The 57,671-nt window shown below is 51.3% G+C and carries 42 protein-coding genes, 6 tRNA genes, 3 rRNA genes and 1 riboswitch (2 of these 52 cut by a window edge); of the genes, 45 read left to right on the plus strand and 6 right to left on the minus strand.

Annotated features, from left to right (window positions below):
- The 15 genes from DVH26_RS02725 to DVH26_RS02790 form a co-directional block, all read left to right on the plus strand.
- A protein-coding gene (locus DVH26_RS02725; protein WP_239631024.1) for an APC family permease crosses the window boundary here: on the plus strand, nucleotides 1–855 show its 3' portion. Its footprint begins 972 nt before the window's first position; 855 of the gene's 1,827 nt are visible here — the last part of the coding sequence; its start codon lies off the left edge, out of view; it ends in the stop codon at nucleotides 853–855.
- A 198-nt stretch (nucleotides 856–1,053) separates the two neighbouring features.
- Complete coding sequence (locus DVH26_RS02730) at nucleotides 1,054–1,368, plus strand: metal-sulfur cluster assembly factor (protein ID WP_239631025.1); 315 nt, start codon at nucleotides 1,054–1,056, stop codon at nucleotides 1,366–1,368.
- A 343-nt stretch (nucleotides 1,369–1,711) separates the two neighbouring features.
- Nucleotides 1,712–4,009: a helix-turn-helix domain-containing protein gene (locus DVH26_RS02735; protein ID WP_239631026.1), complete on the plus strand. Its 2,298-nt coding sequence runs from the start codon at nucleotides 1,712–1,714 to the stop codon at nucleotides 4,007–4,009.
- Nucleotides 3,996–4,130: a hypothetical protein gene (locus DVH26_RS37025; RefSeq protein ID WP_275590446.1), complete on the plus strand. Its 135-nt coding sequence runs from the start codon at nucleotides 3,996–3,998 to the stop codon at nucleotides 4,128–4,130. Before DVH26_RS02735 ends, DVH26_RS37025 begins: the two co-directional genes overlap by 14 nt.
- A 24-nt stretch (nucleotides 4,131–4,154) precedes the next feature.
- Nucleotides 4,155–5,126: an ABC transporter permease gene (locus DVH26_RS02740; protein ID WP_239631027.1), complete on the plus strand. Its 972-nt coding sequence runs from the start codon at nucleotides 4,155–4,157 to the stop codon at nucleotides 5,124–5,126.
- 11 nt (nucleotides 5,127–5,137) lie between these two features.
- Nucleotides 5,138–6,034 (plus strand): carbohydrate ABC transporter permease, encoded by an 897-nt coding sequence (locus tag DVH26_RS02745; RefSeq protein ID WP_239631028.1) that lies wholly within the window; start codon nucleotides 5,138–5,140, stop codon nucleotides 6,032–6,034.
- Between the two features lie 40 nt (nucleotides 6,035–6,074).
- Nucleotides 6,075–7,637, plus strand: coding sequence for an extracellular solute-binding protein (locus DVH26_RS02750; protein WP_239631029.1), 1,563 nt, complete (start codon nucleotides 6,075–6,077; stop codon nucleotides 7,635–7,637).
- A gap of 115 nt (nucleotides 7,638–7,752) precedes the next feature.
- Complete coding sequence (locus DVH26_RS02755; protein WP_239631030.1) at nucleotides 7,753–9,552, plus strand: hypothetical protein; 1,800 nt, start codon at nucleotides 7,753–7,755, stop codon at nucleotides 9,550–9,552.
- A 37-nt stretch (nucleotides 9,553–9,589) separates the two neighbouring features.
- Nucleotides 9,590–10,702 carry an oligogalacturonate lyase family protein gene (locus tag DVH26_RS02760; protein WP_239631031.1) on the plus strand — a complete coding sequence of 371 codons (1,113 nt, stop codon included), beginning with the start codon at nucleotides 9,590–9,592 and terminating at the stop codon, nucleotides 10,700–10,702.
- A 237-nt stretch (nucleotides 10,703–10,939) separates the two neighbouring features.
- Nucleotides 10,940–11,938, plus strand: coding sequence for a globin-coupled sensor protein (locus DVH26_RS02765; protein ID WP_239631032.1), 999 nt, complete (start codon nucleotides 10,940–10,942; stop codon nucleotides 11,936–11,938).
- Between the two features lie 654 nt (nucleotides 11,939–12,592).
- Nucleotides 12,593–13,894, plus strand: coding sequence for an extracellular solute-binding protein (locus tag DVH26_RS02770; RefSeq protein WP_239635261.1), 1,302 nt, complete (start codon nucleotides 12,593–12,595; stop codon nucleotides 13,892–13,894).
- Between the two features lie 130 nt (nucleotides 13,895–14,024).
- Nucleotides 14,025–14,915, plus strand: a complete 891-nt coding sequence (locus tag DVH26_RS02775) for a carbohydrate ABC transporter permease (RefSeq protein ID WP_239631033.1) — start codon at nucleotides 14,025–14,027, stop codon at nucleotides 14,913–14,915.
- 92 nt (nucleotides 14,916–15,007) lie between these two features.
- The gene (locus tag DVH26_RS02780; protein WP_239635262.1) at nucleotides 15,008–15,877 is read left to right on the plus strand and encodes a carbohydrate ABC transporter permease; all 870 of its coding nucleotides are present in this window, start codon (nucleotides 15,008–15,010) and stop codon (nucleotides 15,875–15,877) included.
- A gap of 382 nt (nucleotides 15,878–16,259) precedes the next feature.
- On the plus strand, nucleotides 16,260–18,119 hold the full coding sequence (locus tag DVH26_RS02785; protein WP_239631034.1) for a cache domain-containing sensor histidine kinase: 1,860 nt from the start codon (nucleotides 16,260–16,262) through the stop codon (nucleotides 18,117–18,119).
- 2 nt (nucleotides 18,120–18,121) lie between these two features.
- Entirely contained in the window at nucleotides 18,122–19,306 is a 1,185-nt protein-coding gene (locus DVH26_RS02790) for a response regulator (RefSeq protein ID WP_239631035.1), read from the plus strand.
- 592 nt (nucleotides 19,307–19,898) lie between these two features.
- On the opposite strand, the gene DVH26_RS02795 is transcribed toward DVH26_RS02790, so the two are convergent.
- On the minus strand, nucleotides 19,899–20,783 hold the full coding sequence (locus DVH26_RS02795) for a LysR family transcriptional regulator (protein ID WP_239631036.1): 885 nt from the start codon (nucleotides 20,781–20,783) through the stop codon (nucleotides 19,899–19,901).
- 209 nt (nucleotides 20,784–20,992) lie between these two features.
- Here DVH26_RS02795 and DVH26_RS02800 point away from each other — a divergent pair, with 209 nt between their 5' ends.
- The 11 genes from DVH26_RS02800 to DVH26_RS02850 all read left to right on the plus strand — a co-directional run bounded on the left by DVH26_RS02800 (nucleotide 20,993) and on the right by DVH26_RS02850 (nucleotide 35,208).
- The gene (locus DVH26_RS02800; RefSeq protein WP_239631037.1) at nucleotides 20,993–21,898 is read left to right on the plus strand and encodes a DMT family transporter; all 906 of its coding nucleotides are present in this window, start codon (nucleotides 20,993–20,995) and stop codon (nucleotides 21,896–21,898) included.
- Nucleotides 21,899–21,965: 67 nt separating this feature from the next.
- A complete protein-coding gene (locus DVH26_RS02805) occupies nucleotides 21,966–22,598 on the plus strand; it encodes an SDR family NAD(P)-dependent oxidoreductase (protein ID WP_239631038.1) in 633 nt (210 codons plus the stop codon).
- 405 nt (nucleotides 22,599–23,003) lie between these two features.
- Complete coding sequence (locus DVH26_RS02810) at nucleotides 23,004–28,025, plus strand: S-layer homology domain-containing protein (RefSeq protein WP_239631039.1); 5,022 nt, start codon at nucleotides 23,004–23,006, stop codon at nucleotides 28,023–28,025.
- A 134-nt stretch (nucleotides 28,026–28,159) separates the two neighbouring features.
- Nucleotides 28,160–29,299: a response regulator gene (locus tag DVH26_RS02815; RefSeq protein WP_239631040.1), complete on the plus strand. Its 1,140-nt coding sequence runs from the start codon at nucleotides 28,160–28,162 to the stop codon at nucleotides 29,297–29,299.
- Between the two features lie 521 nt (nucleotides 29,300–29,820).
- Nucleotides 29,821–31,158, plus strand: a complete 1,338-nt coding sequence (locus tag DVH26_RS02820) for a glycosyltransferase family 39 protein (protein WP_239631041.1) — start codon at nucleotides 29,821–29,823, stop codon at nucleotides 31,156–31,158.
- Nucleotides 31,118–31,831 (plus strand): glycosyltransferase family 2 protein, encoded by a 714-nt coding sequence (locus DVH26_RS02825; RefSeq protein WP_239631042.1) that lies wholly within the window; start codon nucleotides 31,118–31,120, stop codon nucleotides 31,829–31,831. Before DVH26_RS02820 ends, DVH26_RS02825 begins: the two co-directional genes overlap by 41 nt.
- 5 nt (nucleotides 31,832–31,836) lie before the next feature.
- A complete protein-coding gene (locus tag DVH26_RS02830) occupies nucleotides 31,837–32,217 on the plus strand; it encodes a DUF2304 domain-containing protein (protein ID WP_239631043.1) in 381 nt (126 codons plus the stop codon).
- The gene (locus DVH26_RS02835; RefSeq protein ID WP_239631044.1) at nucleotides 32,214–32,570 is read left to right on the plus strand and encodes a DMT family transporter; all 357 of its coding nucleotides are present in this window, start codon (nucleotides 32,214–32,216) and stop codon (nucleotides 32,568–32,570) included. The genes DVH26_RS02830 and DVH26_RS02835 overlap by 4 nt, the downstream gene beginning before the upstream one ends.
- A 7-nt stretch (nucleotides 32,571–32,577) precedes the next feature.
- Nucleotides 32,578–33,621 carry a GNAT family N-acetyltransferase gene (locus DVH26_RS02840; protein WP_239631045.1) on the plus strand — a complete coding sequence of 348 codons (1,044 nt, stop codon included), beginning with the start codon at nucleotides 32,578–32,580 and terminating at the stop codon, nucleotides 33,619–33,621.
- 73 nt (nucleotides 33,622–33,694) lie between these two features.
- Nucleotides 33,695–34,357, plus strand: a complete 663-nt coding sequence (locus tag DVH26_RS02845; protein ID WP_239631046.1) for a class I SAM-dependent methyltransferase — start codon at nucleotides 33,695–33,697, stop codon at nucleotides 34,355–34,357.
- Nucleotides 34,354–35,208: a polysaccharide deacetylase family protein gene (locus DVH26_RS02850; RefSeq protein ID WP_239631047.1), complete on the plus strand. Its 855-nt coding sequence runs from the start codon at nucleotides 34,354–34,356 to the stop codon at nucleotides 35,206–35,208. Before DVH26_RS02845 ends, DVH26_RS02850 begins: the two co-directional genes overlap by 4 nt.
- A gap of 68 nt (nucleotides 35,209–35,276) precedes the next feature.
- Here the strand turns inward: DVH26_RS02850 and DVH26_RS02855 are convergent, their stop codons facing one another.
- Complete coding sequence (locus tag DVH26_RS02855) at nucleotides 35,277–35,738, minus strand: ferritin-like domain-containing protein (RefSeq protein WP_239631048.1); 462 nt, start codon at nucleotides 35,736–35,738, stop codon at nucleotides 35,277–35,279.
- 99 nt (nucleotides 35,739–35,837) lie between these two features.
- Nucleotides 35,838–36,746 (minus strand): helix-turn-helix domain-containing protein, encoded by a 909-nt coding sequence (locus DVH26_RS02860; protein WP_239631049.1) that lies wholly within the window; start codon nucleotides 36,744–36,746, stop codon nucleotides 35,838–35,840.
- 168 nt (nucleotides 36,747–36,914) lie between these two features.
- On the opposite strand from DVH26_RS02860, the gene DVH26_RS02865 reads away from it, so the two are divergent.
- From DVH26_RS02865 to DVH26_RS02915, 11 genes are all read left to right on the plus strand, one after another.
- Entirely contained in the window at nucleotides 36,915–39,323 is a 2,409-nt protein-coding gene (locus tag DVH26_RS02865) for a glycosyl hydrolase family 95 catalytic domain-containing protein (RefSeq protein WP_239631050.1), read from the plus strand.
- A gap of 112 nt (nucleotides 39,324–39,435) precedes the next feature.
- Nucleotides 39,436–39,879 carry a hypothetical protein gene (locus tag DVH26_RS02870; RefSeq protein ID WP_239631051.1) on the plus strand — a complete coding sequence of 148 codons (444 nt, stop codon included), beginning with the start codon at nucleotides 39,436–39,438 and terminating at the stop codon, nucleotides 39,877–39,879.
- A gap of 665 nt (nucleotides 39,880–40,544) precedes the next feature.
- Nucleotides 40,545–42,077: ribosomal RNA gene (locus tag DVH26_RS02875) — 16S ribosomal RNA — on the plus strand.
- 212 nt (nucleotides 42,078–42,289) lie between these two features.
- Nucleotides 42,290–45,212 (plus strand): 23S ribosomal RNA (locus DVH26_RS02880).
- Nucleotides 45,213–45,387: 175 nt separating this feature from the next.
- Nucleotides 45,388–45,504: ribosomal RNA gene (gene rrf, locus DVH26_RS02885) — 5S ribosomal RNA — on the plus strand.
- Together the 16S, 23S and 5S rRNA genes with 6 tRNA genes alongside form the textbook arrangement of a ribosomal RNA operon.
- Nucleotides 45,505–45,551: 47 nt before the next feature.
- Nucleotides 45,552–45,628 (plus strand) — tRNA-Ile (locus tag DVH26_RS02890).
- 7 nt (nucleotides 45,629–45,635) lie between these two features.
- Nucleotides 45,636–45,711, plus strand: a tRNA-Asn gene (locus DVH26_RS02895).
- Nucleotides 45,712–45,714: 3 nt separating this feature from the next.
- Nucleotides 45,715–45,803, plus strand: a tRNA-Ser gene (locus DVH26_RS02900).
- A gap of 9 nt (nucleotides 45,804–45,812) precedes the next feature.
- A tRNA-Glu gene (locus tag DVH26_RS02905) sits at nucleotides 45,813–45,887 on the plus strand.
- Nucleotides 45,888–45,900: 13 nt separating this feature from the next.
- Nucleotides 45,901–45,983: transfer RNA gene (locus DVH26_RS02910), tRNA-Leu, on the plus strand.
- Nucleotides 45,984–45,992: 9 nt separating this feature from the next.
- Nucleotides 45,993–46,069: transfer RNA gene (locus DVH26_RS02915), tRNA-Pro, on the plus strand.
- A 136-nt stretch (nucleotides 46,070–46,205) separates the two neighbouring features.
- Here DVH26_RS02915 and DVH26_RS02920 read toward each other — a convergent pair.
- Nucleotides 46,206–48,263: a LuxR C-terminal-related transcriptional regulator gene (locus tag DVH26_RS02920; protein WP_239631052.1), complete on the minus strand. Its 2,058-nt coding sequence runs from the start codon at nucleotides 48,261–48,263 to the stop codon at nucleotides 46,206–46,208.
- 129 nt (nucleotides 48,264–48,392) lie between these two features.
- On the opposite strand from DVH26_RS02920, the gene ilvB reads away from it, so the two are divergent.
- Nucleotides 48,393–50,102: a biosynthetic-type acetolactate synthase large subunit gene (gene ilvB / locus DVH26_RS02925; protein WP_481857570.1), complete on the plus strand. Its 1,710-nt coding sequence runs from the start codon at nucleotides 48,393–48,395 to the stop codon at nucleotides 50,100–50,102.
- A 3-nt stretch (nucleotides 50,103–50,105) separates the two neighbouring features.
- Nucleotides 50,106–50,603: an acetolactate synthase small subunit gene (ilvN, locus tag DVH26_RS02930; RefSeq protein ID WP_239631054.1), complete on the plus strand. Its 498-nt coding sequence runs from the start codon at nucleotides 50,106–50,108 to the stop codon at nucleotides 50,601–50,603.
- A 172-nt stretch (nucleotides 50,604–50,775) separates the two neighbouring features.
- Here ilvN and DVH26_RS02935 read toward each other — a convergent pair whose 3' ends face one another.
- Nucleotides 50,776–52,119, minus strand: coding sequence for an MFS transporter (locus DVH26_RS02935; protein ID WP_239631055.1), 1,344 nt, complete (start codon nucleotides 52,117–52,119; stop codon nucleotides 50,776–50,778).
- 163 nt (nucleotides 52,120–52,282) lie between these two features.
- Here DVH26_RS02935 and DVH26_RS02940 point away from each other — a divergent pair, with 163 nt between their 5' ends.
- From DVH26_RS02940 to DVH26_RS02965, 6 genes are all read left to right on the plus strand, one after another.
- Nucleotides 52,283–53,173 carry a LysR family transcriptional regulator gene (locus tag DVH26_RS02940; RefSeq protein ID WP_239631056.1) on the plus strand — a complete coding sequence of 297 codons (891 nt, stop codon included), beginning with the start codon at nucleotides 52,283–52,285 and terminating at the stop codon, nucleotides 53,171–53,173.
- A gap of 99 nt (nucleotides 53,174–53,272) precedes the next feature.
- A complete protein-coding gene (locus DVH26_RS02945) occupies nucleotides 53,273–54,235 on the plus strand; it encodes a helix-turn-helix transcriptional regulator (RefSeq protein WP_239631057.1) in 963 nt (320 codons plus the stop codon).
- A 77-nt stretch (nucleotides 54,236–54,312) separates the two neighbouring features.
- Complete coding sequence (locus DVH26_RS02950) at nucleotides 54,313–54,813, plus strand: DinB family protein (protein WP_239631058.1); 501 nt, start codon at nucleotides 54,313–54,315, stop codon at nucleotides 54,811–54,813.
- Between the two features lie 186 nt (nucleotides 54,814–54,999).
- Nucleotides 55,000–55,103: riboswitch (cyclic di-GMP riboswitch) on the plus strand.
- A gap of 103 nt (nucleotides 55,104–55,206) precedes the next feature.
- Nucleotides 55,207–55,611 (plus strand): hypothetical protein, encoded by a 405-nt coding sequence (locus DVH26_RS02955; RefSeq protein ID WP_239631059.1) that lies wholly within the window; start codon nucleotides 55,207–55,209, stop codon nucleotides 55,609–55,611.
- Nucleotides 55,598–56,335 carry a hypothetical protein gene (locus DVH26_RS02960; RefSeq protein ID WP_239631060.1) on the plus strand — a complete coding sequence of 246 codons (738 nt, stop codon included), beginning with the start codon at nucleotides 55,598–55,600 and terminating at the stop codon, nucleotides 56,333–56,335. Before DVH26_RS02955 ends, DVH26_RS02960 begins: the two co-directional genes overlap by 14 nt.
- Nucleotides 56,336–56,443: 108 nt before the next feature.
- Nucleotides 56,444–56,785, plus strand: a complete 342-nt coding sequence (locus tag DVH26_RS02965; RefSeq protein ID WP_239631061.1) for a hypothetical protein — start codon at nucleotides 56,444–56,446, stop codon at nucleotides 56,783–56,785.
- A gap of 311 nt (nucleotides 56,786–57,096) precedes the next feature.
- Here the strand turns inward: DVH26_RS02965 and DVH26_RS02970 are convergent, their stop codons facing one another.
- Nucleotides 57,097–57,671 carry the 3' end of an ABC transporter substrate-binding protein gene (locus DVH26_RS02970; protein WP_239631062.1) on the minus strand. It continues 784 nt past the right edge of the window, so the window shows 575 of its 1,359 coding nt (coding positions 785–1,359); its start codon lies off the right edge, out of view — the gene reads right to left on this strand; it ends in the stop codon at nucleotides 57,097–57,099.

Here is a 57,671-nt window from a genome sequence, read left to right on the forward strand (position 1 = left end):
GCGGTGAATCTGGCCAAGGATAAATTTATTCCCAGAATGTTTACGGTCCGGGGAGACCGGCTCGGGTATTCCAACGGGATTATTATGCTGGGCTTCTGTTCCATTATCCTGATCGCCGCCTTTAAAGGGCAGACGGAGCACCTCATTCCGCTTTATGCTGTCGGTGTGTTTATTCCTTTTACATTGTCACAGACGGGGATGGTCGTCAAATGGATCCGGGAAAAGCCCAAAGGCTGGATTTCGAAGCTGATCATTAATACAATCGGTGCGGCGATCAGCTTTATCGTGTCCATGATGTTCTTCTTAACCAAGTTCGCGCAAGTGTGGTCTGTTCTAATCTTTCTGCCATTAATCATTTATTTGTTCCATCGCATTAGAAAGCACTACGAGGCCGTCGGCGACCAGCTAAGACTGTCCACCTGCGAGCCGGTTGTTCCTATAGAAGGAAATGTGTTCATTGTCCCTGTAGCCGGCATCACTCATGTCGTAGAAAATTCCTTAAACTACGTCAAATCTCTTTCGCCCGAGCAGATTATTGCGGTGTATGTACCTTTTGAGCGAGAAGATGAAGTTATTTTTGAGGAAAAATGGGAGAAGTGGCAGCCGGATATCCGATTAGTCACGCTGCATTCCCCTTACCGCAGCATCATTAATCCGTTGACCAAATTTATCGATACCGTTCAGCGCAAAGCGAAAGAATCGAATTACCAGGTTACCGTAGTGATCCCCCAGTTTATTCCCAAGAAAGGCTGGCACAACATCCTGCATAACCAATCGAGCCTGTTGATTCGCGCTCATCTGCTGTTTCGGAGAGACGTTATTATTTCGACGGTTCCATATCATTTAAAGAAATAAACAAGACAAGAGCATTCTCTGCGAAAGGGGATGCTTTTTTGCTGCAAGCGGCAGAATTTTCGGAAAGAAATGGATTGTATTGATCTTCTGTATGAATAAGTAAGGTTTGAACAAAATAAGTAACGAAAATGAACTATCCTGATGCATCGTGTCCATGAATTCCCCTTATGAAACCAATATAGAACGGAGGGTGATCTCTTGAGCAAGGAAGATCTTATCTTAGCAGAGCTGGAAGAGGTTATTGATCCGGAGGTTGGTGTAAATGTAGTCGATCTTGGGCTGATTTATGAGGTAAAGGCAGATCAAGAAGGAACCGCGAGCATTAAGATGACGTTAACGATCCCGGAATGTCCTCTGGCCGATGAGATTGTATCCAATGTGAAGCAAGCGGCTTTAAAAGCAGAGGGGATTCATAAGGTAGACGTTGAGCTAGTTTTTGAACCTAAATGGACTCCGGCGAAGATGAATGATCTAGCCAAGGAACAGATCCGAGCCCGGCATTCCATGGCTTAAGAGAAGAACGAACCGGCCCGCCTTCGTGCGGGCTGTATTTCATACATTAATTACAAGAGATCTGAGCAGATCATGGCCTGTTCAAAAAGTTATCCATTCCTCTCCGCGAGCAGCGCAGTTCGGGTCCCGAGTCCGGGGCTTGAGCTGCATTTTTATTTTTTCCATGAGCGATGTCGCTTGTTTGCACTATGTGCCTGCCGGATGTGTGGTATGCTTTTGTAAGCAAAGGAAATGATGTCCGTAAACGAAATGATTCATGTATCCGCTTTCAATTAAAGAAGGTGAAGGACTCCAAGGACTCCTGACCATCCGGCACCAGCAAAAAAAGGGGAGATCGAGCTTGTTGAAAGGAACCATTTCTGCAAGATTCAAGATGATTTACGGGATCGTATTTCTGCTGATCATTTCTACCACGGCCTGGCTATCGTATCTCAGCTCCAAGGGAAGTCTTGAAGGGCAGCTGAAAAATACGAATATCGCGCTGCTTCACCTGGTTCAGCAAAAAATCGAAATGATCCTCCGCGAAATCGACACGAACACGATCAATTTCATTCAGGAGCCGGAGGTCGCCTTCTTCTTGAACGGGAGGTATGCGAATGACGATTTGCGTTTCAACCACTTTAACGTCCTGAATACGAAGTTCAAGGTGTTAATGAATGCGAACGGCAACATTTCCTCCTTCTACCTGTATTCGCTTCAGAACAAGAGCATGCTGACGGACAATACGTTTGCCGATGAAGCCGATTTTTACGATATGGATTGGCTGCCCGCCTTCAATAATATGCAGCGGTACCACCAATGGCTGGATGTCCGCAAAATTACTACGGTCAGCTCCGGTCTGCAGCTGGATAAGAACGTCATTTCGCTCGTCCGTCAATTCCCCTTGATCAGCAACCCGCAATTCCGCAAAGGCGCCATTATTGTGAACATCGACGAGCGCACCGTGGCAAACCTGATGGAGGATGTCGATAAACAGCGGCTCGGGCAGACGATGGTTATTAACGACCGGGGCATGATCATTTCCTCCAAAGACAAGGACCAGCTGTATAAGCCTCTAAGCAGCATCGAATCGGCCCCCGACTTGGACAAACTGCAGGGAAGCGGGTATATCACCAAGGATATCGGGGACGGCAGCTTTACTACCTTCTATGTGTCCTCGCAATATAACGGCTGGAAATACATAAGCATCGTACCGGACCCGGTCATGAACCGTCCGCTGGAAGTGGTGCGCAACATTCTGTTGTCCTTCGCCGCCGGGATGTTTGTAGTCGCCATCATTCTCGTGTATGCAGTCAGCAGCTATACGTTCCGTCCGCTGGAGCGTTTTTTTCAAGCATTCGCCGGGAAAAAGCTCGGTGCCCACGACGATCTGACGTACCTTGAGAAGTTTTTCAAGCAGATGATGTCCGACAATGAATCGCTGCAAAAGCAAATGCACGAAAGCTTGCCTGCGCTGAAATGGCGGCTGATTATGAGCCTGCTCATGGCCGACAGGACGAATTATAACCGGATGAGAAAATATTTTGACATGCTCGGCATTCATTTCAACGATTCGCGCTTCGTCGTGTTGGTCATGGAGCTGGACCGTAAGCAGCATATTGCCTCGCCCCGCGACGTATATTTGTTCACCTATGCGATCAGCAACGTTGCCGAGGAGCTGGTAGCGGGCGTGTGCAGGGGAGTGTCGGTAGAGGTGAACGACGGCGTCGTGGCCGTGATTATGAGCTTCGAGGAGGACGACCCGCAGGGGAATCAGCTTCAGGCGCTGCAAATTGCCGATCTCGTGAGAAACTATGTCGCGGAGCATTTCAAGCAGACGGTCACCATCGGCGTAGGGAGCCCGCACCTTCAGCTCGAGGGCATCCACGAATCGTACAAGGAAGCGCAGAACGCGCTGAAATACAAGCTGATCATGGGCGACAATACGGTCATTTCCATCGACGATGTCGCAGGCAATCATAACGATAAATTTTATCGGATTTGGGCGATGAGCGATACGATTGTCGGCTTGATCCGCGATACCGATAAATCGAAGCTGGAGCTCCAGCTCGAAAAGCTGTTCGATGAGACGATCAAGAGCAACGTGCCGCCGGAAATGATCAAGCAAATGTGCATCCAGCTCATTATGAAGTCCATCAAGGCGATATCGGACAAAGGCCTCGATATCAAGCAGTTTCTCGATCCGAAGGAAAATATTTATTTCCGCATCGATTCGTGCGCCAATGTGGAGGATATCCGACACTACATCTCTTCTTTTCTTCAGGAGCTGATCATCCGGACGGAGGAGAGGCGGGAGAGCAGGAGCCCGAACGATACAGTCCATCAAATTATTGACTATTTGGAGCACAACTATATGGACAGCAACCTGTCGCTCAATCTGATCGCGTCCGACTTTAATCTAAGCGTGCCTTATTTGAGCAAGCTGTTCAAGGAAACGATGGAGATGAACTTCATGGACTACCTGATTCAGATCCGGATGGAAAAATCGAAGCAGCTGCTTCTTGACCCGAGGCTCAAGATCAACGCGATAGCCGAGCAGGTAGGCTATAACAACGCGCAAAGCTTTATACGCATATTCAAAAAGTATACGGGCCAAACGCCCGGAGAATACAGGGAAAACCCGGCAGATGAAAAAAGGTGAATACATTAAATCCGGTGCATGGCGCGTAAACCAAGCCGCAATTAAAAAAAGTGAAGAGCGTAAAAAGAGAATATATCCAAAACGTGCAGGCAGCGTATACGATAGCGGTGAAATCGGCTGAAGCGAAAAGAGGGGAGGTGGAGCTATGAATTCGCAAATCGGCGATGCTGCGGGGCAGACCGGGGTGAAGCAATCGGCGCTGGCCCTGCGGACGAAGGCGGCCTGGAAATACATCAAGCGGGATAAGTACTTATATTTGCTGCTGGTCCCGATTTTGGCCTACTATCTGATCTTCAAGTATGCGCCCATGTTCGGGGAAATCATTGCATTCAAAAACTACCGGTTTGCCGACGGCATCTGGGGCAGCAAGTGGGTCGGGCTGAGGCATTTCGAGAGATTGTTTACGAGCCCGGATTTTTTCAACGTATTGAAAAATACATTGCTGCTTAACGTATACAGCATCGTGTTTGCGTTTCCGGTTCCTATTGTGCTGGCGATTTTACTCAATGAGGTACGGATCGAGTGGTACAAGCGGACGATCCAGAATTTGCTCTATATTCCGCATTTCATCTCCTGGGTCGTGCTGGGAGGGATCGTGATTGCGCTCTTGTCGCCATCGACAGGGATTGTGAACACGGTGATCAAGCTGCTCGGCTTGGAACCGATCTACTTCATGGCAAGCAACTTCTGGTGGCCGATCATGTTCATCTTGTCGGGTATCTGGCAGAGCGCCGGCTGGGGGACGATCTTGTATTTGGCGGCGATGGCGGGTATCGATCCCCAGCTGTACGAGGCGGCCAAAATCGACGGAGCCAGCAAGCTTAGGCGCATTTGGCATGTGACGCTTCCGGGCATTCGCAGCACCATCGCGATTTTGCTGATTTTGCGGGTCGGCCAGATGATGGATGTGGGCTTCGAGCACATTTTCATCCTGCAGAACAAAGCGGTGTATGAAGTATCGAACGTTATCAGCACGTACGTGTACAACGTCGGTCTGGTAGGCTCCCAGTACAGCTATACGACCGCGCTCGGGCTGTTTCAATCGGTGATCGGACTGATATTGGTCGTTGCGGTCAACAAAATCATCAAAGCACTTGGCGAAAACGGATTATGGTAGGGGGGAGACGAATGAACGGCGGTTCCACATTGTCATCAAGACTGCTGTATGGTTTGCTGTATGTATTTCTGGCGTTTCTCGCCGTACTGACTCTGTTTCCTTTCGTCAACGTGCTGGCTACGTCCATGAGCGGCTCACGGGCAATAAGCTCCGGGGAAGTGTTCCTGTGGCCGAAGGATGTGACGTTCACCTCGTTTCAAAATTTGATCGAGGACGGACAGCTGCTCGTAGCGATGAAAAACACGGTTCTCATTACGGTGGTGGGGACGGCGCTAAATATCGTTTCGACGATTATGGCGGCCTATCCGCTCAGCCGCAGACGGCTGAAGGGACGCAGCTTCATCCTGATGATCATCACCTTCACGATGCTGTTCGGGGGCGGCTTGATTCCGAACTACATTTTGATCAAATCGCTCGGCATTATGAACTCGTATTGGGCGTTATGGCTGCCGGGGCTGCTCAGTACGTACAATTTTTTCGTCATGAAAACATTCTTTGAGAATCTGCCTGCGGAGCTGGAGGAATCGGCATCCATCGACGGCGCGAACGATCTGTACATCATTTGGAAAATCATCCTTCCGCTGTCGCTTCCTATCATTGCGGCACTGACCTTATTCTACGCCGTAGGCTGGTGGAATTCGTATATGAACGTGCTGATGTACATCACAAGCTCGGGCAAGCAGTCGCTAATGGTGAAGCTGCTGCAAATGATCGACACGACGAGCCAGAGTCTGCTGAACGCCAATGCGACGAACGGCGGCGAAGGGGCGACCATGCAAACGCTGCTGTCTCCGGAAGGCGTGCGGGCTGCGGCGATCATCATCTCGGTCACTCCGATCTTGTGTGTGTATCCGTTCCTGCAAAAATATTTCGTCAAAGGCGTATTGATCGGTTCGCTGAAAGGCTGAGGAATACCTAGTACAGGAAATTGAGGAGGCGGAAAAGTTGATGAAAAAACGCAAGCCTATTGCTGTGCTGCTTGGGATTACTTTAACTACGACGATGATGGCAGCCTGCTCCGGCGGTGAAGAAGGCAAGAGCGGCGACACGAAGAGCAATAACGATAACCAAAAGCTGGAGGTCAGCATCTCGATCCTCGACAGAGGACAGGTGGCAAGCGATGAAGGGACCTATGAGAGCAACCGGGTGACGAAGTACATTAATGAAAAGTCGGGTATCAACGTCAAATGGGTGCCTGTCCTGCGGACGCAGTCGACGCAAAAGCTCAATACGCTGATTGCGGCAGGCGAAGCGCCGGACCTGATGTGGGAATTCGGGCGGGATTACATGTCCACCTTGAAGGATCAGGGGGCGATTCAGCCTATCGACGAATACATCGAGAAATACAGCACCTCCTACAAGGCATATTTGCAAGCGCATCCAGAGCTGAAGCCGTACACGATGTTTGACGGCAAGACGTATATGGCCACCAGCGCACGCGGTATCGATGCCATAGCCAACCATGCGATGTGGATTCGGCAGGATTGGCTGGATAAGCTCGGCTTGAAGATGCCTACGACGATGGATGAGATGATAACCGTTATGCGGGCGTTCAAGGAGAAGGACCCGGACGGCAACGGCAAGGCGGACACGCTGGGCGCGGCATTCAACTTCAACTATACGGGCATCATTCAGGCATTATATGCTGCCCAAGGCGGAATATGGTATTTGGAGAACGGTAAAATCGTCAAAGGCAACTTTACCGACCGGTATGCCGATGTATTGACAACGTTGAAATTGTTTTTTGAAGAAGGGCTCATCGATAAGGAATACATTACGGATAAAAACTTCCAGAAGGAACGGCAGCTGTTCGTTACAGGCAAAGCCGGCATCTATTTCTCGAGCTGGAACATTCCGTCGGAGTATCGCGAGCTGAAGCAAAATGTGCCTGACGCGAAGCTGGTTCCGTTCGAGCCGGTAGCTACGAAATACGGCAAGTTCGGCTTGTTCCAGGAGCCGCCAGCCAACCGGCTGATTGTATTCAATAAAGATATGAAGGATCCTAAGGCGGCCATCAAGCTGTTGGATTGGCTGATCGACAAAAACTGGTTCGACGTGCGCTTCGGACAGGAAGGGGTTCATTATAAGCTCGTCAACGGAGTGCCGCAAGCGATCGATGCGGAGAAAAACAAGAAGGAAATCGGGTATGCGGGGGAATACGCCGTATTGGATCAATACAGTCCGAAGCCGGAGGATTTCGCCATCATGGCGGCATCGGACGCAATATCGCAGGAATACGCCAAGGTTCAGGGCGAATCGCTGAAGGTAGCGATGAAGAACAAGTTCCGCCGCGACATTCCGTTCAACCCGACATTCCCGGAATTAAGCGAAATCACGACTTCGTTCGCCCCGCTGTCGGAGGAAATCGAGACGAAGGTCATTACGGGCGGAGCGCAGTTTACGCCGCAATGGGGAGTGGAGCAGCTTCGCAAGGAGTGGAAGCGTCTAGGCGGAGATAACGTCGACAAGCTCGCCCAGGAATGGTACCAAAAAAATGTGAAAACGAACTGACCAGGAGCGGGAGCGTCCTGACCCGTATTTCTCATCCGGAAAGAGGGAGCAGAGACGCTCTTCAACATGCCTGCTTCATGGCATGAATATTTCATGAGATAAAGGAGCGAATCCCGTGACGATCGATCACCGAATCATGCTGATGAAAGAGCTGGAAAGCTGGCACAAGGACTACAATGCCGAGCTGCATATGGTAAGAAGGCCGTTCAGCTCGCCAGGATATCACACGACGCTGAAGGGAGTGACGCATACGCACCCGACGTTGGCTGCCTGCATCTACGCCTTGGCGCTTCTGGATACCGGCGAGGAAGCCTATGCGGAGCGGGCGTCGGACATTTTGCAGAAGGTGATCGGGCTGCAGGATCAAAACCGCGACCATGCGACCTTCGGCATCTGGTCGTGGTTCATGGAGGAGCCGCTCACGATGATGTCGCCGCCGGATTGGAACTGGGCGGATTTTTGCGGCAAGCGGCTTGTGCTGGCAGAGCAAAGGCACGGCGAGCGGCTGTCGCCTGCGCTGCGCGAGCAGATTCGCAACGCGGTCTATTGCGCGTGTGACGCGATCATCAAGCGCAATGTCGGCCCCGGCTATACGAATATAGCCATCATGGGGGCGTTCGTGACGCTGATCGCCGGAGAAGTTTACGGCGAGGAGCGGTATGTAGACTACGGGCTGGAGCGGCTTCGCAAGTTCAGTGACTACACCCGGGAACTGGGGACATTCCAGGAGTTCAACAGCCCGACGTATACGGTCGTGGCCATCCAAGAACTGTCGAGCATTCATACGTCGACGCAGCTGCCCGAGGCGAAGCGGCTCAGCGCAGACATGCTGGATGTGGCTTGGCGCATGATTGCGGAGCATTATCATGCACCGACCGGCCAATGGTCCGGGCCGCACAGCCGCAGCTACAGTACGGTCATGACCGATTCCGTACGGTCGTTCCTGCAGATGGCGTGCGGCGACGCTGTGTCACTGCAGCCTGAAGACAGCATGACGTACAGTCTGGACTGGTACGGCAACGATATTCAATGCCCGCCGGCTTACAGGGCGGCATTCCATGATACGCAAGGCGGTGAGTACCGCCAAGTTATCCATCGGGCTGCCGATGGAAGAGCGGTCAATACCGCCACGACGTACAAGGACGAGCGAGTGAGCCTCGGGACGTTCAGCAAGGACGTCATGTGGAACCAGCGCCGCAACCTGCTGGCCTATGTCCCGAACGGAGATAGCTTCAGCTATATCCACTTGCGGTTTTTGCACGATGGATACGATTATTCATCGGCTGTGTTCTCCTGCCGGCAGGAGGGGGCGGATGCCTTGTTCGGCATCGGCTTCTGCACGGACGGCGGGGATACGCATATCGGGCTCGACCCGATAGACGGCACGCTCGAGGCAGCCGATCTCCGGCTGCGGTTCGAAATCGGCGGCAGGCTGGAAGGAGTGGAGGCTCGCCTCGCTGAGGAGGCGGGAGCGATTCGCGTCAGCCTGGACGGCGGGGCGCTTGCGATGCAGGCGGAGGTGCTGTTCGCCGCCTTCGACGGCGAGACGCCGCGATGGGAGATCGCAAGAGACGGGGAAAAGCTCAACGTCGATTATGTCGTCTACGCCGGCGAGGCGAAGCAGTTTGATTTCCGAAGCCTGCAGGAGGCGCTGCTGGTGCTTGCCTTCCGGCTGGACGGCGGAGAGGGCGCAGCCTTGGAGGCGTCGGCCGATCGGATCGCCGCCGGAAGCAGTGCGGCCGGGGAAGCAGTGACGGAGGCTTCGTCCGCGGTTGACGGCAGCGGCACCTTGGCGGAGGAGACGGCCGAAGCGGATGGCCCGCAAGTACACGCAGCTTACCGGACCGCCGGCGGCAGCGTGCTGACGTTGACCTTGCCGCTGAAGCCGGCGGCGAAGCAGCAGATGCTGCGATAGAGCGAGTGGAGCAGCGGGAAGGAGAGCGTAAGAGACTATGGCCAAGGGTACGGTAGTGGAGAACGCATTTCACAGCTTCGAGGATCCTTACACCGGCAGAACGGTAACCCGTCTGACGACGCCGGAGCATATTCAGCATCATCCTTACTTTTATTACAAGATGATCACAAACGACAACCGGTATCTGATCTATGCGAGCGACAGGGACGGACAGCGCAATCTGTACAAGATGGATCTGGAGAACGGGTCGGCTGTCCAGCTGACGGAAGGAACGGGAGTGCACGATTTCAGCTGCTCGCTCACGAGCGACGACCGGCACTTAATCTATTGCCGGGATAGGCAGATCATCCGCTTGGACATGGCGACGCTAGCCGAGGAGCCGTTCTATGAATCGCCGGCGGGCTGGGTGCCGAATGCGAATCCGGGACTGAGCTCGGACGACCGCTACCTGGTGCTGGTCGAAACGAACGAGCGGGACGTCGTCCCGAGCCGCGGCGATTGGTCGACCTTCGAGCCGCAATGGGCCGCCAAGCCTCGCTGCCGGATCGTCTATGTCGATATCGAGCGGCAGTCCAGCCATGTCGTCCATGAGGAGCCGCATTGCTGGCTGGGCCATCCGCAGCTGCGGCCGGGCGACTCTGACACGGTCCTGTTCTGCCATGAAGGTCCGTGGAACCGGATCGATGCAAGACTGTGGCTTGTGCAGTCCGACGGCTCCAATCTGCGCTGCGCGAAGCTGCAGACGCATGAGGAGCTGATCACCCACGAATATTGGCTCGCCGACGGCTCGCGGTTCGCTTTCGTGTACCGCAGCCAGGACGGCGGGCCTCGCGAAAGCATCCGCTTCATGGATCCGGTAACCTTGTACGAGGAAGTGTGGATGGAATGCTCGAAATATTGTCATTTCATCTCCAATTATGACAATACTCGGATTGTCGGAGACGGCCAGCTGAAGGAGGAGCATTTCATCTACCTCGTCGATGTGGGGAAGCGCAGCGAAGAGAAGCTCTGCTCGCACGGCACGAGCTGGCGAAGCTACGGCAATACGCAGGATGCCCATCCGCATCCGGCTTTTTCGCCGGACGGCTCCTTCGTCGTCTTCACCTCCGATATGGCGGGCAAGCCGTGCATTTATCGGGTCATGCTTTAGTAGTGGAGTTGCTTTAACAAAAGGAAGCCCGTAAGGCAGAGATGCCTTCGCGGCTTTCTTCTTTTTTTGCCCTGTGCAAGGGAGCAGGCCGAATTAGTAATAGGAAAAAGTACCTATATTATCTCGCCCAGGTTATGCCGATATAACTAGAAACTCTGTTCAGCCGAAGTGCAATGATATTTATCACAGGCTTATAACAGCGTTTTCAAATTCCACAACGAGAAGGTTGCTGTTCTTATGATAAATCTTGGATTATCGCGTCGTAAGCAAATCGATTTTATTGGCATCACGGATAACGATTTGCAGTTATTGAGCAAGCATGAGAAGGAGTTCGGGATCATCGTCAACCGGCTTGTCGATGAATTGTATGCGCAGCTGACGGATAACCCGGAGCTTCTTCAAATTATTGAGCGGCACAGTACGCTGGACCGGTTAAAGGAAACGCAGCGGTGGTATTTCATGTCCATGACCTCCGGGGTGATCGACGAAGCCTTTATCGAGAAGCGGCTCTTTATCGGCAAAGTCCATTCACGTATCGGCTTGACTACGAACTGGTATTTGGGAACCTACGTCCTGTATCTCGATCTTGCTGCGGCCCATTTGGCCGCTGTGATCCCGGACAACTGGATGCCGGTCATTCACGCATTGTCCAAAATGTTCAACCTCGATTCTCAGCTTGTGCTGGAAGCCTATGAAGCGGATGAGAAGGCTAAAATAGAAAGGCTCGTGGATAAGCAAAATCAGCTGCTGTCCGGTGTGAGCGCAGCGGTACAAGACCTTGTAGCCATGATGGTGCAGCTTAGCGGCAGCAGTGAATCGGTAGCCGATTCGGCGAGCAAAACGGCCGAGTTCCAGGATCAGACGCACCAGAACGTGATGTATTTGGCCAAAGAGGTCGACTCCATTCACCATGTCGGCGCCATTATGAGGGAAGTGGCGGATCAGACGCATCTGCTCGGTTTGAATGCTGCTATTGAAGCGGCAAGAGCCGGCGAGCACGGGCGCGGCTTCGAGGTTGTGGCGAACGAGGTTCGCAAGCTGGCCCAAAACACAAGAGATTCGCTGGAAACGATCGACGATAAGCTGCAAAACATTCATACAACGCTAAAGAAGGTCCAAAAGGATTCGGAGCAGACGTCCGTCTACTCGCGAAATCAGGTGGAAAGCTCCAAGCAGCTGGCTTCGTTCGTCAAAATGATCGAAAATGTTACGATCGAGCTGGAAAACTTGAAATAATCGTAATCGTAAAGCAGGCGCTGTCCGATGTGACGGTGCCTGTTTTTTGTTTACTTGCAGCGCTTAGTGAAAAGGATTGGAGAAAAGCGGCTAGAGGTATGAGAAAGTATAGACGGTTGTGCACTAACGCAGCAAATAGATACGTGTTAACTGGATAGTTAGAAATCCTATAGCACCGCTAATTAGGAGCTTCTCAAGAACTTTAACCACTTTTTCAGCTACATACTCCGCATCTTTAAATCTGGGTGACTCTTCCCCATATGATCTATTCCTGAAAAAAATTAAGGTAAAAATAATTGATGCTAGGGCAGAGAACACATATTTAGCTAGGGCGTGATCAAAGAAGACTAAAAGGAAATGGAACAGGTTAAGCAACGGATTGTTATCGCTCAATATGAACAAGTTTATCACCCGAGTCGGATTGAAATGAATTCATCACAGATAAATTACATTATTTTACAATTATATCACTGAGCTTATTTCTCGGAAAGATCCTCAGGGAATGCGCTTACCTTAAAAAAGCAAACCTGACTCCTTAATTTCCCGCATTGTTGATATAGAGCGTTTACATCATAATAAGGCTATACAACGAATGAGGGGGAAATGAAGTTGGCCAAATGGAGAAAATCCGTAACTGCCGCTTTGGCGGGGACCATGGCACTGAGTCTGGCTGCATGTGCAAGCGGAGGGAACAGCGGCACACCTTCCGGAGGGACTGGAGCAGCGGCGGGGGACACCGGCAAGGATAAGAAGCAGGAAGCCATTACGATTACATTCCAAAATATATACCCTGATGCAACGGATCCCAAAAATAAATTGCTTAAAAAAGTAGTAGCCGACTACATGGCGGCTCATCCGAATATCAAGATCGAGCTGGATTCGCTGAATACCGACCAGCAGAAGCTGAAGCTGAAGACGCAAGCCGCATCCAAGGAAGTTCCGGACATTACGGTCGTCAACCCGTCGGCGCAGATGAAGCCTTTTGTCGATGCAGGGTTATTTGCCCCGCTCAATGACATGGTCGAGCAGAACGGGCTCAAAGGAACGTTCCAAAGCGGGATTTTGGACTACTACAGCTTCAACAATAATTTGTATGCGCTGCCGGACGGCAACAATATCGGCGTCGTCTTTTATAACAAGGAATTGTTCCAGCAGGGCGGCGTAGAAATTCCTAAGACGTTCGAGGACATGATTGAGGTCGTCAAGAAGCTGAAGGCCAAAGGCATCCAGCCGATGGTTATCGGTGAGAAGGATTCCTGGACCGGATCGTTCCTGTTCATGAACATCCTGCTGCGCACGAACGGCGGACCGAACTTCCTGAAGGATGTCGTCGATAAGAAAAAGACGTTCAACGATCCGGCCTTTACCGAGGCCGTCAGCAAATTCCAGGATCTCGTTCAAGCGGGGGCATTCCAGGAAGGCGCAACATCGTTTGACTACAATGCGGGCGAGAACCTGTTCAAGACGGGCAAAGCCGCGATGTACTATATGGGCTCCTGGGCCAGCGGCGGCATCGAGACTTCGTCGGTAGCAAGCAAAGTCGGCGTGTTCAAGTTCCCGACCGTAGGCGGCAAAGGCAATCCGGACGAATTCATGCTCGCGCCGGGCAGCGCCTTCGCAATTTCGGCGAACAGCAAGCATCTGAAAGAAACGAAGGATTTCCTGAACTATTTCATGCTGAACTTCCCGAAAGTAGCGTTCGAGCTGAAGGGTGCCGTAGGATTGGCTCAAAAAGTGGAAGGCGATTTCAAAGCCGCGGGTTACTCCCAGACCGCCGTGGACATTCTGGAGCTGTTCAAAAGCGTGAAGGGCGGAGATCTGGCCTTCGATAACACGATGAATCCAGGAACGGCTCAAGCACACCTGACCAGCATTCAGAATCTGTTCGTTCAGAAGAAGGATCCGAAGGATGTCGCGAAAGAGCATCAAACCGCTTTTGAGGCAAACAATAAATAAGCCCCGGACTGGGGCGGGAGACGGGGGACTGTTGCAGGTCCCCTTTTCTCTCCAATAGAAACCGAACGTGATAGTTCATGAGGTTAATGATTTATGCCTCAAGACAGGATAGTGAAGGAGGCTCCATGAAGTGAATGTGTTGAAGGTTCCCGGCAGAACGATTGCCGTCTTTGTGCTGCCATGTCTGCTGCTCTACGTAAGCCTCGTGTTTATCCCCATCCTGGTGTCCATGTACAGCGGACTGTTGGATTGGAACGGGATCGGTGAATCCAAATTCGTCGGTTTGGACAATTTCGTGCAAATTTTTACGGCAGATCCGGTCTTCTGGCCGGCGGTGCGCCGCACCTTGATGTTCGCCGTCTTTTCGATGGTTGAAATCCCCATAGCTCTGTTCGTCGCCATTTTATTGAACCGTTATATTAGGAAGCCGAACTTTTTCGTCTCCAGCTATTTCTTGCCCGTTATTCTATCGGTAGTTATTATCGGACAATTGTGGAAAACGATTTATAATCCGGCCTCGCTCGGAGGCATGCTAAATCAAATCTTGATTGCGATGGGGTTATCGGATTGGACCAAATCGTGGCTCACCGAGCCGTCTATCGCTATTTATGCGCTGTATATCGTAGCTTTATGGCAGTACTTGGGCTACCACGTTCTGATTCAATTTACCGGCATTCAGAACATTCCTTCCGAAATTTATGAAGCGGCGAAAATCGACGGGGCGGAGGGCTTCACGGCGGATCGCTACATTACGCTCCCGATGGTTGTTCCGATTTTCAAAATATCGATTGTTTTGGCCTTTATCGGCTCCTTGCAGGCGTTTGACATGATCATGGTAATGACCGGCGGAGGACCCGCCCACGCAACGGACGTCATTTCGACCCATATGTACAACATGTCGTTCCTTTCCATGAAATACGGCTACGGAAGCGCGCTCGCCACCATCCTCGTAATTTTGTGTTTGGGAGCTACGCTGATCATTAATGCTTTCTTCCGCCGGCTGGAAGCCAAAGTATCTTAGATTCAGGATAAAGGCGGAGCCGTACTTGTTTGAAATCACTTGTACTTACTAATGATAAGGAAAGGAGATAGGAAGCCGATATGAATTCAGCTATGAATGTCACTGCAGGAACATCGGCCGTGCGCACCGCATCAAAGCGGCTGTCTCCGGTCAAATGGATCGTGATTCTGTTTCTCTCCGTGCTGTTCGTCACTCAGCTGTATCCTTTGATATGGTTGTTGACCTATTCTTTAAAAACGAACGAAGAGATTCTTTCGGGCAGCTTCTTTTCACTTCCCAGTGTACCGCAGTGGAGCAATTACAAGGATGCTTACGAAGCGGGCAATTATCTCCGCTATTTGTTTAACAGCTTTTTTGTAACCTCGGTCACGATGATAGCCGTCATCATATTAAGCGCGATGGCCGCTTATGCGATTTCCCGCTTTCGTTGGCGCTATGGCCAGGCCGTTATGCTCGTCTTTCTGATCGGCATGATGATTCCGCTCCAATCGACGCTGCTGCCGCTGATGATTATTTTCAAGCATTTGGGCATCCTTAATACTCACGGTGCGCTCATCCTGCCTTATATCGCCTTCTCCACACCGATTGCGGTGTTCATTTTGAGCGGCTTTTTGAAGTCGATTCCGCATGAGATAGAGGAGTCGGCGATCATGGACGGAGCCAGCGTCTACCGCACGTTCCGGAGCATCATCCTCCCTGTATCGGTTCCGCCGATTATGACCGTGTGCATTTTGACGTTCATTTCGATCTGGAACGAATACATCTTGGCGGCGACGTTCATTTCGTCGGAAAAGCTGAAGACGCTGCCGTTCGGCGTGTACAGCTTCGTCAGCCAATATTCGGTCAATTACGGGGCTATCGGGGCGTTCCTTGTGATGGGGGCGCTGCCGGTAATCATCATTTACTTCCTGCTGTCGGAAAAAATTACGAAGGGCATGGTCGCCGGTGCCGTGAAAGGATAGGCAGTTGATGCTGGAAAGAGTGCAAGCAAAGCATTCCAGTCGGCTGTTTCTTTTCGAAGCCTACTAACGATGCGACCTTGTCAGCGCGAAAATTGCTCGCTTGATTTCAAAAAAAGTTCCATTGTTGGCGGCGAAGCCAGTGGTTATTCCGTCCCCGTCGGCATCTGGTCTGGCACCCAGGAAGCGGCCAGATTGCCGAGGGAAGGCTCCATTTCTCGGGATAGAAGAGGAAGCGGCGGTTAGTGGTGCTGCAGAATGGCTTTGTCTTACCTGCCGCGCGGTGCCCGGCCGACTCTAGCTTACAAATCCTCTGTGACGGCGGAAATCCATATGATATGATGGGCATACAGAAAGGACGCCGCGAAGTGGAAGGAGGGAAGGAATGGCGCGAGGCTTTCATACAATTCATAACCGTCTGTTCCTGCTCTTCCTCTTCGGCATGCTGAGCCTAGTATTGATCGTAAGCGCTGTCTATTACATTAGGACAACCGAGCAGGTACAGAGCAAAATCAGCGACATCGCCCGCAAAAACGTATCGCAGACCGTCGGTCTGTTCGATTTGCTGCTCAAAGGATACGACAGCATGTCCAAGTCGATCAGCGGCAACTTCGATCTTCTGCGATTGCTGGCCGATACGACGCCGAAGGATTCGGCGGTCAAATATATTAATGAGCGCACCATAACGAACACTTTGGGGGCTATCTATTATTCACGTGAGGACCTGATCGGGATTCACGTGATTTCCTATTCCGGTGCGATATACAGCTACGGCAATTCCATGAATGTGATCGACCCGGAATACATGGATTCGTCCTGGTTCCAGGAGCTGCGCGACTCCACCGGGGAGATGAGATGGCTCGGGGTGTATCCCCGGTCCGTCATCGATCAGCTGGAGAGCCGGCCTGTTTTTGCATACGGCCGGCAGCTGTACGACTTGTCCGAGCATCGGCCTATCGGGATCGTGCTGATCGAATCCAACCCTCAGCCGATCCTCTCGGCGCTGTCGAATTTGAGCTTGGGCCCGCACAGCGAAGTGTACATCGTTTCGCCCGGCGGCCGCATCATCGCTTCGGCGAACAGCGACGTGGAGGCGGCTCCGACGCAGCCGCCTTCACTTGCCGACGTCCCCCGGCCGTCTTATGAAGGGGACGTGGTGGTGGATCAACGCCCCGGCCGATTGGCGGTGGCGGCGCGGCCGGAGATGGCCGACTGGACCGTCATCAGCCTTACGCCGGATAAAGATTTGAATGTGGAGCTGAACCAGACGAAGCAATTTTTCCTCATCGTCGTCTCGGTGCTGGTTGTAGTGGCGACGGTGCTGGCAACAGCGGTGTCGCGTTCCATCTCTTCACCGCTGAAGCGGCTGATCCGCGAGATGAAGCAGGTGGAAATCGGCAACTTCCGCGGTCTGCTGCATGTAAAATCGTACGAGGAGATCAACATTCTCGTAGCATCGTTCAACCAGATGGTGAACCGGATGGACGATTTGATCGAGCGGGTGAAGCTTTCATCCATCAGCGAGAAGAACGCGCAGCTGCAGGCGCTGCAGTCCCAGGTGAATCCGCATTTTTTGTATAACACGCTGGATATGATTTACTGGATGCTCGATGAGAAGGAGAACGACCGGCTTGGTAAAGTCGTTCTCTCCCTCTCTCACATGTTCCGGTACAGCAGCCAGTGGGAAGAGGAGTCCGTCGTCACGCTTCGCGAGGAGAAGGAGCAGATGAAGCATTATTTGACGATCATCGGAGTCCGGCTGGAAGGACGGCTTACGATGGCTATCGATATTGAGGAGCGGTGGCTCGATTTCCGGCTTCCCAAGATGACGCTGCAGCCCGTCATAGAAAATGCGGTTAAGCACGGTCTGGAGCCGCTGGACCGCCCGGGCTTGCTGCAGGTCCGAACGGCATCGACCGGGAAGGAGCTGCAAATCATCATCGAGGATAACGGCTGCGGGATGGAGCCCGAGGCGCTCGCGCGATTGACAGCCTCCTTGCACGAGGAGGCGCGGACGGCTTTGCGGGAGCAGGAGAGCACGGACATGACCCGGGCGGTTCCATTTGCGAAGCCGAAGCCGCGCAGAGGCATTGGCCTCGCCAACGTGCACCGTCGCCTTGCGCTGATGTTCGGCGATGCGTACGGCGTGAAAGTATTGAGCGAAGCCGGGCGGGGAACCACGGTCATCATCACGATGCCGTGTGCGGAATATCCCGCGCTGCAAGCGGAAGGAGGCCACACGTAACGATGAATATCCTAATCGTAGACGACGAGTCGATTATAGGCGACGGGGTGAAGCGGACCCTTAACGCCCGGTTCCCGTCGTTCCGGGTGCATTTGGCGACAAGTCCGGAGGAAGCGGTACAGGTGCTTCGAAGTCAATCCATCGACGTAGTGCTGACCGATATTCTCATGCCGGGCATGACGGGATTGGAGCTGATGAGCATATCGCGCAAGCGGCATCCGCATGTGAAGTGGGTTGTCATCTCCGCACACTCCGAATTCGCCTATGCTCAAGAAGCGGTTCGGCTGGGGGCGAGAGACTATCTGCTGAAGCCTATCGGCAAGGAGCTGCTGACGGAGTTGATCCGCACGCTGCACGAGGAGGTTCAGAAGGAGACGCAGAGCACCCAGGAGGCGCAGCTGCTGAAGGCGAACCTGAAATATTTGCGCGAAGCGGTGTTTCAGAGATGGGCGTCCGGTCTTGATATCGGCCGCATCGATTTGAAGCCTTTTATCGAAAGTCATCCCCAATTTCATCTGGTCATGGTGAAGATGGAGAGCGACCGCAAGGTCCACCTTGAGCATTTCATCATCGAGAATGTGTTCTCCGAGCTGATAGAGCAATACGGCCAGGGCTTTGTCGTCAGCTACGACAGCCAGAGCCTTCTCGGGCTTATTACGCTTCGCGAGCCATTAAGCCTGGACTCGTTGACGAATGAGCTGAAAACCCATCTGAAAACGTATCTGAAAGTACCGTTTCAGATTATGACGTCGGGCCTCGTCGACGATTTCCGCACGGTGCCCGAGCAGGTGCAGCGGCTGAGGCAGGCTTCGACGACACAGGTCTACGAGCATTACGCCCGCGGCGGCGATACGGCGATTGAAGTCGCGCTGCAGTATATCCGCACGCATTTTCACGCGGACCTGTCACTGGAGAAGGTAGCCTCCATAGTATTTTTGAACCCTGTCTACTTCAGCCAATTGTTCAAGCAGAAGACGGGGCTCGGATTCAAGGAATATGTGATCCAGCTGCGCATGGAGCAGGCGAAGCAGCTGCTGCACAATCCGCAGCTGAAGCTGGCGGACGTAGCCGAGCGAATCGGCTATCAGGACATGCGGCATTTCACGCAAGTGTTCCGCAAGAAATTTTCCATTACGCCGACGGAGTACCGGGGCAGCATTAAGGTTCAGGAGATGCAGGGCCAATAGTAAGACCAGGTGGTATTCCACCGATCGGACCGTGGTTCCGCTATTGGTCGAAAAATCCCGTGAACGGAGCGATGATCGGACCATAGATCCGTTATTCGCTCTGATTTCGAGGTAGTTGGGGGGAAAAACGTCCAATAACGGATCGTGTGTCCGATCGTGCTTGGTAAATGCGCCTTTTGAGGCAAATAACGGATCTCCTGTCCGAACAGGTTAGAGTTCACCTTGAGAAAAACGAGACTGCCCCCAAAAAGTCATTGAATGATTGGGTCAGCCTCTTACGCAATAGAATTCATTGGATTCCGAGGTCATCGGATGCAAGATTCTATGCGGCAATAAAGCCTGCCTTTCTCTATGAAGCGAGTTATACCTAAGCCAAGCTTTAAGGTCGATCAATGCCTCGCTAGAGGTTTGCCTAATTAAGAAAGTTGACTTCTAGCCCAGTTGTTTTTGACCTGACTAATGAAAACATAGTGGCGGTCCCCCAAGCAGATTGAATCTCCTAGGGGACCGCCTCTTATTGTGTCCTGCACATGCAGTTGGCTTCATGCTGCAGCAAGCTCCGTATCTCTGCACGCTGCTTCTCCGTTCACAATCACTGAACCATATCTGTGCTCGTCTGCGCGGAGGCGCGCGGCATCAAGTCGATGAGCGCATGCAGAGCGCTGCTGATGAACGAATCTTTCCGCGTAATGAATTCCGTCCTCATATGCCGGATCGATTCCGGAACCTCGTGCGCACGGACGGCTCCTTCCACGGCGTGCTTGGCGACGACGGTTCGCGGCAGCAGCGAAATGCCGAGTCCCGCGGATACGCCGCCGACGATCGCCTCGAGCGTTCCGAACTCCATAATGACGGATTGCCGGACGCCTTGCCCCTGCATCCATCTCTCCAGTATATCGCGGTAAGAGCAGCCGATGCTGTACACAAGGACCGGCTTCGTGAATGCCTCCTCCAGATCGGCCACCGGCGGTGCGGTTGCGATCACCAGCTCCTCGTCAAACACAGGGATGGATTGCAGCTCGGGATGATCGCACTGCGTTCCGATGAAGGCTCCGTCGAGCTCATACTGCAGCACTTTATCGATCAAAAATTGCGTATGTCCGGTTGCAAGCGACAGCACGACGCTCGGATGCCGTTCGTAGTAGACGGCCAGCAGCTTCGGCAGCCTTACCGCCGCCGCCGTTTGAGTAGAACCGATCCTGAGCGGTCCGCTCGGCTCCGTAGAGGAAGCAAGAGCCCGACTCGCTTCGTCCAGGAGGCCGACGATTTTATCGGCGTACACGAGCAGCGTCTGACCGCTCGACGAGAGCGTCATGCCGCGGTTATGGCGAAGAAAGAGCATCGTGCCCAGATCCGATTCGAGCTGCTGGATTCGTGCGCTCACATTGGATTGGACATAGCCGAGGCGCGCAGCCGCTTTGGTAATCGAGCCCTCGCGGGCAACCGCTTGGAAGATGCGCAAGTCTGTGCTTTCCATTTGAATTCGCCTCCTTCTCATTTGAAATCCGGAATCCATACTACCCATTTCCTTCGTTGGTATCACAAAATATGATATCGAGTATCATTAGTGTTCATTATACATAAAACCAAAGCTCCGTTACAATAGAGTTCATCACGAAGCTCAGAGCAGCAAAACAGAACTATAGAGCAACAGAACTATAGAACAACAGTAACGGAGGGATTCCTATGAGTAGGTTCCGCTATGTCGCGCTGATCCTCTTTACGACCTGTTTAATGGGCCTTGCCTTTCCGGTCGGCAAAATCGGGATGCACTATGCCCCGCCTTTTTTGCTGATGGGCATCCGCTTTGTGCTGGCAGGCGGCGTGCTCGCTCTCATCGTAGCGGGAAGGCCGAGACCCCGCGGCGCAAAGCAATGGCTGCAGGTCTCTGCCATCGGCTTGCTTCAGTCCGCAGGCGTCATGGGCTGCGCTTATTACAGCATGCATTGGATTACGTCCGGCGAATCGTCCATCCTTACCTGTACGAACCCGCTGCTTGTTATCGTGCTCGGCACGATGTTCGCCGGCGCATCGTACCGGTGGCTGCAGTGGCTGGGAGTAGCCGTCGGTTTTATCGGGGTCGCCTTCACGTTCGGCTTTCACTTGAGCCTGCAGCCCGGTACCTTCATCGCGTTTGCAGGAGCGCTCTGCTTCGCCTCCGCCACCATGCTCGTTAAGCGATGGGGCGCCGCCTTCGATATGACCGTGCTTGCGGCTTATCAGATGCTGGCCGGGGGGATTGCGCTTCTTCTATTAAGCGCATGCACGGAGCAGGCCTATTTTACCGTTACCTTAACGTCGGTCATCGTATTGCTATGGCTTGCGGTCATGTGCTCCATCGTCCAATTTTGCGCATGGTATTATTTGCTGAAGAACGGAGATCCGGCCAAGACAAGCGCCTTTCTGTTTCTCGTACCGGTGTTCGGCGTAGTTTCCAGCTGGCTGCTGCTGGGCGAAGAAGTGAAGTGGTATGTGGGCGTAGGCGGTATGCTCATCTGTGCCGGCATATTCCTGGTTAACCGGGAACGGAACGGGGTATCCAGACCGATTGGAGCTGTCGCTGTAGTAGAGGATAAAAAATTAACGGTGTGAATGGATCAGGGTATAAAGGAAAGCAGATTAACACATAAACAATTCATTGGATAAAGGAGCGGACAAAATGGAGAAAAAGCATCCTATAGCACTAGTTACCGGCGGAGGAACCGGAATCGGCAGGGCGACGGCTATCGAGCTGGCCCGGAGAGGGGCTGTCGTTGCGGTGAACTACTCGCGTTCCCAGGTCGAAGCGAAGGAAACGGTACAGTTCATCATCGGGGAAGGCGGGCAGGCAATAGCCATACAGGCTGATGTATCCAAAGACGAGGAAGTACGGAGAATGGTGGCCAACATAGCGGAGCGGTTCGGCGGGCTTAATTACCTCATCAACAATGCGAGTATTACCAGGCACATTCCACTTGACGATTTGGAAGCAGCAGTGGAGGAAGTATGGGATGAGCTGTATGCCGTCAATGTGAAAGGCATGTTTTACTGCGCGCGGGCGGCGGCGCACGGGTTGACGAAATCGCTGGCTCGGGCTTTGGCGCCGGAAATCCGAGTGTGCAGCGTGGCGCCCGGAGCCGTAGCGACGAGGTGGTGGGCCGGCCGGGAAGAGCAAATGAGCCGGCTCAGCGGACATTTGCCGCTGCAGCGTATTTCGACGGCTGAGGATATCGCCGGGCTCATCTGTTCCATCCTAGAACAACCGTCGCTTACGGGACAAATTATAACCGCGGACAGCGGGCAAACGATGTAATGAAAGCCAAAGTCGAGCCAATGTCCAGACGCCTTTACGGGTGAACTGCTGGGAGGAGGCACTCACCCAGGGTTAAGGGTTCATGACAAGAACAGACGTAGCCTGTCCCAGGCTGTCGAGAAACCTGCTTTTACTCCAAAAAGTTTAGGATGGAGGGGTATCCCCCTTACGATGCCAGTTTTCCTAGGGACAGCTCCGGGGCGTCTGTTTCTTTTTACCTGGTTTTTGGCGAGGAATGTCGAATTTGTTCAGATTTTGTTCAGTGCCTCCTACTATAATAGGTACTTATGAACCTAGGTCATTGGGACTACGAATAGGAGGAAGGACGGATAACGAGATTGAAACGACCAGAGCACTGACAAGCAGGCAAGGGAGAACGGTTATATCGAGAGGAGAGGACAGGCAGTGGTAAAAAGGCTTCAAAGAAAAAGTATCGTGTCACTGGTATTAATGATGCTCATGATCATTAACCTGATAACGCCGGCGTTAGCGGCCGGCGGAGCATCAGCGGGCGTGCAGGGAGGCAGCTATTTCACGGACGACGATAATTGGAACGGCGATGCAACCGGCAGCGGAGTACCCGACAGCTCGAACAAAAATATGGATCTCAAAATCGGCAACGGCGATGCGAAGTATCCTATTAATTTTAAAATTACAGGAGTAGACAAACAGCCGCAGAAAGATGCCTATTTGCTTGTACGGGCGCTGGACGTGGATGAATACGACGGTACCAACGGCACGGGAGAATGGGATCGGGTTTATTTCTCCGACAACCCCGCGGATATTCAATTGGGAGCTCCCTATACAAACTGGCCTTCCAATTTTACTGCCGGTAATTACAGAAAAGAGTTCCCGAAATCGGCGTACGCCGGTGCGCTATCGGGAAACAACGAAAAATGGAATACGACAGTATTGAATCTTGATCCGAGCAGAATTACATCGGCTTCAGATTATTACGTCGGTCTGTCGACGCATCACTACTATAATGCCGGCAGCTTCAACGGCGGCTGGATCGTACAAGTCGATTGGGGCCAGCTGATTATTGATGGAGGCAGCCGGGAATCCGGAGAAATTACGAAAGGGAACATTAAGATTGAGGGCGGCAAGCTCAAGCTGGATACGGCATTTATTCCGAAAGTATCCGGGAACTTCGATATGGAGGTCAGCTTGATCAAGCCAGTCGTGAATCCGGACGGTAGTGTGGATGAACAGAATCTGGACACGGAGACCAAGCGCTTTAACGGCAGTACGGCAGGCGTAGAAAAGCCGTGGGCGGGAATTGAGCTCGGTTCGAATTTGAATCCTAATGATCCATATTATGTAAACATCATTTTGTTCGATGACCGTGGCGGCAATGCGACAGACGATCCGAATCCGGGCAAAGCTCAGCATTTGTTCCGAATTTCCACGTTCGATCCTTTGGCGGACAGCTTCGTCAAGCAGGGGCTTCAATATGATCCGGTTGCTTTTACGCCAAATGAATTCGAAACGAACTATTTCAAGGTAAATGGAGAAGCGAACGGGACTCAGCTGCAAAAAGTGAAGATCGTAACGCTTCTAGATGCAAGCAAAGGAAAGCTGGTTATCGATAACGGGACGGATCCGATAACGGATGTCGCAGCTGGCTTGGAAATAAATAAAGCGGACCTCGGTACGCTGAAATTTATTCCGGCTTCCGGCGAACCAGGCTTCACCGGTTCCGCTTCCTTCAAGTGGAACGGATATGACAGTAAGCAATACGCTTTTATCGATGCCGATATTACGATTAAAGCCAACGCCGCTCCGACCATCGATCCGATTGTGAAGGATGCGAACAAAGGCGTGTCGGTACCATTTACCCAGGCTGAGTTTGCAAACAGCTATGCCGATACGGAAACGGCTCCTTTAAATAAAGTGAAATTCGTAACGCTGCCGGATCCCGACAAGGGCAAGCTTGTTCTTGTAAACGGCGCGAGTGCAACGGATGTCACCCAAGGTCAAGAAATTCCTGCATCCCAGCTCGGACAATTGCAATTCATTCCGAATGCAGGACAGGCCGGAACGGTTACGTTCGATTGGAACGGCTCCGACGGTACGCAGTATGCTCGAACCGGGAAAACGGTCACGATCCAGATCAATAACCCGCCGGTGATTCAATCGATTAGCAAAACGGGACTGACTGGAGCGGTGATTCCTTTTAGTTCGGCTGATTTCGCCTTGGCGCCTTCCTACACGGATTTGGACGCCGACGTCTTGTCGCAGGTGAAGATTACTTTACCGAACAACTTCGATTCGTTAGGCAAGCTGTGGTACACCTCCGTCTCCGGTGCGGTCTATATTTCCCCGGTTACGACGGCAGCCCTCACCAAGGCGCAGCTGGACAGCTTGAAGTTCCATCCATCGCCGGGTTTGCCGAACGGCGGCACTGTAACGTTTGACTGGACCGCTACGGACGGCAAGCAATACTCCGAGAATCCGGCACGAGTGAATATTGCCTATAACGGTGTTCCAGTTGCCCAGCCTATTTCGGTCAGTGCCGAAGAGGGCAGTCAGGAGATCACTATCGTGCTGAAAGGGGCCGACATGGAGTCGGTAACCGGGTTAGTCTACGGAATCAAGTCCCAGCCGGCGAAAGGGACGTTAGAACCGGCAGCAAGCAATAATCCTTACGGGAATACATGGATTTACAAGCCGAATCCGGGATTTACCGGAGAGGACAGCTTTACCTTTACGGTCACGGACTCTGATGGTCAGAAGAGCCAGCCTGCTACCGTAAATATCAAAGTGAACAAAACATTGGACGGCTGGGCAGGCGGCAAGCCGCAGGGTGATACAAGAGCCGTGAAGATCATTCCGGGATATGTGCTGCCTCTGACTGCGGTAAGCTCGACGGATGCTGCGGAAGTCATCGCGACCGTGAACGGAACGCAGGTTCCACTGACGCTTGCGAACCCGGCTACTTATGCGGCGGACGGCTACAAGAAGTGGGAAACGGCCACATTTATTCTTCCTGAAGGAACGGCCAAGGGCGAATATACCGTAAGCTTTGCGGCTAAAGCGGCGGATCAGACGGTCCTGCCTGCAGAGCCTGCAGCAAAGCTTGGTGATAACAAGTTCCTAGTTCCTGGTCCTGCTATCCTGGATTTGCAAGCCAATCCGGACAAGCTGCTCGGAGACGGCAAATCGACCACGGTATTGACCACATCGCTGAAGGATGACAACGGGGTACCGGTAGCTGGTGTCGAAGTTGTGTTCAGCGCGCCGGAAGGAACGGGCTCGTTCGTAGGTTCGGACCGTGCGATCACGGATAGCCAAGGAAATGCATCGGTTACCTTCAAGTCTCAGAAAATTACGGGTACTGCCGAGCAGAAGATCCCGGTCAAAGCCACCGTACTCGATACGCAGAAGGGCCTGAAGGGACAAGATCAGATCGAGATCACATTCCTGCCGCCGACCATTAGCGGCGTTCTTACCAAAGGCGGCACTCACGAGCCGGTTGCAGGAGCTACGGTCCGAGTCACTTTGGATCTGAACGGCGACGGCAAAATCGAGCAAGGTGTAGACTTCGATCAGACGATTGTTACTCAAGCGGACGGCTCTTACTCGCTTCCTGTTCCTGAAGGAGACCGCGAGTACAACCTGGAGTTTACCCAAATGGTTACCATCGGAGGAGTAGAAACCCCGGTAACGTATAGTCAGAAAGCGCAAGTTGGCAAGGCATCGGGCTCCGGAAACGAAAATTTCGATTCCGAGAAAACCGTAACCGGCATCGTGCTTGTGAAAAAGCCGGATGGCAGCTCCAGTCTGTTTGACGGCAGCATGGTATCGAAAATGAAAGTATACCTGAAGGATCCTGCCGGCAATTATATTTCGCAAAGCGAAGACGGCACTCCAACAGGCTTTGAGCTGCAAGGACAAGGCGTGTTCAACGCGAACGGTTTGACTAAGGATACCGTGTACACCTTGGAAATCCGTTTTGAAGTAGCGCCTGGCCAAGAGCTGATTATCCAACGCGGAACCGTTAAAGTGACGGCCGACGGGGAAATGAACATTTCGCAAGAGCTGGTCGATCCATACGGCCACATTACGGACGCTTATACGAAGCAGCCGATTGAAGGCGCTCAAGTCATGCTGTATTATGCCGATACGCAAAGAAACAAAGACAAAGGCTTGGTGCCTGGAACAGGCGTGGTATTGCCAGAACAAAAAGATTTCCCGCCGCACAACAACAAGAGTCCGGAGCAGCTGAGTGACAAGGCGGGCTTCTACGCTTACATGGTTTATCCTCATACGGATTATTATCTTGTAGTTACTAAGGCTGGATATGAGCAGCAAACAAGTGAAATCATCAGCGTGGAACGCGAGATCGTAAAACGGGATTTTGCCTTGATTCCGCGCAGATCGTCCGGGCATTCTTCCTCCGGAGGAGCGGTTATTCCGGCTAAGCCTGAAGTAACGCTGGCTCTCTCTGTAGACAAAAACCTGATCAAAGAAGGCGATCAAACCACCATTACGGTCGACTACAAAAACTTGTCCTCCACAACGCTGGACAGCGGCGAGATCAAAGTGACGCTTCCGGAAGGAGCGGAGCTGGTCAGTGCCGATGGAGGCACATTGGATGGAAAAACGATCACATGGAAGGTAGCTAATGTGCAGGGCGGACAAGCAGGAAGCTACAAGGTCTTTGTGAAATGGCCGATGCTGACGGCTGCCAATACGGAATTTGAGATTCCGGGGCAATTCGCTGCCAATGGAAATACCGCTGATCCTGTTCAAGCGGATTCCTCGGTTAAGCTGAACGTATTCTCCGATCGCTTTGGAACGTTGAAGCATCAACGGTACATTCTCGGCTATCCGGACGGACAATTCAAGCCGGACAACTCGCTTACGCGGGCTGAGCTGGCAGCTATCGTTGCCCGTCTGACGGAGAACGATAAGGTGGATGGACCGCTCTCTTATTCGGATGTGCAAGAACAGCACTGGGCGGCGAATTACGTGAAGATCGCTACGAAGCACGGTTACTTCGGCGGCTTTGAGGACGGAAGCTTCCGTCCGGAAGCGCAGGTGACAAGAGGCGAGCTGGCTTCGGTTATGGCGCGCTTCCTGGAATTGAAATCGGGCGCTGCGGGAGAGGCTCATTTCTCGGATGTGCAAGGCCACTGGGCTGCCGATGCGATTGAGGCTCTCTACCGCGGCAAATTCCTCTCCGGTTATCCGGATGGAACGTTCAAGCCGCAGGATCATATCCGCAGGGTCGAAGCGGTAACTATGATCAACCGGATGCTTTATCGCGGTCCGTTGAAAGGAATGCCTGCGCAATTCCCTGACGTGGCGGAGAGCCATTGGGGCTTCGGCGACGTACAGGAAGCGACCGTCTCGCACGAGTCGAACCGTAATAACGACGGCAGCGAGACGTACAAGAGCAAGATCGAGGATCATGTGCAATAAAACGGAACGCAATGACTGAACCAACCGGCGGTGCATGGAGCCTATCCATGTGCCGCCGGTTTTCTTTTGTAATAAATCCGCCTGCCGATACCGATACACTAAAGAGAAGCTCTAATACAGGGGGATAGGGACGGATGAGGGCGATACTTGTGGACGATGAACATCTTGCTTTGCTGCAGCTCGGCAAGATGCTGACGAATATACAGGGAGTCGATGTCATCGGCTCCTATATGGATCCTGAGCAAGCGATCGAGGCGGCGGGCGGGCTGCAGCCGGATGTGGCATTCCTGGACATCCACATGCCGGGGATCTCTGGATTGACGGCAGCCGAACGGTTGCAGGAAGCTTGCCCGGATATCGAGATCGTATTCATTACCGCTTACGATGAATATGCGATTCAGGCGTTTGAGCTCAGCGCTATGGATTATGTGCTGAAGCCTTTGCAGAAGGACCGGCTGGCGAGAACGGTACAAAGGCTGCATCAGTATGCAGGCGGCAAGAAGGCGCCGGAAGAAGCGCCTGTACTCATCCGGTGCCTGCAATCGCTACAAATCGAAGTGCCGGGCGCTGGAACGGAGGCTTCCCGGTGGCGTACCGCCAAAGCGCAGGAGCTGTTTGCTAATTTGCTTCATAATAGAGGGCAAGTGGTGCGCAAGGAGGCTCTGTTTGAGCTGCTGTGGCCGGAGCTGGAGCTGAGGAAAGCCACGACGCTGCTGTATACGACGATCTACCAGGTGCGGCAGGACTTGAAGCGAATGGGCGTGGCGATAGAAATCCGCAGCGTCAGCATGAAAGACGGCTATGTTCTGGACGCAGGAGCGACCCGAATCGATGTCGAGGAGTGGGAGCGGGAAATATCCAGGCTGGAGCCTATATCCGCTGCCAACGCGAATGATCATCTGCGTCTGATGGAGGCCTATACGGGCGATTACCTGGCGGATTGCGGCTATTTATGGGCCGAGAATGAGCGGCAGAGACTTCATATGATGTGGCTGCAGCATGCGCAGCGGCTCGGGGAATATTACGACCGGCATCACAGGCTGACCGAGGCGGTCAATGTGTACCATCGGCTTCAGCTGAAGAATCCGTATTTGGAAGACACTTATTTCTCATTGATGAAATTATATGACCGGCTGCAGGAGCAGACCGCCGTGGAAGATCAGTACAGACGATTGATCCGGGTGCTGGAAGAAGAGATGGATGCGGCTCCTAACGAAACCATCCAACAATGGTATGACCGATGGAGACCGCTTCATCAGCGGTCGCGCGAATAGGAGCATTTTGATTTGCAGCGAGCTTGATGAAAAAGGCCAAGCCCTTCCTGAAAGTGGGGCAGCGGCCTTTTTTTCGTGTAAGCTTCAGGTACGGCGGTGCTATAGTTCTAAAGGAGGACATATAGTTATATGTATGAAACAGGAAGAGGAACGCCTCGCTCCGCCTCGGTTTGAGCCTTGCAAAACGCCGGGAGACGGGACCCTGGTTTTTCCAAGGTTTCTTTCGGTTGGATGCGTTTACAAAAATAAAAAAAATAAATTCTTAAACCCGATATACGGCAGGAAAACTGTTGAGATGCGTCGAAAAATATAGTTCAAAAACACATAGAAACGCTTTAGAGAAAAAAGAGGGGTGCTTGATGGAAAGACGGGTTTGGCAGGGGTTATCTTATAACTTTTACGAGGTGATTATCCAATAGAGCAAACTGCTTCAGAGCGAGGTCAAATTGTGCTCCATATCCAAATTACATTACCGAAAGAAACCGCTTTACACATTATGAAAATTTGGAGTTGTGTAAACAGTGCACCGACTATATTATATATATAATAAGCTCAAAAACCGTGATTTTATATTCACCATTCCGCTCGTTCTTCTGGCTCTTGACAAGATTGTCGGCCACTGCTTGTGGCTGTACCACTCTGGCAAAGGGTTTCCGAAATCGGACGACAGCCAATGGTATCTTGATTATGCAAACGCTTTGATGACGAATTTTTCCATCGGCTTGCATATGAACGACCTGATGTATCTCGGCTACAATATTCTTCTAACGCTTCTTCTGGCCCTGTTTAAAGACCCGGTTGCCATAGTTTTTGTTCAGGCGGTAACCGCAGGCTTGAGCGTCATTCTGGTCTTTAAAATCTCAAGAATGTTATTTAATCGCTTGACGGCCATCATAGCTTCTTATTTCTATTACAGTGCCTACGATATTACATTGTGGACAACGTATATCCTTTCGGACAGCTTTTTTATAAGCCTTCTGCTTCTATGCATTTATTTCCTTCTTAAAGTATTCGAATCCAATAAAAAGCTATACAAAGTGCTTTTCGCCTTAACATCACTATACATGGTTGTATTTCGCCCTACCGGCGTCATCACGATCGCCTTCATTATCATCTATATTCTTATCCGCATGCATCACAAAACGATCTTCGGTTTCATCAAGCGCTACCGCTTTGCCCTGGGCGGCGTCGTGACAACGTTAGCGGCAATAGGAGTCTATCTGCTGGTTGTCGGCAAGCTCGATCCTTTAATAACATCTTTACAGTTTAATGCCAAAATGGTGTTGTATAATATATACGCCAAAGGATGGATTTACGACAAATCGACACCGTACGATCACTACTACAGGCCTGATTATACGATCAACATCTTTAACAGTCTCATCTTGAGCTTCCTGGTTAATAACTGGGATGACGTGTCCATCCTGTACGCCAAACGAGTGCTTGCTTTTATGGGCCGATGGGTATGGACGACCGATCTTACGAGCCTGCTCGGCGTCGTCAAATTTATTAAGGAATCGATGCCGGTTCTATTATTTTTGGCGGGAACGGCTGCAGCTGTTGTCAACGGAGTGTTTCGAAGAGCTTCCGTCATTTGGCTTATCATTCTTGCCGTTTTCGTATTTTGCATATTGCTGTTTATCGACGCTATGTACCGGTACCGCGCGCCGGCCGTCCCTTTCATCGCCATTGCCGCCGCTTATGGGGCGGATCAAATCATTAAGGGAGGCATCGCTCTCATCCGAAGGTACGGGGCGGACAAAATCATCGAGTTGGCTATTATTACCGCAAAAAAACAAACAGGGAAGCTGAGCCGATATGGAAAAAGGAAAAGTATTGATAGTGATTCCGGCTTTTAATGAAGAGAACAACATAACCAAAGTCATCCGGGATATTCGGGAGAGCGTCCAAGGGACCGAATATGACATTTTGGTCATTAACGACTGCTCCCTGGATAACACGTCGACCAATGCACGGCTGACGGATGGGGTTAAGGTTGTCGATCTGCCGTTCAATCTGGGGATCGGGGGCGCGGTGCAAACCGGCTTCAAGTATGCCAACCGGAACGGATACGATTACATGGTGCAGATCGACGGCGACGGTCAGCACATTCCCCGGGAAGTGGAGAAGCTGCTCGATGCCATGACTCGAAGCGGCTGCGACATGGTCATTGGTTCGCGGTTTCTCGATATCAAGTCGTACCGCACGACATGGTCGCGCAGATTGGGCATCAAAGTGTTCTATGTCCTGTTTCGGATGCTTATCAAGACGAAGGTTACCGACAGTACGTCGGGCTTCCGTATTTATAACCGCAGGAGCATCGAATTGTTGAGCCGGTATTATCCCGACGATTATCCCGAGCCGGATGCCATTATCGTACTGAAAAAATACGGCCTGAGCATTTCCGAGGTCGGCGTCGAAATGAGAGAGCGTGAACACGGGGCGTCTTCGATCACCCCGATCAAAAGCCCGTATTATATGGCTAAGGTTATCCTATCCATCCTCTTCTCCTATACAAGGACAAGGTGGTGATAGAAATGGATGGAGGGTATCATTTGTACAGCTTTCAGATTATGGGCATCGTGTTCAGTCTTATTATTATGGTTTCGGTCTTCCTGATGGTCCGGGCAAGAATGATCAAGGAAAAATATTCGTTAGTCTGGTTCCTTATCGGTCTATTCACGCTTTTGATGTCCCTTTTCACGGATCTTATGGATTCATTTTCCGATTTGATCGGTGTCTATTATGCTCCATCGGCGTTTTTTGCGATTCTCATTGCCTGCGCGTTTTTGCTGCTGCTTAATATGAGCGTCAGCATTTCGGGATTGAAGATGCACAACAAAGCTTTGACACAAGAGCTGGGATTAACCAAGCTCAAGCTGGAGGAACTCGAAAGGAAATTACAAGAGAACAAATGATACTTAAATACATTATGCTGTTTGGCAGCGTGACCATGACGGTTGCCGCACAGACGCTGCTCAAAATCGGCGGCCGGTCGGTTCAATTCGACAATGGGCTGATGGCGATCCTGATCGGCTACTTGACATCGCCGATCATCGTGCTGGGCTTTGCGTTATACGCGTTAGCTGCTTTTGTATGGATTTACTGCCTGTCCCAGTTTGACCTGAGTTACGTTACGTTCGTGTCCAGTATTCAGTACGTTTTGCTTATTCTTGCTTCCATTCTGATTTTCCACGAGCAAATAAGCATGATGAAGTGGGCCGGCTGCGTCATCATCATGATCGGCGTCATTATATGGATGAAAGGATAACGAGCTCATGTTCAGGTGTGTTGCCTATACCGAGTCCCTCAAGGAAGAATGGGACCGACTGGCGTTGTCCCGGGGTACGATCTTTCATACCATCGCTTTCCGGCAAATTTTGATCGATTCATTCGGCTACAAGTGCAGATACCATGCCGTCGTCGATAGCGGCAACCGCATTTGCGCGTTACTTCCTTTGGTAGAGGGCCGCAATCTTGGATTGAAAAAAGCAGGTATGGCGCTTCCGTTCGTGAATTACATGGACATTTGTGCCGCCGACGAAGAAGCTTTTAACTATTCTCTGGAATGTTTGGTTCGAATTAAGGACGAGCATCGTCTTGGATATATTGAGCTGCGGCTGAAAGAGCAGAAACTGGAGAGTCCCGATTGGAGCTTGAACCTTCATAATCATACGTTCGTGCTTCCGCTGGAAGAGGACGAGGAGAAGGTGCTGGCGTTATCCACCTCGAGCAACCGGAATCATGTAAGGAAGGCTTATAAGAATAACTGGTTCGAAGCGTCCTTCGATCCCGGACATTTGGAACGTTTTTATAAAGTATATGTCCGAAGAATGAAACAGCTAGGCTCGCCGTCGCCGGATATCCGTTATTTCAAACGGTTTTTCGAGCTGCTGCCCGACAACAGCCATTTGCTGACCGTAATCGACCGGCAAACTGGGGATGTCGTCGGAGGCATGCTGCTTCTGACCAGTCCGGGGGACGGAACGCTCTTTTATCCGTATGGCGCGAACCTGACCGAATACAACAATAAATACTTGAACAATTTCATGTATTGGGAGGCTGTACGGTTCGGGATTCGCAGCGGATTGAAGCGGCTCGATCTCGGCAGGTCGCAGACCGGCTCGGGAACGTATAAATACAAAGGGCAGTGGGGTGCGAAGCCTGAACAGCTCAAGTATCTCGTCTACGGCGGAGGAAGCGAAGGGGCGGGTGCTCCCGATAAGGAAAGCTTGAGCTTTTTTATTAATCTGTGGAAAGCTGCTCCCGCATTCATAACGAATGAAGCAGGGAAGCGTCTGATCAAATATTTAATGCCATAAAGCAAGCTTAGCCGGATTCAATCCATTTACTAACGGTGTTCTTGACAGTTACACTATCGGAGGATGCAAACTAATGAGCAATTTGAATTGGAAGCAGTACTTTGACAATAAAGCGGAAACGCACGGAGCGTCGGTCAAATCATCCGACTACTTCAATGAGGAAAGCTTCTTCATGCAGCGAGACCACACCTTGCAGTGGCTGGGAGAATGCAAAGGCAAGGAAGTTTTGGATGCAGGCTGCGGCGTAGGTGCCTTCAGCGAGCCGTTGGTGAAGCATAACAAGGTGTACGGAGTCGACTTTTCCGAAAAAAGCCTGGAGCATGCCGCTGCCCGCGGACTGATTACACAGACCGATGACCTGACGAACCTGCACTTCGAGGACGGCAAGTTCGACGTGGTGCTGTGCATCGGCGTTATCCAGCTGATCGAGCAGTACTTGTCCGTAATCCAGGAGCTGGCGCGTGTGACCAAACCGGGTGGTACGCTGCTGATTCAAACGCTCCACAAAGGGTCAATCCAACGGAAAGTGCTTCGGCTGTTCGAGAAAAGCAAAAAATTCGATCAGATGTATGCGCTGGACGAGCTGAAAAGCGTATTCACCCAGTGCGGGTTTGAAGATATCCAGTTTTTGAAAATGTACCATCCATTCAAATTTGTAACCCGCAGCAGCGGAGATGGAAGCTTGTCCAATATGCTATGCACTTCGTTCGCTATAAAAGGAGTCAAGAAACGTTGACGAATTCAGCACCTGTGAACAATATGCTCACCTTTGATATCGAGGAATGGTTTCATGCCAACTACGACAATGTAATTCCGGACTATAGCAAGGGTTCCAGCTTCCGGGCGCACATGGATACGCTGCTGCAGATGTGCTCGGATGCGGGCTGCAAAGCGACCTTTTTCGTGCTTGGCTGCATCGGGGAGAATTATCCGGACGTCGTTCAGGCGATTGCCCGGGAAGGTCATGATGTGGCCTCCCATGGATACGGACACGAGCTGGCTTATAAACAGACGTTCGACGAGTTCAAGGCGGATGTTAAGAAGTCGGTAGATATATTGGAGAATTTGACCGGAACGAAGGTGCTCGGCTATCGGGCGCCGTCGTGGTCGATCGTCGAAAGCAACCTTCATTATCTCGAAGCGCTTGAGGAGCTGGGGATGAAGTACGATGCGAGTATTTTCCCGGTGAAGACGTTTCTGTACGGTATTCCTACAGCTCCGACGGAGATTCATAAGCCGAAAGTGAACGGACGCGAGCTTGGAATCTACGAGGTGCCTATGTCGGTAATGAACCTGACCGGCAAAAATGTGGGGTACTCCGGCGGCTTCTACTTCCGGTTTTTCCCGGAATTTTTCATCAAGCAGGTTATCCGCTCCGCCAACAAGCAGGGCAAAAGCTCCATCGTCTACTTGCACCCGAGAGAGATTGATGCCAACGAGCATAAGCTGAGCCTGCCGCCGAAGGAGCATTTTATCCACTATTACAACGTTCGCGGTACCCGGTCCAAGCTGAACAATATCATGCGCAGCTTCCGGTTTACTTCGATTACGGAGCATTTGAAGCAGCAGCATCAGTTGAACCTATAAAGAAATCCCGACTCCCGAGAACAGACCAGGGCGCCCAGACGGCAAGCCGGCGTTTGCCTCTCCGGGAGTTATTTTTTGTTCTTGGCGTAAAGCCAATTGTAATATCCAGCATGTTTGATTTCGTCAGTCATAATTTCGAACATCCAGTTGCGAAGCTCGGGTGCGATTTGCAAATAGATTTTTCTGTATTTTTCAAAAGCCTTCAGTTCGCCAAGCAGGGCTGTCTCAATGCCATCCACATAACTTGCGGGGAGCGTCTCGGCCTCTCCTTCCTTTACGACAGGCGCTTGGCCGGTTAAATACGTGTACATGCTTCTGAACATTTGCCGATGCTTTCTTTCATCATCCCGAATAGAGCGGATCACGTCCTTCTGCTGCTCTGTCGGGGCAAGCCGGATTAGTGCATCATAAAACATCTCGTCGTTTCGTTCGCCTTCGATAGACTCTTGAATCATTTGGATCACTTGTTCGTTATCGCGATAATGCGCCGGGGAATGAAGCCAAGGAGAGGCATAGGATAAGCCGTACATAGTGGGAACACCGCCATTTTTTCTAATTTCAATACTCGTAACAGGGTATTCACCTATAAGCGTTTGGGTGCGGAAGGCTCTAGGCGACTACAGAGGAGACTACAGAGGAGACCGGTACTTCTCCTTATACTCGGTCGGCGATAAGCCCGTCATGTTACGGAACGCTTTGGAAAAATAATGGATCGACGAAAAGCCGTACTTCTCTGCGATTTCCGTTATCGAAGCGTTGGAGAAGCACAAATCCTCGGCAATGTGGTGAAAGGTTAACCTCTTTAAATAATCGTTAGGCGTGTAGCCGGTATCCGTCTTAAACAGATCGTGAAACCGGCTTTTTCCCAGTCCGAGCTCCTTGGCCCATTCGTACAGCATACGCTCGCTCAGCTCCAACGGGCTGGCCTCAATGCGCTCAAGCAGTTTTTTGATGCGGGGATCGTAGAGCACCTCACGTTTCATGGCAAACGTCAGGAAATGATGCAGGAACGTCTGGAAGGCGCCGTTATACTTCAGGGAATCCCAAGGATTGCGGTTGCCGAGCACTTCAGGCGGCGGGGTGAGCGAGTTGTAGTAGGATACCCACAACGGGATGTTGTTGATTTTCGTTACCTCTTGAAGCGCCAGGTCAGGTGGCGGGGCCAGCAATTCCTTCCGACATGAATCAGCGCCGTGAAAATAATCCCTCTGATACTTAAAATCCGGCCGGTCTACGTATTTCCAATCGAAATAAGCGCAGCGATGCACCATCGGATCCTGCTCATCCGACCTCCATCGGTGCACGGCGCCCGCTTGAATATATACCATTGATCCCGGACGCAGCGAGTATTCCTGATCTTTTAAGAGAAGGGTACCCGAGCCCGATTCCACAAGAACGAGGGCATTGGCATAACAAATGCGAAGCGGGCATTGTTCTCCGGAGCCGAACACGTATTTTTGGGCGAAGAGCAGCAATGGGTTAATGTCCGAATACTGGGTTAAATAGTCGACGCGAAAACGATAGATTGGAATTTTCATCCCTATATCCACTCCTCAATTCCGATTACATTGTTATCTGCCATTATTATATTGGAAAAAAGGATAAATCGAAATGGTTTATTGCAAAGACCGCCCGAAATTCGCGGACTATAATGAAAAGGCAATCATTTGACAGCGGAGCACAGGGTCCGTAAGGAGGCAAGAAGGATGAATAACGCGAACAAGCTTATATTAAAATACCCTGCATCATGGTGGAAAAATATGTGGAGAGAAGGGCTCCCGTCCGGTAACGGAGAGATTGGGGCGTCCGTCTATGGCGCGGTGAAAGAAGAAACGGTCATGATCACGCACGAGGATTTGTGGCATTGGGGACACAAGGATACGGTGCCGGATGTGCGTCATACGCTCGCAGAGACACGAAAGCTCATGACGGAGGAAAAGTACCTTGAAGCCAGCTGGAATTTGACCAACTCGCTCAAGGAGAACGGCTACAATACCCGATTGGCTGCAAGGTTCCCAGTTGCCGATTTGAAGCTGATCATGCCTTGCGAGAACGCGTTTAGAGCTTATCGCAGAACTCTAAATATGGAGACCGGAGAAGTATCGGTGACATGGAAGGACGGCGGCGCTGCCTATGAGCGGCAATTGTTCGTTTCCCGGGCCGACCACGCGATTATATATGAAGTGAGATCGGACGGGACTCCAATTCAAGGCGAATTTCGCCTGGCGTTTCATGCTACGGATAACCCCCGTCTGGCCGATAAATGCAAGGAACTGGAGGATACGGTCCGGATTCGGTCTGAGGATGACTTTATTTACTATGCCGCACAAAATGATGACGGGACGGACTTCGGCGTCGTAATGAGAGTTATTCCTACCGGTGGGCGGCAGACGGTTTCAGGGAATGGAGTTCGTGTTGAGCAAGCTTCCAAGGTGCTTGTCATGGCCAAAGTGTTCGTCAAAGGGGAGCGGGAAGCCGCTTGGAGAAGGCTGCAGCAAGAGCTTGCTGAGTTAAATGCGGACTACAATGCATTGCTGGCTGCTCATGTCCGGCTGCACGGCCGGTTGTTTCATACCGTTAATCTTCAGCTGGGTGAAGAACGGGCAGACAACGGCCACCGGACGAATGAAGAGCTGCTGCTGGATGCATATGACGGAGAGGCGCCGACCGAGCTTATCCGCAAAATGTGGACGTATGGCCGCTATTTGTTCATCTCCGGTACGCGGCCGGAAGGTTATCCGTTCGGTATGTACGGCCTCTGGGGCGGGGATTACCGCCTGACCTGGTGCCACAACATGGCTAACGAGAACGTGCAGATGATGTACTGGCATGCACCTGCAGGAGGACTGGCAGAGCTTATGCCTGCGCTCATTCGTTACTATGACAGCATGATGGACGATTTCAGAGACAATGCGGCGAAGCTATACGGCTGCCGGGGGATTTATATTCCTGCGGGATCTACGCCTGGTATCGGGGTGCCGAACCAGATCGTGCCGGTCATTATGAACTGGACGAGCGCGGCCGGTTGGCTGGCAAGGCATTATTACGAATATTATTTGTACACCGGCGACCGTTCATTCCTGCTTGATAAAGTGCTGCCGTTTATGAAAGAGGTCGCGCTGTTTTACGAGGATTTCCTTGTGGTCGGTGACGATGGGATGTACAGCTACTATCCGTCCGTTTCGCCGGAAAATACGCCGCAAAACTTCATGCCAACAGACGGAAGGCCTCTGGCGCATCCTATGCCTACGACCATCAACGCCACTATGGACTTCGCTGTGATGAAGGAGCTGTTGACGCATTTGGTGCAAGGAAGCCGCGAAGCGGGCATGAACGGTGAAGAGATTCCGAAGTGGGAAAGCATGCTTGACCGCATTCCTTCGTATCAGATCAATGAAGATGGAGCGATAAGGGAATGGATGCATGAAGCGTTCGACGACAGGTACGACCATCGGCACTTGTCTCACATTTACCCGATTTTCCCCGGCCAGGAATTTACGAGGGAAGAGCAGCCCGAAGTGTTCGAAGCATTCGAGACGGCGGTCAAGAAGCGCTTGATAGGGGCCCAAAGCGGCTGGTCGCTCGTGCATATGGCGGCCATTTATGCGAGACTGGGCGACGGCAACAAGGCGCTGGAATGTCTGGATATTTTGTCGAGATCCTGCTTGCTGAATAACTTTTTCACGCTGCACAATGACTGGCGCAATATGGGAGTTTGCATGAACATGACGGAGGCCCCGATCCAGATGGATGCCAATATGGGCTGGGTTAATGCCGTTCAAGAAATGCTTCTCTATGTATCGCCTAAGATGGTAAAGCTGCTTCCGGCTCTCCCGGACAAGTGGAGCAAAGGGAAGGTATCGGGTCTCGCTATGTGTACGGGCTCCGTATCCATGGACTGGGACCGGAATGCCGGCAGCTTCCATGCAGAGCTCATAGCTCAGCGGACAACGGAGATCGTTATTAAGCTGCCGTCCGAATTCGAAACTTATACATTAAGCGGTGAAGAGGTTAGTATCGCACCTTCCCATTTGGGTGCCAATTGTTACGATGTTCGCATGAAGCCTGGTCAGATCTTGCAAATCAGCGGCAAAACTATGGCTGTGGTTGGATAAAGATTGTATTAAAATTCCTATGAAAAGCATTGAAATACCTCTCCTAGATTACTATAATGGACAGGGTAATTATTCAAATTATTCCATATTATTCTAGTGACTAGGAGAGTGTATGATGAAAAAGCTGCTTATATTGACGACGGCTCTAGCTTTGAGCGCCGTTCCGGCCACTGGTTTTGCTCAGGCAAACACTTACGCGGCGGGGAATCCGGTAAACGGTTCCGGACAAATTACTATATTAGAGCTAATGCTGAATCGAAGCGGAACGCTGCCGTCGAACGGGGAAAAGGAATACACCTTTTCTTATGATCCTTCCTATGGAAGTACGATCCGATACTACCTTGAAGATACGAATCACAAAGGAATGTCCATTTATATTTATAACTCCAGCAACAGGCTGGTAGCTTCGGGTCATACCGGCGCGAGCAACAATTGGCAATTTTTGAATACGTTCTCGCCCGCTCAAGTGTACGATGATTTTACTGTTACTATTGTATCGGATAACGGGAATGGCGGGACTGACTACGGATACAATGTGGCGGTACGGGCTTATTAGAAGGGGGAGGGGACTGTGAAGACAGTCCCCTTTTTAGTTCACGATTAAGGCCGTTAAAAGTTTTGCTTGCATTCCAAGTGCAGATCATGGTATATTGCAAATCCGGTGTTGCGAGAGCGGCAATGGAAACTAGTAAGCAGGACGGCTTTTCTGAGCATGCGGGACATCCCTTGAATGGAAAAAAAGAAATGCTTGCATGGATAAATGCAATGTGGTATATTACAAATCCGGCGCCGCGATAAGCAACGTTGGAATCGAGAACATCAAGCAGGACGGCTTTTTCTGAGCAATGTGGAGTATACCTTGAATGGAAAAAAAGAAATGCTTGCATGGACGAATGCAATGTGGTATATTACAAACCGCTGCTGCGAAAGCGGCATGCGAGGTTCGAAGGCAAGCAAGATGATTGAAAAAAAAGCTTGCAAAGAATCGACAAGATGTGCTATATTACATTCTTGTCCGCTACTGAAGCGGATGAGGGAAAAAGAAACGATTGTCCTTTGAAAACTGAACAACGAGTGAGTGTTAAATAGAGAATGCAAATTCTCGCTAGCATTGAATTTTGGGCTTAAGACAAGCTCTGGTAATAACCTCATGGTTTCGTGGGGTCCCCGAAAAGTAATAGGAATTTGCTTCGGCAGGTTCACTTCACTTTTTGGGGGAATTTATTGGAGAGTTTGATCCTGGCTCAGGACGAACGCTGGCGGCGTGCCTAATACATGCAAGTCGAGCGGTCCCTTCGGGGATAGCGGCGGACGGGTGAGTAACACGTAGGCAACCTGCCTGCAAGACCGGGATAACTATCGGAAACGATAGCTAAGACCGGATAGCTGGTTTCCTCGCATGAGGGAATCATGAAACACGGGGCAACCTGTGGCTTGCAGATGGGCCTGCGGCGCATTAGCTAGTTGGTAGGGTAACGGCCTACCAAGGCGACGATGCGTAGCCGACCTGAGAGGGTGATCGGCCACACTGGGACTGAGACACGGCCCAGACTCCTACGGGAGGCAGCAGTAGGGAATCTTCCGCAATGGACGCAAGTCTGACGGAGCAACGCCGCGTGAGTGATGAAGGTTTTCGGATCGTAAAGCTCTGTTGCCAGGGAAGAACGCCATGGGGAGTAACTGCCCTGTGGGTGACGGTACCTGAGAAGAAAGCCCCGGCTAACTACGTGCCAGCAGCCGCGGTAATACGTAGGGGGCAAGCGTTGTCCGGAATTATTGGGCGTAAAGCGCGCGCAGGCGGTCATTTAAGTTTGGTGTTTAAGCCCGGGGCTCAACCCCGGATCGCACTGAAAACTGGATGACTTGAGTGCGGGAGAGGAAAGTGGAATTCCACGTGTAGCGGTGAAATGCGTAGAGATGTGGAGGAACACCAGTGGCGAAGGCGACTTTCTGGACCGTAACTGACGCTGAGGCGCGAAAGCGTGGGGAGCAAACAGGATTAGATACCCTGGTAGTCCACGCCGTAAACGATGAGTGCTAGGTGTTAGGGGTTTCGATACCCTTGGTGCCGAAGTAAACACAGTAAGCACTCCGCCTGGGGAGTACGCTCGCAAGAGTGAAACTCAAAGGAATTGACGGGGACCCGCACAAGCAGTGGAGTATGTGGTTTAATTCGAAGCAACGCGAAGAACCTTACCAGGTCTTGACATCTGGGTGAAACGTCTAGAGATAGGCGCCCTCTTCGGAGCACCCAAGACAGGTGGTGCATGGTTGTCGTCAGCTCGTGTCGTGAGATGTTGGGTTAAGTCCCGCAACGAGCGCAACCCTTGACTTTAGTTGCCAGCATTGAGTTGGGCACTCTAGAGTGACTGCCGGTGACAAACCGGAGGAAGGCGGGGATGACGTCAAATCATCATGCCCCTTATGACCTGGGCTACACACGTACTACAATGGCCGGTACAACGGGAAGCGAAGCCGCGAGGTGGAGCCAATCCTTAGAAGCCGGTCTCAGTTCGGATTGCAGGCTGCAACTCGCCTGCATGAAGTCGGAATTGCTAGTAATCGCGGATCAGCATGCCGCGGTGAATACGTTCCCGGGTCTTGTACACACCGCCCGTCACACCACGAGAGTTTACAACACCCGAAGTCGGTGGGGTAACCGCAAGGAGCCAGCCGCCGAAGGTGGGGTAGATGATTGGGGTGAAGTCGTAACAAGGTAGCCGTATCGGAAGGTGCGGCTGGATCACCTCCTTTCTATGGAGTCCATGATGACTGTAGGTCATCGGACATAAAGCAGCTTCGGTTGCACAAACTAACACTCACTTCGTTGTTCAGTTTTGAGAGGTTAATTCTTCTCAAAACACGCTGACAACTGACATCACTTTATTGATGTAACAGTTGCAGACTTGTTCCTTGAAAACTAGATAACGAAATAAATGCGTAGAGCAAACAAAGTGTATTAGCAAGGTTAAGCTAATAAGAGCACACGGAGGATGCCTAGGCACTAGGAGCCGAAGAAGGACGTGGCGAACGACGATATCGCCTCGGGGAGCCGTAAGCAGGCTTTGATCCGGGGATGTCCGAATGGGGGAACCCAGCTGAGGTAATTCTCAGTTACTCACATCTGAATACATAGGGTGTGCAGAGGCATACGAGGGGAACTGAAACATCTAAGTACCCTCAGGAGAAGAAAACAAAAGTGATTCCGTCAGTAGCGGCGAGCGAAAGCGGAACAGCCCAAACCAGAGGGCTTGCCCTCTGGGGTTGTGGGACGTCAATGTGCGAAAAGTTGGTTAGGCGAAGCAGTCTGGAAAGGCTCACCATAGGGGGTAACAGTCCTGTAGCTAAAAACCAACGTATCGCTAGACGGATCCCGAGTACCGCGAGACACGTGAAACCTCGTGGGAAGCAGGCAGGACCATCTGCCAAGGCTAAATACTCCCTAGTGACCGATAGTGAAGCAGTACCGTGAGGGAAAGGTGAAAAGAACCGCGGGAGCGGAGTGAAATAGAACCTGAAACCGTGTGCTTACAAGAAGTCAGAGCCCGTTAACGGGTGATGGCGTGCCTTTTGTAGAATGAACCGGCGAGTTACGTTCCCGTGCAAGGTTAAGGTGAGAAGCCGAAGCCGCAGCGAAAGCGAGTCTGAATAGGGCGAATGAGTACGTGGGCGTAGACCCGAAACCGTGTGATCTACCCCTGTCCAGGGTGAAGGTGCGGTAACACGCACTGGAGGCCCGAACCCACGAATGTTGAAAAATTCGGGGATGAGGTGGGGGTAGCGGAGAAATTCCAATCGAACTCGGAGATAGCTGGTTCTCCCCGAAATAGCTTTAGGGCTAGCCTCGGGAGATGAGTAGTGGAGGTAAAGCACTGATTGGGTGCGGGGCCCGCCAAGGGTTACCAAGTCCAGTCAAACTCTGAATGCCACATACTTTATCCCGGGAGTCAGACAGTGAGTGCTAAGATCCATTGTCAAGAGGGAAACAGCCCAGACCATCAGCTAAGGTCCCCAAGTGTGTGTTAAGTGGGAAAGGATGTGGAGTTGCGCAGACAACCAGGATGTTGGCTTAGAAGCAGCCACCATTGAAAGAGTGCGTAATAGCTCACTGGTCGAGTGACTCTGCGCCGAAAATGTAACGGGGCTAAACACGCCACCGAAGCTATGGATTGCAGATGATGAATCTGCTCTGGTAGGGGAGCGTTGTATGTAGGTTGAAGGTCGATCGTAAGGACGGCTGGACAGCATACAAGTGAGAATGCCGGTATGAGTAACGAAAAGACAAGTGAGAATCTTGTCCGCCGAAAGCCTAAGGGTTCCTGAGGAAGGCTCGTCCGCTCAGGGTAAGTCGGGACCTAAGGCGAGGCCGAAAGGCGTAGTCGAAGGACAACAGGTTGATATTCCTGTACCACCGTGAACCGTTATGAGCAATGGGGTGACGCAGAAGGATAGTGACGCGGGCTGATGGATGCCCGTCCAAGCAGAGAGGCTGATGTGTAGGCAAATCCGCACATCGCTAAGGCTGGTCTGTGATGGGGAGCGAAAATTACAGTAGCGAAGGTCATGAGTTCAGGCTGCCAAGAAAAGCCTCTAGCCAGGGAGAAGGTGCCCGTACCGCAAACCGACACAGGTAGGCGAGCAGAGCATGCTAAGGCGCGCGGAAGAACTCTCGTTAAGGAACTCGGCAAAATGACCCCGTAACTTCGGGAGAAGGGGTGCCTCGGTAGGGTGAATAGCCCGAGGGGGCCGCAGTGAAAAGGCCCAAGCGACTGTTTAGCAAAAACACAGGTCTGTGCGAAGCCGCAAGGCGAAGTATACGGGCTGACGCCTGCCCGGTGCTGGAAGGTTAAGGGGAGTGGTTAGGGGTAACCCGAAGCTATGAACCGAAGCCCCAGTAAACGGCGGCCGTAACTATAACGGTCCTAAGGTAGCGAAATTCCTTGTCAGGTAAATTCTGACCCGCACGAATGGCGTAACGACTTGGGCGCTGTCTCAACGAGAGATCCGGTGAAATTTTAATACCTGTGAAGATGCAGGTTACCCGCGACAAGACGGAAAGACCCCATGGAGCTTTACTGCAGCTTGATATTGGACTTTGGTACGATCTGTACAGGATAGGTGGGAGCCTAAGAAGCATGAGCGCCAGCTTGTGTGGAGGCGACGTTGGGATACCACCCTGATCGTATCGGAGTTCTAACCCGCGGCCGTGATCCGGTCGGGGAACAGTGTCAGGTGGGCAGTTTGACTGGGGCGGTCGCCTCCTAAAAAGTAACGGAGGCGCCCCAAGGTTCCCTCAGAATGGTTGGAAATCATTCGAAGAGTGCAAAGGCATAAGGGAGCTTGACTGCGAGACAAACAGGTCGAGCAGGGACGAAAGTCGGGCTTAGTGATCCGGTGGTACCGAATGGAAGGGCCATCGCTCAACGGATAAAAGCTACCCTGGGGATAACAGGCTTATCTCCCCCAAGAGTCCACATCGACGGGGAGGTTTGGCACCTCGATGTCGGCTCATCGCATCCTGGGGCTGAAGTAGGTCCCAAGGGTTGGGCTGTTCGCCCATTAAAGCGGTACGCGAGCTGGGTTCAGAACGTCGTGAGACAGTTCGGTCCCTATCTGTCGTGGGCGTAGGAAATTTGAGAGGAGCTGTCCTTAGTACGAGAGGACCGGGATGGACGTACCGCTGGTGTACCAGTTGTTCCGCCAGGAGCACGGCTGGATAGCTACGTACGGACGGGATAAGCGCTGAAAGCATCTAAGCGTGAAGCCCCCCTCAAGATGAGATTTCCCAGTATGTAAGACCCCTTGAAGACGACGAGGTAGATAGGTTCGGGGTGGAAGCACGGCAACGTGTGGAGCTGACGAATACTAATCGGTCGAGGGCTTATCCAATGATCTGCCATACGAAGTATGGTCAGAGATGCAATACAGTTGCTCGCAATACGCATCGTTTCGTATCTAGTTTTCAGGGTGCAAGACGACCTGAATGAAATACCCTTATGTTTCTTGGCAGAAACATAAACAAAGCGTATGCTTACGAAGCCAGTTTTCTAACGAAAACTCTTAGTTTGGTGATGATGGCGGAAGGGAACCACGCGTACCCATACCGAACACGACCGTTAAGCCTTCCAGCGTCGATGGTACTTGGACCGAAGGGTCCTGGGAGAGTAGAACGTCGCCAAGCAAACAATCCCACATTATGTGGGTTTTTTGTTGCTATGAAAGCATCAAGGGCCTTTAGCTCAGCTGGTTAGAGCGCACCCCTGATAAGGGTGAGGTCGGTGGTTCGAGTCCACTAAGGCCCACCAGCAATATTCCCTGATAGCTCAGTTGGTAGAGCACTCGACTGTTAATCGAGTTGTCACAGGTTCGAGTCCTGTTCGGGGAGCCACATGGAGAGGTGTCCGAGTTGGCCGAAGGAGCACGATTGGAAATCGTGTAGGCGTCACAAGCGTCTCGAGGGTTCGAATCCCTCTCTCTCCGTAGCAGTAAGGCCCGTTGGTCAAGGGGTTAAGACACCTCCCTTTCACGGAGGTAACAGGGGTTCGAATCCCCTACGGGTCACCATTTTTACAAGCAAGCCGGTATGGCGGAATTGGCAGACGCGCGCGACTCAAAATCGTGAGGGAAACCGTGGGGGTTCAAGTCCCTCTACCGGCACCAAAAACTTTACGGGACGTAGCTCAGCTTGGTAGAGCACCTGGTTTGGGACCAGGGGGTCGCATGTTCAAATCGTGTCGTCCCGACCATGACAATTAAACATCGTATACATAAATAGAAACACACCTGAAGCACGCGATATATCGCAAGCGGCAGGTGTGTTTTTTGTTATAGGACTCGTGGATAGGGACTGAGCGACAAAGAATAGCAGAAGCAGGCCATCGGCTATCTGGACTGCTCCAGAATGGCGCTTGTCAGCTGCGTCCGGTTTTTGAGCCCGGTCTTTTGCAGCATCGATTGTACGTGCTTCTTGACGGCGGCTTCACTAATATACAAAGCAGCGGCGATCTCCAGGTTCGTATGGCCGCGTACGAGCAGATCAGCGACCTCTTTTTCTCTAAGCGTAAAAGGCAGCGCTCCGGCATTGTCCTCTTTTTCGGAAGAAGGGCTGTTTCCGATGTCCGAGCCCCGGACCAGATTGGTAACAAACGCGGACAATTTATCGCCGCTCGTATCCAGCATATAAGTACAGGCAGGCGAGTGCTTGTCGTATGCGTAATGCTCTGACCCAGCAACCGGTTGAAATCCGAGGCTCCGATAAGTTTGGGAATAAAACTCGAGCGGCGGCGGAGATAAGAGCAGAATTCGCCGAGACATCATAAATTCGAATAAGAGGCGGATAATGTCCGAGCGCAGCTCGTTTTGCTCCATGTCCTCGACATCAATGGCAAATAAATAAGTGCCGGTTGATTGCTCTGCAGTCGTACGATAGGTTTTCAGCTGAGCTGGAGACAAACCGTTGAAATACGGGCCCGATACCGGGGATGCTAATAAGTAATCCAAGGTTTGCTCGTGAATAGGCATGGCCACCAGCAGTCCGACCATACGCCCCGCAGCGTTGCGGAGCAGCTGCAGGTTGCCTCCGACACGGAGCATCTCCCGCACCTGTACACAGCTGCTAAGACGGGAAATACTTTGCTCCTGCGTGAACTTATACCTGAAAGATACGCCCGATTCCGGATCGGAGCAGACGATTTTCCAATCTTTATCCTGCCGGTTTCGCATTTCAATATATTGTTCCACTTCCCCCATATTCGCCTCGGTAACGGCTTCTAAAAAATTGGCAGATCCTATGGAATGCCGGAAGTGAGCTCTGAAAATCGGATTGTCCGTATGAGGGAGCATTTCGGCGACTTCCCACGCTGCATTTTGCCCCGACTCCATCGCTTTGAGAATGTGCCAGTGATAAATTTGAACCGTTAATTGGCGCTGCTTCTCGAACGTTTCCGGCATTTTGTCGCGATACGTTCGACGGATCGTTTCTCTTACGAGCTCATGCATTTGCCAGCCTTTGGCGGAGCGGCGGATGAAGGAGAGCCGGATCAGCTGATCGAACAGCGATAAAGGGACTTCTTTTTCCAGCAGATGTGATAGAAATTCCTGATGAAACGTTCGCGGCACGGATGCTGTCATGATGAGGCTGCGCAGCTCGTCGCTAGCTGCCTCTCGAAACCATTGATCGACAATCGCATCAAAGGGCGACTCCTGTTCATACGCAAGCTCAGCTGCGGCTCCAGCACGGGCTGCGATAGGGCCGAACAGCGATAGCGTGAGGGGATGGCCCAAAGTTTTTAACCATACGTTGTCGATCACAAGTTCGTCGGTAATACCTAAATTTCGGGCAAAAGTCGTCGTTTCCTCATAGCTCAGCTCGGAAATGGGGAGCGTCACTATGAGCTTTTGCCATGCTGCGGATACTCTCCACGAGCCTTCCAAAGGATACCGCCCCGCAATAAGAATCAGCACCTGGTTGTGCAGCCGCGGAATGAACGATTCTCTAAGCCACTTATCTATACTACCGGATTCCTCGTAATGATCGAAGGCCAGGATGATCCGCTGTTCTGCCGCCGCCATATTAATAAGCTCCAGACCATGCTCCTGCCGACGCTCGTCCAAGGACAGGAAGCTGCCGTGGATTTGCTGAGTCAGCTGGATAACAATCGCCTCAGGATCGTTCATGTAGTCTCTCATATCGACGAGAGCGAACCGTAAGCCCCGCTGTTCCGCTCGCTTGCGGAATTGCTCCAGCAGACGGGTTTTGCCCATGCCTCCCGTGCCGTGAAGGTTGATGATGCGTTCCTTTCGAGTATGCAGATGTGTCATGTATTCATCGAACAAATGAAGCTCGAACGATCTTCCGGTAAAATCAAGATCATTCCACTCCTCGATCTGCTGGCCGATTGTCGGAAATGGCCGGCTCGCCTGTACGATTTCCCTTTCCATAGACTTCATCACCTGACCGCTCATTTTTTAACCCAAAGTATACTACGATTCTCTACTTATGAGTAGTACTCTGCATCCGGCCTCCATGGTAAAGTTTCGTTAATGTCAATCGATGGAGGGGCTATACAGATGAGAAACAAGCTGTTACAAAAAGACCGCATCACAGGTTCGGAAATCCTGCTGCGCATTCTTCTGCTGGAGGGCGTGGAATGCGTATTCGGGTATCCGGGCGGAGCGGTACTATATATTTACGATGCAATGCATGGGGACGAACAGTTCCGGCACTTGTTGACCCGGCACGAGCAGGGAGCGATTCACGCGGCGGACGGATATGCAAGATCTACGGGAAAAGTAGGCGTGTGCATCGCTACGTCCGGTCCGGGGGCTACGAATCTGGTAACGGGTATCGCAACGGCGTATATGGATTCCATCCCGCTTGTAGTCATAACGGGCAATGTACCGACCTCGCTGATTGGAACCGACTCGTTCCAGGAGGCGGACATTATCGGGATCACGCAGCCCATTACGAAGCACAGCTATTTTGTCCGGCGGGTAGAGGAGCTGGCTTCAACGATCAGAGAAGCTTTTTATATTGCAAATTCCGGGAGAAAAGGACCGGTGCTCATCGATATACCGAAGGACGTGTCGGCCGCGCTGACCGAATTCGATTATCCGCAAGGAGCCATCTCCATCAGAGGCTATAAGCCGCAGCCGGAGGTGAGTGCAGCCCGAATTGAGGAGATGCTGTCTCTGATCACGGAGGCGGATAAGCCGCTGATCTTGTCCGGAGGCGGACTTGTGCAGTCCGACGGCGCGGAAGAGCTCATGGAGTTCGCCGAGAAGACGAACATTCCGGTGACGACGACGCTGCTCGGGCTGGGCGGCTTCCCTAGCCGCCACGAGCTGTGGCTTGGCATGCCGGGAATGCACGGCACGTATGCGGCCAATCAGGCGCTGCTCGCCTGCGACCTTCTTATCTCGGTTGGCGCCCGATTCGACGATCGGGTGACGATGCGGCTGGACGGCTTCGCGCCTCACGCGAAGATCGTCCATATCGATATCGATGCCGCGGAAATCGGCAAGCTGGTTCCTACCGCTCTCCCGGTCGAGGGGGATGCGAAAGAGATTTTGCAGAGGGCCAACGCGAGGCTGCATCACGCCACGAAGAGCAATAAGGCTTGGCTGCGCCAGGTGTGGGAGTGGAAGGCGGAGGTGCCGCTAAAGTACCGGGATTCGGAGACGGAGCTGAAGCCGCAATATGTGCTGGAGATGATCTCCAAGACGACAGGCGGCGAGGCGATCATCACGACCGATGTCGGACAGCATCAGATGTGGACGGCGCAATTTTATCGGTTTCAAAATCCCCGTTCCATCATCACTTCCGGCGGGCTCGGCACGATGGGCTTTGGCTTTCCGGCTGCAATCGGAGCGCAGATCGGTAATCCCGGCAAGCTGGTCATATCGATCAACGGAGACGGCGGCATGCAAATGTGCGCCCAGGAGCTTGCAATCTGCGCCATTCATAACATTCCGGTCAAAATCATCGTCATTAACAACCAGACGCTCGGGATGATCAAGCAGTGGCAGGAGCTGATCTATGAAGGCCGCTTCAGCCATATCGATCTGTCCGGAAGCCCCGACTTCGTCAAATTGGCGGAGGCGTACGGTGTCAAAGGGCTCAGAGCTTCGACGAAGCAGGAGGCGGATCAGGTATGGCAAGAAGCTCTGCAGACGGCAGGGCCGGTGCTGATCGATTGTATGGTCGCCAAAGACGAGCTGGTATTCCCGATGATTCCACAGGGCAAAGCATTAAGCGATATGATAATGGGGGATGTGTAACCGATGCAAAAGCAAACGATATCCGTACTGGTCAATAATCATCCCGGGGTACTCCAGCGAATATGCGGCTTGTTCGGACGAAGAGGCTACAATATCGAGAGCATTTCGGTCGGCCTCTCCGAAATAGAACAGCTGTCACGTGTCATCATTGTGGTTCAGGCCGAGAAGCCGATGCTCGAACAAATCAATAAGCAGCTGCTTAAGCTGCTCGACGTCATTCAAGTCAACCATTTGAACGCGCATCCGATGCTCGCAAGGGAATTGATGCTGGTCAAGCTGCGCGCGGACCCTGCGGTTCGCCCGGAAATATTCGGGATGGTCGAGACGTTCCGCTGCTCCGTCGTCGATGTAGGACTGAGCTCCGTTGTCATTCAAGTCGTAGGAGACGCGGAGAAAAACAGCGCGTTCCTCCATCTGCTGGAGCCGTACGGCATTCTGGAGCTGACGCGGACCGGCGAGACGGCGATGAATCGCGGAGACGGTTCGGGCGGCACAAGCTGAATAAGGCTCGATTAATAAAAACCGTTTTCTCCCGGCACCTTACTTGGAGGCAGTTTCCAAGCGGCCGTGAGGAACGGTTCTTTTTAAAGCAGATAAGGATTAATCGCATTAATAGTTACTATGGTTTGTGTGTGCACCCTTGAATCGAGACTTTACTGGTTTAAACGGAAGCTCAGGCGCTTTTCTCGGCAGGGACGGTTGAGTCTGCGGCGCGGGCGCCTTTTCGATACAAAGCCAGCATCCCCAGAGAGCCTATCATAATAACGAATAGTAGCAAATAAATGTGCTTAAACGCCAATGTCGGGCTCAACTGCTGCTGCCATACGAGCAAGATACCGCACACGGCGACGGCGAACGACCCGCCGAGGTATTGTGACAGCTGGGTCAGCCCCATTCCCGATCCGATCAAATGCTTCGGCAGGATGCGGGATACTTCGTTCGAGAGGGAAGAAGTAACCGCGGAGAGTGACGGCGAGAAGAGCAGGTAAGCAAACAAGGTTACATAGGGCGATACATCGAGCCATATAAAGACTATGATCATAGAGACAGCCAACAGCGAATGGCCGAGAACAAGAAAGCGGAAGTTGCCGTAACGATCGATCCAGCGTCCGACGAGCTTCATCAGGCAGGCGGATAAAAACGCGCCGGGAAAAATCATCAGTCCAATCGTCGCCGCCCCGAGCTGGAATACTTTTGCATAAATTAACGGCATTAAGAACAGCATCGAAAGGTTCAGTACGAACGCCATAAAGGCGAGGAGCACCAGCTTCCGGTATCCGGGATTTTGCAGCAGAACCGGAGGAATGAACGGCTTTTCCGCACGGCGCAAATGCCGGATGGTGATGAACAGGCAAACCAGGCTCACGATGAGCACGACGGCAGAAAGCTGTGTTACCGCGAGCAAAAACGCCGAGGATGTCACGACGATACATGCTGCCCCGAAATAATCGAAAGGAACCTTCGGAAGCGACTCCTTCGGGATTAATCTCAACAGGAAGGGCACCAGAACTACGACCAGGCAGGTGACCAGAAACAGCTCGTGCCACCCCAAATACTGTGTAATTGCTCCCCCGATTACCGGTCCTAGACCGAACGCCAACGCACTTCCCGAGGCGATCATCGTGATCGCTCTGCCGCGCCGCTCGTACGGCACGTACCGGCTGGCCAGCACCATCCCGAGGCCGGGCGTGGCTCCTGCGCCGCTCGCCTGAAACAGCCGCGCGAACAGGACAAGTCCGAAGCTGTCTGAGAAAAATCCTACGATCGATGCCAGCATAAGCAGCGTGACGCCTATCAGCCAGAGCTTGCGGATCGGGATGAAGTCCGACAGCCTGCTGAATATAATCGTCGAAAGCGCGAAGACAATGGAGTACCCCGATACGATCCAGGAGCCTTGTCCGGCGGTAATATGGAGCTGCTCGATTACGTCGGGCAGAGCGACATTGAACATGGTCGTGTTCATAACGACCAGAAACGTTCCGATAGCCCAGACGGGAATCGTTATTTTATCGTTCATAGAATAGAAAACCCCTTACAATGTGACTTTTTTGGCACCATTGTCTATACTACTCTTAACCGCTTATATAAAAAAATACAATTTGGAGTATTTGCTAATAGATTAGAACTTATGAATTATTTTATCTTTTTACGGACGAGTCGAAGCAGGGAGAGGGTTAAGGATGGAGCTGCTGCAGCTGAAATATTTTCAGACGGTTGCCAGACACGAGCATATGACGCGTGCGGCCAAGGAGCTGCGCATCGCACAGCCTGCACTTAGTCAGACGATTGCGAAGCTGGAGTCGGAGGTTGGGGTACCGTTGTTCGACCGCCAAGGGCGGCAAATCCGGCTGAACCATTTTGGCAGGGCTTTTTTGAAGCATATCGATCAAGCGCTGTTGAACATCCGGGAGGGACTGCAGGAAGTAAGCGATCTGGCGGGAGCGGAGAACGGCTATATCTCCCTCGGGGTCATGTCCACGCAAGTGCTGGGCGATATGCTGAAAGCTTTTCACAGCGAGTATCCGCATGTAAAATTTCGCGTCCATCAGCTGCCTATGCAGGAGATGATCGAACAACTGCAAAGCGGCGAACTTCATCTATGCATCAGCTCGATGCCGGTAGAGCATCCGGGTCTTCAGCGGGTCCCGCTTATGAATGACGAAATCGTCCTGATCGTCCCTCAAGAACACCGGTTAGCCCATCGGGCCCATGTACGTCTAAGCGAGCTGGCTAACGAGACGTTCATCCAATTGAAGAAGGGCGGCAATATTCGCGATCTGACCGATTATTATTTCGAACAGGCTGGCATTCAGCCGGATATTGCATTTGAAATTGATGAGCCGGCATCGGTGCGCAGCTTGGTCAAAGCCGGACTGGGTATTTCGTTCAGCACAGCATTGAACTTAAGATATTGGGATCATACGACGGTGGTCGCCATCCCTATCGAAGAACCGCGGTGTCAGCGTCCGATCAGTCTTATTTGGAAGGAAGGGCGCTATGATTCATTGGCGGTCCGCAGGTTCCGCGAGTTTGTCGTCGCTTTTTTCACACAGCTGCAGCAGAGCCCGTAATCATTCGAAATCCCTCTAAAACGATTGAATAATCTCATCACTGGAAATAAAATGAAATTATGTGCCAGTCTATTCGAAAAGGAAGGAATATCGTAAGCCATGTCCAAAGCCGACAATATGCTTTCCATACTATGGTTACTGAAGACCCGCAAACGCATCACCGCCAAACAACTTGCGGAAGAGCTGGAGATCAATATCCGGACCGTCTACCGGTATATCGATGCGCTGTGCGCGAGCGGTGTGCCGATCATCGCCGATTCCGGTCATAACGGAGGCTACAGCTTGCTGGGGCAGTTTAACGAAGCTCCGCTTTTTTTCGATATTAACGAGCAAAAAGCGCTCATTCACGCGGCCGTGTTCGCCGAGGAGGCAGGGTATCCTTTTGGCGAAGCGTTGAACCGTGCCATTGGCAAGCTGAAAAAGTACACCAACGAAGAGCAGCTGCACCAGATCAACCGGCATACCGTCGGTTTCGATGTCATCAATCCTCCGTCCGATGGCTCCCTGGAAACGTTTCTTCAGGAACTCGAGCTATCCGTTGCCAATGGAGCCACTCTCCTCATGGACTATATGAAGGCAAATCCCCCTTCCGAACAGCGCGAGATCGATCCTTACGGCATCGTCTACTGGAAAGGAAAATGGTACATCGTAGCCTACTGCTATCTCCGCCGGGAAATTCGCAGCTTCCGTGTGGATCGAATCCGTTCGTTGTCACGTACAGGGGCGGCATTCGAGCGGCCGGTGGATTTTTCTGCACGGCAGTTTTTCCTAAACACGCTGCTGCCGGATATGGATAATCCGGAAACGATGCTGTCAATCCGGGTAGAAGGGTATGAGCAGGCGATCAACGATCTGTGTCTGCATTGGCTGCTCGGTCATGTCTTAGTGGAGCGGACGGCGACGACGGCGCATTTTCAGCTCGATGAGAGATCCATAGTTTCGTATTTGCCTTATACACTGTTATCGTATGGAAAATCGATTAGGATCATTGAGCCGGCCATGCTGAAAGAAAGAATGGTCGCTATCTCGTCGGCGCTGGTCCAGCATTACGAATCGATGTAGCTTCACTGACCGGTTTTGTCAGTCAAGGTGCTGTATGATCGGTCTAGAAACTAAGTTATCCTTAAGGAGGAAATAGAATGAGCCATAAAGCACTCCAACTGCTCGAATATCACGTGTGGGCCAACGATAGAATTATCAATCATTTGAAAGCTTTGCCGGAGGAGACGTACCGGTCCGTTATCCAAAGTATTTTTCCATCGATTGCGGAGGCGCTGGTCCATATCTACCGGATCGATAGCAGATGGCTGCATATTATGAGCGGCGGTACGTTCGAGCAAATCTTGGCGCTGGACAAGCAAGTTACGGAAGCGACAGAGGGAATTAGCCTGGACGGCATTCAAGCGCTGTACCATGAGGTGGCTGAAAAGTATCGTACGTTTTACTCCGACAAGGATTTGGATGCGCTGAAGGAGTACCCTCACCCGACATATGGGGTAATGAAAGCGAGCTATGCGGATATTATTCAGCATTTGAGCAATCACGGAACGTACCACCGCGGCAATATTACCGCGATGCTCAGACAGCAGGGACACCCTGGCGTTCCGACGGATTATGCGTTCTTTTTGTACGAGATTTAGAAGGGGAAGGAAGAGGAGCGTTTTGACCACTAGACGGTTGGGGCGCTTTTTTGTGCTGTGAGGTCCTACAACTTTCGACATAGATTTGAAAAAGCTACAAAATAATGCAGGACATTTCTACTAAATGTAGAATATTGGATATTAGGATTAAAGACACTGTCTCATTTTTGGGACTAAAACCGACTGAACAGAAAAAGGCAAACCTGTCGAAAGGCAGGGACGCAAAGCCACGGGCCTAAGCCTTACATCATGCATCAGCATGGAAAAGGGATGGCAGCCGGGCCGCCCGATAGTGTTGGTTTTTTTGTGTTATTTGAATCTGACTTCGATTATTTATAACGGTGAAAACCTCGATGGCTATATACAAGAATGTAGGTGGATTGCATTAAGTACGTGCTCGCTTCGATAATTGCCTCGATATGTTTTGTATTATCTATGAGTTTTTACTTTGTTTATAGAGGCTCTCTTTTTGACTTTGGTTCTTTATTAGTTGCTTTTTGTTATTTCAGTATACCTGTGTTTATAGTTATAGGGGCACCAGCAGCCTTTTTGTTAGATAAAGTTACTGCAAAACTAGCTGACCGTTTAATCATGAGACTAGCGGTTTCATACATTTTATATTTGCTAGCAGGCGCAGCATTAGCTTGGTTTTATAATTTATATTTAAATTTCCTAACTTCGCTTGTTGTGAAATTAGGGTTAGTGGCATCAACGATTTATTTTGTAACGATCACGATCATGAGTTATGTGACGTTATTAAAAAGAAGCAAAAAGAAGAGGCACATTGCTAGCGGTTAGCGGCATTTTACTCATTTTGTTTTCTGTTTATCCGATGTTCTTGTTGGTTCGCGAGAGTGTATTGGAAGCATACATCAATTCGAAATATCAATTAGATCAGATGATTAACATAAATAATCAATCGGATAAAACAAACACGTTTGCACATGACCCTTCTAAGCCAATTTTCTGGAACAAAAATATTATTGAAGTACTTACTGAAGATACTGGCATTGAAGCTCCAAAGTCAGTGTTAAACAAGTTTGACAAAGAAGCTAAACACATTATGAAAATCGTCATTCGAGTGAATGGAAAAGAAGTATCCTCACCAACAGAAGCATGGTTGTTTCCAAACATAACAAAATTCAGCAACTACTTGTCGTGGCTAAATATAATAAAAGTTACTGATAAAAAAAGTAATGAAGAAACAATAGCTATAATCCGAAGACATGCTGGCAAATGGACAAGAGGGGATACTCAGAGCCAAAAATGGAACATATTATACTTGGATAAAGATGGCCGACTAACTGAAGAACAATTTACATATCGTGATCGTGGAAAGTACTTGTTAGGAGTGAAACTGGTCCAAGCATCATCTCAGTCATCATCATTTATTGGATATAAATCCGACATTGCTTATGTCATGCCTAGCCTCTTTTTTCCACTTATCTATCCAACGGTAACTAGTATTGTTGGGTTTCTTTTTCTAGTAGTTTGGTATATGCGAAGGATTCCCAGGAAATAAGCAACCGCAAAAATTGTGGATAGAAGATGATTTGTTGCATTCACTAAAAAACATAGGTAAGCAGTGTTAAAATTTGTTCTTATAGTTTGAATAAAGGATAGCCGGTCAATGGATATGAGAGTTTTAAATGAAGACGAATTAAAAAGTTATATTTCTGATGAGAATATGCAGGTCTTTTACATTGCTAATTATGATGATGATAGATTAAATGAGCTGCGAGCGTATTATACCTGCTTAAAGAGAAATGTTGGTTCACTTTCTCTAGAAAAATCAATTATTTATTACAGTGCATACTTCTGGTACGCGCAGTTCAAAGAGAGGTATTTTGAATTATACGGAATGGATGAAGGAATTGCACAAGAAGGATTCAAGCTTCTAGAGGAAATAGATATTGAGCTAGAAGAAGGGATCAATTGGGTATTAATTGAAAAAATCGAACAAACAATTTAGGGCAAACCAACGCTTTTGATAAATACGATTTGGACGGAAGCCTGGTTGTTATTAAAGACAAACGGGGTAGTTCTATGCTATTGAAATACGATGCAATGAACCGACTTGTCAGAAAAGGACTCCTTTGGAGCTGGATGGAAGCGGAAATAGGGTCTATGCAGTAGAAACGTTTGGCTACAATTCGTTGGGGAACCTGCTGAAAAAAGCATGACTGGCTCCGAAGGAACTCCGAAATCAGAAAGAGGCTGCCAGCAAAGGCAGCCGCGTTTGAACTTATGGTATTCTTGAGCTGCAAGCAAGCTCATCCACAGTTATTGATCCTCGCTGTAGCCTCCTTTTTCTTCAGCGGCTTTAGTATTGGCAATCGCTTTATTGGCAAGCTCGTTAGCCATTCGCAGCGCCGTGACGGTGTCTTTGGATTCCTGCAAAATTAAGGGCTTCCACACATAATCGATTTGATTATGCGTAAAGATGTAGGCTAACCCCGGTTTGCGGGAAGGTGACATGGCATTCTCCAACGCAAAAATCGATTGTACGTTCTTGCCCTGGAATTCCCGCAGGTCTTGCCCGAACGCCTGATGAACCGAAGGATCCGTTGAAGGGGTCATCAACCCTTGCCGGGAAAGCCTCATTTGCATTTCCGGCGATAAAATATACGAGATCACTTGGAACGCAAGGTCTTTATGCTTTGACTGGTTCGTGATGAACATGGCTGTGCTTTGAGGCTGAAATTTGGATTTGGGGGCTTCCGGAAACACCGGAACAGAGGTGAAATCCCAGTTCAGGTTCTTGTTCTCATTGGCCCATCTGCTAACGGTATCGACCGTATCGATGGCCATAGCTATCGAACCTTGGGCGAAAGCATTCGTTTTGACCAACTGATTGC

The sequence above is a fragment of the Paenibacillus sp. H1-7 genome (assembly GCF_022354825.1).
Classification (GTDB): Bacteria; Bacillota; Bacilli; order Paenibacillales; family NBRC-103111; genus Paenibacillus_S.

Bases quoted from the DNA above. Each gene is read 5' to 3' on its own strand.
- DVH26_RS37025 (WP_275590446.1), top strand. From the start codon at position 3,996: ATGAAAAAAGGTGAATACATTAAATCCGGTGCATGGCGCGTAAACCAA.
- DVH26_RS02795 (WP_239631036.1), bottom strand. From the start codon at position 20,783: ATGGAAAGCACAGACTTGCGCATCTTCCAAGCGGTTGCCCGCGAGGGC.
- DVH26_RS02770 (WP_239635261.1), top strand. From the start codon at position 12,593: ATGGCACTGAGTCTGGCTGCATGTGCAAGCGGAGGGAACAGCGGCACA.
- DVH26_RS02830 (WP_239631043.1), top strand. From the start codon at position 31,837: ATGGATGGAGGGTATCATTTGTACAGCTTTCAGATTATGGGCATCGTG.
- DVH26_RS02840 (WP_239631045.1), top strand. From the start codon at position 32,578: ATGTTCAGGTGTGTTGCCTATACCGAGTCCCTCAAGGAAGAATGGGAC.
- DVH26_RS02780 (WP_239635262.1), top strand. From the start codon at position 15,008: ATGAATGTCACTGCAGGAACATCGGCCGTGCGCACCGCATCAAAGCGG.
- DVH26_RS02825 (WP_239631042.1), top strand. From the start codon at position 31,118: ATGGAAAAAGGAAAAGTATTGATAGTGATTCCGGCTTTTAATGAAGAG.
- DVH26_RS02790 (WP_239631035.1), top strand. From the start codon at position 18,122: ATGAATATCCTAATCGTAGACGACGAGTCGATTATAGGCGACGGGGTG.
- DVH26_RS02870 (WP_239631051.1), top strand. From the start codon at position 39,436: ATGATGAAAAAGCTGCTTATATTGACGACGGCTCTAGCTTTGAGCGCC.
- ilvB (WP_481857570.1), top strand. From the start codon at position 48,393: ATGAGAAACAAGCTGTTACAAAAAGACCGCATCACAGGTTCGGAAATC.
- DVH26_RS02855 (WP_239631048.1), bottom strand. From the start codon at position 35,738: ATGTACGGCTTATCCTATGCCTCTCCTTGGCTTCATTCCCCGGCGCAT.
- DVH26_RS02920 (WP_239631052.1), bottom strand. From the start codon at position 48,263: ATGGAAAGGGAAATCGTACAGGCGAGCCGGCCATTTCCGACAATCGGC.
- DVH26_RS02785 (WP_239631034.1), top strand. From the start codon at position 16,260: ATGGCGCGAGGCTTTCATACAATTCATAACCGTCTGTTCCTGCTCTTC.
- DVH26_RS02940 (WP_239631056.1), top strand. From the start codon at position 52,283: ATGGAGCTGCTGCAGCTGAAATATTTTCAGACGGTTGCCAGACACGAG.
- DVH26_RS02935 (WP_239631055.1), bottom strand. From the start codon at position 52,119: ATGAACGATAAAATAACGATTCCCGTCTGGGCTATCGGAACGTTTCTG.
- DVH26_RS02965 (WP_239631061.1), top strand. From the start codon at position 56,444: ATGGATATGAGAGTTTTAAATGAAGACGAATTAAAAAGTTATATTTCT.
- ilvN (WP_239631054.1), top strand. From the start codon at position 50,106: ATGCAAAAGCAAACGATATCCGTACTGGTCAATAATCATCCCGGGGTA.
- DVH26_RS02745 (WP_239631028.1), top strand. From the start codon at position 5,138: ATGAACGGCGGTTCCACATTGTCATCAAGACTGCTGTATGGTTTGCTG.
- DVH26_RS02950 (WP_239631058.1), top strand. From the start codon at position 54,313: ATGAGCCATAAAGCACTCCAACTGCTCGAATATCACGTGTGGGCCAAC.
- DVH26_RS02740 (WP_239631027.1), top strand. From the start codon at position 4,155: ATGAATTCGCAAATCGGCGATGCTGCGGGGCAGACCGGGGTGAAGCAA.
- DVH26_RS02945 (WP_239631057.1), top strand. From the start codon at position 53,273: ATGTCCAAAGCCGACAATATGCTTTCCATACTATGGTTACTGAAGACC.
- DVH26_RS02760 (WP_239631031.1), top strand. From the start codon at position 9,590: ATGGCCAAGGGTACGGTAGTGGAGAACGCATTTCACAGCTTCGAGGAT.
- DVH26_RS02865 (WP_239631050.1), top strand. From the start codon at position 36,915: ATGAATAACGCGAACAAGCTTATATTAAAATACCCTGCATCATGGTGG.
- DVH26_RS02845 (WP_239631046.1), top strand. From the start codon at position 33,695: ATGAGCAATTTGAATTGGAAGCAGTACTTTGACAATAAAGCGGAAACG.
- DVH26_RS02805 (WP_239631038.1), top strand. From the start codon at position 21,966: ATGGAGAAAAAGCATCCTATAGCACTAGTTACCGGCGGAGGAACCGGA.
- DVH26_RS02800 (WP_239631037.1), top strand. From the start codon at position 20,993: ATGAGTAGGTTCCGCTATGTCGCGCTGATCCTCTTTACGACCTGTTTA.
- DVH26_RS02835 (WP_239631044.1), top strand. From the start codon at position 32,214: ATGATACTTAAATACATTATGCTGTTTGGCAGCGTGACCATGACGGTT.
- DVH26_RS02750 (WP_239631029.1), top strand. From the start codon at position 6,075: ATGAAAAAACGCAAGCCTATTGCTGTGCTGCTTGGGATTACTTTAACT.
- DVH26_RS02765 (WP_239631032.1), top strand. From the start codon at position 10,940: ATGATAAATCTTGGATTATCGCGTCGTAAGCAAATCGATTTTATTGGC.
- DVH26_RS02815 (WP_239631040.1), top strand. From the start codon at position 28,160: ATGAGGGCGATACTTGTGGACGATGAACATCTTGCTTTGCTGCAGCTC.
- DVH26_RS02860 (WP_239631049.1), bottom strand. From the start codon at position 36,746: ATGAAAATTCCAATCTATCGTTTTCGCGTCGACTATTTAACCCAGTAT.